Source organism: Allomuricauda sp. MMSF_3307 (genome assembly GCF_030733585.1).
Classification (GTDB): Bacteria; Bacteroidota; Bacteroidia; order Flavobacteriales; family Flavobacteriaceae; genus Flagellimonas.
Map to the genome: position 1 here is coordinate 230,686 of NZ_JASHIQ010000003.1, position 57,671 is coordinate 288,356.

At 44.1% G+C, this 57,671-nt stretch carries 53 protein-coding genes and 2 tRNA genes (2 of these 55 only partly in view); 26 read left to right on the forward strand and 29 right to left on the reverse strand.

The window, feature by feature from the left end; translation table 11 throughout:
- The 3 genes from RBB12_RS09355 to RBB12_RS09365 all read left to right on the forward strand — a co-directional run.
- Positions 1–43, forward strand: the 3' portion of a protein-coding gene (locus RBB12_RS09355) for a gluconate 2-dehydrogenase subunit 3 family protein (RefSeq protein WP_306013667.1). It extends 668 nt beyond the left edge of the window; the window shows 43 of its 711 coding nt (coding positions 669–711); its start codon lies off the left edge, out of view; it ends in the stop codon at positions 41–43.
- Between the two features lie 126 nt (positions 44–169).
- Positions 170–961, forward strand: a complete 792-nt coding sequence (locus RBB12_RS09360) for an AraC family transcriptional regulator (RefSeq protein ID WP_306013666.1) — start codon at positions 170–172, stop codon at positions 959–961.
- A 60-nt stretch (positions 962–1,021) separates the two neighbouring features.
- On the forward strand, positions 1,022–2,341 hold the full coding sequence (locus tag RBB12_RS09365; protein WP_306013665.1) for a serine hydrolase: 1,320 nt from the start codon (positions 1,022–1,024) through the stop codon (positions 2,339–2,341).
- Positions 2,342–2,348: 7 nt separating this feature from the next.
- Here the strand turns inward: RBB12_RS09365 and RBB12_RS09370 are convergent, their stop codons facing one another.
- Complete coding sequence (locus RBB12_RS09370) at positions 2,349–3,251, reverse strand: YihY/virulence factor BrkB family protein (RefSeq protein ID WP_293284310.1); 903 nt, start codon at positions 3,249–3,251, stop codon at positions 2,349–2,351.
- Between the two features lie 181 nt (positions 3,252–3,432).
- On the opposite strand from RBB12_RS09370, the gene RBB12_RS09375 reads away from it, so the two are divergent.
- A complete protein-coding gene (locus RBB12_RS09375; protein WP_306013664.1) occupies positions 3,433–3,945 on the forward strand; it encodes a collagen-like protein in 513 nt (170 codons plus the stop codon).
- 208 nt (positions 3,946–4,153) lie between these two features.
- Here RBB12_RS09375 and RBB12_RS09380 read toward each other — a convergent pair whose 3' ends face one another.
- The 4 genes from RBB12_RS09380 to mutS form a co-directional block, all read right to left on the reverse strand.
- Positions 4,154–5,725: a hypothetical protein gene (locus RBB12_RS09380; protein ID WP_306013663.1), complete on the reverse strand. Its 1,572-nt coding sequence runs from the start codon at positions 5,723–5,725 to the stop codon at positions 4,154–4,156.
- A 236-nt stretch (positions 5,726–5,961) separates the two neighbouring features.
- A tRNA-Leu gene (locus tag RBB12_RS09385) sits at positions 5,962–6,046 on the reverse strand.
- A gap of 56 nt (positions 6,047–6,102) precedes the next feature.
- Positions 6,103–6,175 (reverse strand) — tRNA-Gly (locus RBB12_RS09390).
- A 76-nt stretch (positions 6,176–6,251) separates the two neighbouring features.
- Positions 6,252–8,834: a DNA mismatch repair protein MutS gene (mutS, locus tag RBB12_RS09395; protein ID WP_306013813.1), complete on the reverse strand. Its 2,583-nt coding sequence runs from the start codon at positions 8,832–8,834 to the stop codon at positions 6,252–6,254.
- 255 nt (positions 8,835–9,089) lie between these two features.
- Here mutS and RBB12_RS09400 point away from each other — a divergent pair, with 255 nt between their 5' ends.
- Positions 9,090–9,629 carry an RNA methyltransferase gene (locus RBB12_RS09400; protein ID WP_306013662.1) on the forward strand — a complete coding sequence of 180 codons (540 nt, stop codon included), beginning with the start codon at positions 9,090–9,092 and terminating at the stop codon, positions 9,627–9,629.
- Positions 9,630–9,744: 115 nt separating this feature from the next.
- Here RBB12_RS09400 and folK read toward each other — a convergent pair whose 3' ends face one another.
- Positions 9,745–10,890 carry a 2-amino-4-hydroxy-6-hydroxymethyldihydropteridine diphosphokinase gene (gene folK / locus RBB12_RS09405; RefSeq protein WP_306013661.1) on the reverse strand — a complete coding sequence of 382 codons (1,146 nt, stop codon included), beginning with the start codon at positions 10,888–10,890 and terminating at the stop codon, positions 9,745–9,747.
- Between the two features lie 70 nt (positions 10,891–10,960).
- Between folK and sppA the strand changes: the two genes are divergently transcribed.
- From sppA to RBB12_RS09420, 3 genes are read left to right on the forward strand one after another with little or no spacing between them, the layout of a single operon-like run.
- Complete coding sequence (sppA, locus tag RBB12_RS09410) at positions 10,961–12,721, forward strand: signal peptide peptidase SppA (RefSeq protein WP_306013660.1); 1,761 nt, start codon at positions 10,961–10,963, stop codon at positions 12,719–12,721.
- Between the two features lie 37 nt (positions 12,722–12,758).
- The gene (locus tag RBB12_RS09415; RefSeq protein ID WP_306013659.1) at positions 12,759–13,466 is read left to right on the forward strand and encodes a queuosine precursor transporter; all 708 of its coding nucleotides are present in this window, start codon (positions 12,759–12,761) and stop codon (positions 13,464–13,466) included.
- Positions 13,467–13,501: 35 nt separating this feature from the next.
- The gene (locus tag RBB12_RS09420; RefSeq protein WP_306013658.1) at positions 13,502–16,210 is read left to right on the forward strand and encodes an AsmA-like C-terminal region-containing protein; all 2,709 of its coding nucleotides are present in this window, start codon (positions 13,502–13,504) and stop codon (positions 16,208–16,210) included.
- A gap of 156 nt (positions 16,211–16,366) precedes the next feature.
- Here RBB12_RS09420 and RBB12_RS09425 read toward each other — a convergent pair whose 3' ends face one another.
- The 4 genes from RBB12_RS09425 to RBB12_RS09440 form a co-directional block, all read right to left on the reverse strand.
- Positions 16,367–17,134 carry a DUF6090 family protein gene (locus RBB12_RS09425; protein WP_306013656.1) on the reverse strand — a complete coding sequence of 256 codons (768 nt, stop codon included), beginning with the start codon at positions 17,132–17,134 and terminating at the stop codon, positions 16,367–16,369.
- Between the two features lie 43 nt (positions 17,135–17,177).
- Entirely contained in the window at positions 17,178–18,512 is a 1,335-nt protein-coding gene (locus tag RBB12_RS09430) for a YfcC family protein (RefSeq protein WP_306013654.1), read from the reverse strand.
- Positions 18,513–18,606: 94 nt separating this feature from the next.
- Positions 18,607–19,878: an APC family permease gene (locus RBB12_RS09435; RefSeq protein WP_306013652.1), complete on the reverse strand. Its 1,272-nt coding sequence runs from the start codon at positions 19,876–19,878 to the stop codon at positions 18,607–18,609.
- Positions 19,879–19,900: 22 nt separating this feature from the next.
- On the reverse strand, positions 19,901–20,695 hold the full coding sequence (locus tag RBB12_RS09440; protein ID WP_306013650.1) for a DUF2797 domain-containing protein: 795 nt from the start codon (positions 20,693–20,695) through the stop codon (positions 19,901–19,903).
- Between the two features lie 97 nt (positions 20,696–20,792).
- On the opposite strand from RBB12_RS09440, the gene RBB12_RS09445 reads away from it, so the two are divergent.
- Positions 20,793–22,307 (forward strand): GH3 auxin-responsive promoter family protein, encoded by a 1,515-nt coding sequence (locus RBB12_RS09445; protein WP_293283267.1) that lies wholly within the window; start codon positions 20,793–20,795, stop codon positions 22,305–22,307.
- Between the two features lie 172 nt (positions 22,308–22,479).
- On the forward strand, positions 22,480–23,019 hold the full coding sequence (locus tag RBB12_RS09450) for a hypothetical protein (protein WP_293283269.1): 540 nt from the start codon (positions 22,480–22,482) through the stop codon (positions 23,017–23,019).
- Here the strand turns inward: RBB12_RS09450 and clpX are convergent.
- From clpX to RBB12_RS09485, 7 genes are all read right to left on the reverse strand, one after another.
- Positions 23,016–24,251, reverse strand: coding sequence for an ATP-dependent Clp protease ATP-binding subunit ClpX (gene clpX, locus RBB12_RS09455; RefSeq protein ID WP_179385296.1), 1,236 nt, complete (start codon positions 24,249–24,251; stop codon positions 23,016–23,018). The genes RBB12_RS09450 and clpX overlap by 4 nt on opposite strands.
- 85 nt (positions 24,252–24,336) lie before the next feature.
- Positions 24,337–25,017 carry an ATP-dependent Clp endopeptidase proteolytic subunit ClpP gene (clpP, locus tag RBB12_RS09460; protein ID WP_179385295.1) on the reverse strand — a complete coding sequence of 227 codons (681 nt, stop codon included), beginning with the start codon at positions 25,015–25,017 and terminating at the stop codon, positions 24,337–24,339.
- Between the two features lie 90 nt (positions 25,018–25,107).
- Positions 25,108–26,430 (reverse strand): trigger factor, encoded by a 1,323-nt coding sequence (gene tig, locus RBB12_RS09465; protein WP_293283272.1) that lies wholly within the window; start codon positions 26,428–26,430, stop codon positions 25,108–25,110.
- Positions 26,431–26,528: 98 nt separating this feature from the next.
- Positions 26,529–26,873 (reverse strand): phage holin family protein, encoded by a 345-nt coding sequence (locus tag RBB12_RS09470; protein WP_179385293.1) that lies wholly within the window; start codon positions 26,871–26,873, stop codon positions 26,529–26,531.
- Positions 26,874–26,950: 77 nt separating this feature from the next.
- Complete coding sequence (locus RBB12_RS09475) at positions 26,951–28,453, reverse strand: G-D-S-L family lipolytic protein (RefSeq protein WP_306013649.1); 1,503 nt, start codon at positions 28,451–28,453, stop codon at positions 26,951–26,953.
- 135 nt (positions 28,454–28,588) lie between these two features.
- Complete coding sequence (locus RBB12_RS09480) at positions 28,589–29,362, reverse strand: alpha/beta fold hydrolase (protein ID WP_306013648.1); 774 nt, start codon at positions 29,360–29,362, stop codon at positions 28,589–28,591.
- Positions 29,363–29,408: 46 nt separating this feature from the next.
- Positions 29,409–30,125: a pyridoxine 5'-phosphate synthase gene (locus tag RBB12_RS09485; RefSeq protein ID WP_306013647.1), complete on the reverse strand. Its 717-nt coding sequence runs from the start codon at positions 30,123–30,125 to the stop codon at positions 29,409–29,411.
- Positions 30,126–30,211: 86 nt separating this feature from the next.
- Here RBB12_RS09485 and RBB12_RS09490 point away from each other — a divergent pair, with 86 nt between their 5' ends.
- From RBB12_RS09490 to murI, 8 genes are all read left to right on the forward strand, one after another.
- A complete protein-coding gene (locus tag RBB12_RS09490; protein WP_306013646.1) occupies positions 30,212–30,868 on the forward strand; it encodes a CBS domain-containing protein in 657 nt (218 codons plus the stop codon).
- Between the two features lie 2 nt (positions 30,869–30,870).
- Positions 30,871–31,752, forward strand: coding sequence for an NAD kinase (locus RBB12_RS09495; RefSeq protein ID WP_179385288.1), 882 nt, complete (start codon positions 30,871–30,873; stop codon positions 31,750–31,752).
- Positions 31,753–31,864: 112 nt separating this feature from the next.
- Positions 31,865–32,548: a DUF6089 family protein gene (locus RBB12_RS09500; RefSeq protein ID WP_293283284.1), complete on the forward strand. Its 684-nt coding sequence runs from the start codon at positions 31,865–31,867 to the stop codon at positions 32,546–32,548.
- A 1-nt stretch (position 32,549) separates the two neighbouring features.
- Complete coding sequence (locus RBB12_RS09505; protein WP_179385286.1) at positions 32,550–33,290, forward strand: isoprenyl transferase; 741 nt, start codon at positions 32,550–32,552, stop codon at positions 33,288–33,290.
- Positions 33,262–35,925 carry an outer membrane protein assembly factor BamA gene (gene bamA, locus RBB12_RS09510; protein WP_306013644.1) on the forward strand — a complete coding sequence of 888 codons (2,664 nt, stop codon included), beginning with the start codon at positions 33,262–33,264 and terminating at the stop codon, positions 35,923–35,925. The genes RBB12_RS09505 and bamA overlap by 29 nt, the downstream gene beginning before the upstream one ends.
- A 98-nt stretch (positions 35,926–36,023) precedes the next feature.
- Positions 36,024–36,845 carry an OmpH family outer membrane protein gene (locus RBB12_RS09515; protein WP_306013641.1) on the forward strand — a complete coding sequence of 274 codons (822 nt, stop codon included), beginning with the start codon at positions 36,024–36,026 and terminating at the stop codon, positions 36,843–36,845.
- Positions 36,846–36,894: 49 nt separating this feature from the next.
- Positions 36,895–37,404 carry an OmpH family outer membrane protein gene (locus tag RBB12_RS09520; protein WP_127141210.1) on the forward strand — a complete coding sequence of 170 codons (510 nt, stop codon included), beginning with the start codon at positions 36,895–36,897 and terminating at the stop codon, positions 37,402–37,404.
- Positions 37,405–37,485: 81 nt separating this feature from the next.
- Positions 37,486–38,265, forward strand: a complete 780-nt coding sequence (murI, locus tag RBB12_RS09525; protein WP_306013640.1) for a glutamate racemase — start codon at positions 37,486–37,488, stop codon at positions 38,263–38,265.
- A 41-nt stretch (positions 38,266–38,306) separates the two neighbouring features.
- On the opposite strand, the gene RBB12_RS09530 is transcribed toward murI, so the two are convergent.
- Positions 38,307–38,798: a dihydrofolate reductase gene (locus RBB12_RS09530; protein WP_293283293.1), complete on the reverse strand. Its 492-nt coding sequence runs from the start codon at positions 38,796–38,798 to the stop codon at positions 38,307–38,309.
- On the reverse strand, positions 38,795–39,187 hold the full coding sequence (locus tag RBB12_RS09535) for a 2TM domain-containing protein (protein ID WP_179385281.1): 393 nt from the start codon (positions 39,185–39,187) through the stop codon (positions 38,795–38,797). Before RBB12_RS09535 ends, RBB12_RS09530 begins: the two co-directional genes overlap by 4 nt.
- Positions 39,188–39,241: 54 nt before the next feature.
- Between RBB12_RS09535 and RBB12_RS09540 the strand changes: the two genes are divergently transcribed.
- Positions 39,242–40,336 (forward strand): aminotransferase class V-fold PLP-dependent enzyme, encoded by a 1,095-nt coding sequence (locus RBB12_RS09540; RefSeq protein ID WP_306013639.1) that lies wholly within the window; start codon positions 39,242–39,244, stop codon positions 40,334–40,336.
- A 141-nt stretch (positions 40,337–40,477) separates the two neighbouring features.
- A complete protein-coding gene (locus RBB12_RS09545; RefSeq protein ID WP_127141205.1) occupies positions 40,478–40,774 on the forward strand; it encodes an isoamylase early set domain-containing protein in 297 nt (98 codons plus the stop codon).
- A 177-nt stretch (positions 40,775–40,951) separates the two neighbouring features.
- On the opposite strand, the gene RBB12_RS09550 is transcribed toward RBB12_RS09545, so the two are convergent.
- On the reverse strand, positions 40,952–41,377 hold the full coding sequence (locus RBB12_RS09550; protein WP_306013638.1) for a Dabb family protein: 426 nt from the start codon (positions 41,375–41,377) through the stop codon (positions 40,952–40,954).
- A gap of 444 nt (positions 41,378–41,821) precedes the next feature.
- Between RBB12_RS09550 and RBB12_RS09555 the strand changes: the two genes are divergently transcribed.
- Positions 41,822–42,040 carry a hypothetical protein gene (locus RBB12_RS09555; RefSeq protein WP_306013636.1) on the forward strand — a complete coding sequence of 73 codons (219 nt, stop codon included), beginning with the start codon at positions 41,822–41,824 and terminating at the stop codon, positions 42,038–42,040.
- 12 nt (positions 42,041–42,052) lie between these two features.
- Here the strand turns inward: RBB12_RS09555 and RBB12_RS09560 are convergent, their stop codons facing one another.
- The 7 genes from RBB12_RS09560 to RBB12_RS09590 form a co-directional block, all read right to left on the reverse strand.
- Positions 42,053–42,595 (reverse strand): hypothetical protein, encoded by a 543-nt coding sequence (locus RBB12_RS09560; protein WP_306013635.1) that lies wholly within the window; start codon positions 42,593–42,595, stop codon positions 42,053–42,055.
- Positions 42,596–42,666: 71 nt separating this feature from the next.
- Complete coding sequence (locus RBB12_RS09565) at positions 42,667–43,491, reverse strand: thymidylate synthase (RefSeq protein WP_306013634.1); 825 nt, start codon at positions 43,489–43,491, stop codon at positions 42,667–42,669.
- A 423-nt stretch (positions 43,492–43,914) separates the two neighbouring features.
- The gene (locus RBB12_RS09570; protein WP_306013633.1) at positions 43,915–44,094 is read right to left on the reverse strand and encodes a four helix bundle protein; all 180 of its coding nucleotides are present in this window, start codon (positions 44,092–44,094) and stop codon (positions 43,915–43,917) included.
- 91 nt (positions 44,095–44,185) lie between these two features.
- Positions 44,186–45,646: a NupC/NupG family nucleoside CNT transporter gene (locus RBB12_RS09575; protein ID WP_306013632.1), complete on the reverse strand. Its 1,461-nt coding sequence runs from the start codon at positions 45,644–45,646 to the stop codon at positions 44,186–44,188.
- Between the two features lie 13 nt (positions 45,647–45,659).
- Positions 45,660–46,289 carry a bifunctional nuclease family protein gene (locus RBB12_RS09580; RefSeq protein WP_306013631.1) on the reverse strand — a complete coding sequence of 210 codons (630 nt, stop codon included), beginning with the start codon at positions 46,287–46,289 and terminating at the stop codon, positions 45,660–45,662.
- Between the two features lie 89 nt (positions 46,290–46,378).
- Entirely contained in the window at positions 46,379–47,347 is a 969-nt protein-coding gene (locus tag RBB12_RS09585; RefSeq protein ID WP_306013630.1) for an electron transfer flavoprotein subunit alpha/FixB family protein, read from the reverse strand.
- A gap of 76 nt (positions 47,348–47,423) precedes the next feature.
- Positions 47,424–48,170, reverse strand: a complete 747-nt coding sequence (locus RBB12_RS09590; RefSeq protein WP_306013629.1) for an electron transfer flavoprotein subunit beta/FixA family protein — start codon at positions 48,168–48,170, stop codon at positions 47,424–47,426.
- Between the two features lie 167 nt (positions 48,171–48,337).
- Here RBB12_RS09590 and RBB12_RS09595 point away from each other — a divergent pair, with 167 nt between their 5' ends.
- The 4 genes from RBB12_RS09595 (at position 48,338) to RBB12_RS09610 (ending at position 55,095) form a co-directional block, all read left to right on the forward strand.
- The gene (locus tag RBB12_RS09595) at positions 48,338–49,318 is read left to right on the forward strand and encodes a pyruvate dehydrogenase complex E1 component subunit beta (protein WP_293286809.1); all 981 of its coding nucleotides are present in this window, start codon (positions 48,338–48,340) and stop codon (positions 49,316–49,318) included.
- Between the two features lie 158 nt (positions 49,319–49,476).
- Positions 49,477–51,972 carry a DUF5686 family protein gene (locus RBB12_RS09600; protein WP_306013628.1) on the forward strand — a complete coding sequence of 832 codons (2,496 nt, stop codon included), beginning with the start codon at positions 49,477–49,479 and terminating at the stop codon, positions 51,970–51,972.
- 76 nt (positions 51,973–52,048) lie between these two features.
- A complete protein-coding gene (locus RBB12_RS09605; protein WP_179385269.1) occupies positions 52,049–52,576 on the forward strand; it encodes an inorganic diphosphatase in 528 nt (175 codons plus the stop codon).
- 116 nt (positions 52,577–52,692) lie between these two features.
- On the forward strand, positions 52,693–55,095 hold the full coding sequence (locus tag RBB12_RS09610) for a sodium-translocating pyrophosphatase (protein ID WP_306013627.1): 2,403 nt from the start codon (positions 52,693–52,695) through the stop codon (positions 55,093–55,095).
- Between the two features lie 92 nt (positions 55,096–55,187).
- Here RBB12_RS09610 and RBB12_RS09615 read toward each other — a convergent pair whose 3' ends face one another.
- Positions 55,188–55,904 carry an energy transducer TonB gene (locus tag RBB12_RS09615; protein WP_306013626.1) on the reverse strand — a complete coding sequence of 239 codons (717 nt, stop codon included), beginning with the start codon at positions 55,902–55,904 and terminating at the stop codon, positions 55,188–55,190.
- Between the two features lie 206 nt (positions 55,905–56,110).
- Positions 56,111–56,728, reverse strand: a complete 618-nt coding sequence (locus RBB12_RS09620; protein ID WP_179385266.1) for a deoxynucleoside kinase — start codon at positions 56,726–56,728, stop codon at positions 56,111–56,113.
- A 320-nt stretch (positions 56,729–57,048) separates the two neighbouring features.
- Here RBB12_RS09620 and metK point away from each other — a divergent pair, with 320 nt between their 5' ends.
- A protein-coding gene (gene metK, locus RBB12_RS09625; protein ID WP_306013625.1) for a methionine adenosyltransferase crosses the window boundary here: on the forward strand, positions 57,049–57,671 show its beginning. It continues 631 nt past the right edge of the window; only the first 623 of its 1,254 coding nucleotides appear in the window; its start codon is at positions 57,049–57,051; the stop codon falls past the right edge of the window.

A 57,671-nucleotide genomic window follows, 5' to 3' on the forward strand; every position in this document is an offset into this window, starting at 1 on the left:
CATCATCGCGGAATGGGATGAGGACGGCAATTTGTTGACCTAGATTTTTAGGTGAAAAGCAAAGGCTCGAACATCATGTTCGAGCCTTTGTTGATTTAAGGTCTAGGTAAAATCACTCTTTGAAATTGATTCAATGATGTGAATTGAAGTGAATAATATTCAAAGCTAGATGGTTATCTCTAACTTTCATCCCCAACCCCCTTTGGATGCCCTTTTTAGGGAGTGCTACTACATCCATATGGCTGAAAGGTCGGGTCTGATTCCGATCATCGATGATTGCTGTTATGACTTTGTGTTCTTTAAAGAGGCCGACGGTTATTTTTATTATGGTCCGGACCAACAGGCCCAACCGATTGGAAGTAACATTTTTACCATCAATCAGCTCCATCCGCCTTACCGCATTGAAGCAGCCAACTCCCTAACCTTTTTTACCATCAAGGTGCAACCATGGGCGAATGCATATTTCTTTTCCAATGTGGAACAAGTTGGGATTGTCGACGTTTCGCAACTGCACAGTGGTTTGATACCGTTTCACTACGATATATTTAGCGCTAAGCAAGAAGAACGTTTTGTGATGGCCGAAGCTTTTATGCGAAATACGTTGGAGCAGCTTACCCCGTCCATGGCATTGGTGCGTGCCATCTGTGAAACCATTTATGAAAAAAGGGGAATGGTCACCGTGAACGAATTGAGCGATCAGTTTCAACGGTCTAGGCAATATTTGGGCAAAATCTTTAAAAAAGAGGTGATGTACAGCCTTAAAAAGTTCATTATCACGGTCCGTATCTTGGATTTGGTAAAGTATAGGGCCAAGCATGCTGAGGTTTCATTGACCGAACTGAGTTACGATTATGGTTATTTTGATCAGCCCCACTTTATCAACGACTTTAAGAAGGTGTGCGGAGTGCCTCCTCTAGAGTTTTTCAATAATTTGCCCGAGTTTTTGTTGCGCCATCAATAGGTTTCCATTTTTACAATTTTTGAAAGCTGGTTTTTTGGTTCTTTGCCTAAAAGAAAAGTGATGATGAGATATATTTTGATGCTTTTGGGAATGATGGTGATGGCTGCCTGTGGCAATCACGCTGAGAATGGCGAAGTGGTACTTTCTACCCAAATGGAGCAAGTCCGTGATTCGGTAGATACCTATTTCATGAAGCTGACGGAGCTGCAACAATTCAACGGTGTGCTGTTGGTGTACAAAAACGATACGCTTTTGCTGAATAAAGCCTACAATTTAAAGACGTCACCCAACAGTACTTCCTATGTTGCCTCGGATTACCAGTTCGATATCCATTCCATTTCCAAGCTCATGGCCCATTACCTGCTGGCGCAATTGGAATTGGAGGGCAAGCTCTCCAAAAACCAGACCTTGAATCAGTTTATACCGGACTTTCCAAAAGGAGATAGGATTACCCTGAACATGTTGTTGGAGCATACCTCTGGCCTCCCCAGGGAACTGGTAGGATTCGAGGGGCAAGAATACCAGTTGGAGCCCGAGGATATTGTTGAACTGGCAAAACAGCAAACCTTATTGTTTGAGCCGGGTACCGATGCGCAGTATTCCAATGTGGGGTACGAATTGATATGCCATATTATTTCCCAAACGTATGGCAAGCCCTTTGCGCAATGTTTGGTGGACGAAATCTTCAATCCGTTGGGGATGGATTCCAGTGGAGCACACTTTTTTGTCAAGGAACATAACATCCATCAAATGGCACAGAACCATGTGCTCAAGGACGGGGAATTGGTTACTGTGGACAATATCCAAAAGGATGAATTTCGGACGGCACGCATCTTTTCGACGGCCGAAGATTTAAAAATCTTTCTGGATCATATCAAACAGGAGCCTATAGCTTCTTTCTTAACCAATAACGAAGGTGTTATTGCCAAAGATGGCGGTTCCAAAGGCATTCGGGCACAGGTATACACCGATCTGAAGAACCATTTTGATTTTGTTTTGCTGGCCAATTATGACGAAATGCCTTTTTTTGATGCCATCGATGACATGTCTAAGATGCTCAAATCGCAGCCTGTTGCCTTTCCAAAGGAAATCAACCGAAAAGCCATAGCAGTGGAACCGGAAGTACTGGAACCTTATGCGGGTTTCTACACCTTTGCCGATTTTGATGGGTTGGTATTGGAGGTGAGGGTCGCTAATGGAAAGCTGGTATTATTTCAAGAAGGAGAAGAAGTAGGTAGATTACAGGCGGAAAGCCCGACCGTTTTCTTTGAGGACCCAAAGGCAGCCGAATCTTTTGAATTTGTCCCCAATGATTTGGGCAGCTATGATGCCCTGATGGGTTGGAAAGGAATCGTGGTGGAAGGAAAACGGAACCCATAGCGTCGGTTCAAGGGTCCAACTCGTTGTAGGGCTCAAAATAGATATGGTACTTTTTGGCGTAGGTATAGGTAAACTGTGCCCCAAAAAAGAGAATAAGGCAGGAATAGGAAACCCATAACAACACCAAAACTATGGTGCCAGCGGCTCCATAGGTAGAGCCGGGTTGGGCTTCGCCAAAGTAGAGCCCCAGTAAAAACTTCCCGATAACAAATAGCACGGCGGTGATAAAGGCGCCGAACCAAACGGCCCGCCATTTGATCTTGGCATCGGGCAGGAATTTGAACATCAGGGCAAACATGACCGTAATAATGGCGATGGACGAAAAAATATCGATAGTGTATGCCAAATAAATGGCCGCTTCGCTGATCAAGCTTTTTAGATAGTCGTTGAGGGCGGCAATGGCAGCGGTGACGATAAAACTGATCAACAATAAAAAACCGATGACGAGGATAAAGGCAAAGCTTTTGGCCCGTTCGGTGACCAGTTTCCAAAAGTCGAATCCTTTGGATGACCTGATGCGCCATATTTCGTTCAGCGAAATTTTCAATTGATAAAAGACCCCGGTGGCACCAAAAAGGAGGGTGGCGATACCGATAAGGGTAGAAATTAGATTCTTGTCCTTGTTTTGGGTGTCCTGTACAATTTCTTCAATGGTTTGGGCGGCGTTGGGGCCCAGCGCAACGGAAAACTCATCCGTCAATCGGCCCTGTACGATGTCCACGCCCCAAATGGCACCCACAATGTTGATGATGATGACCAATAGCGCAGGCAACGAAAGCACCGCATAATAGGCCACCACTGCGCTCAAACGCCAGGGGCGGGCCTTGCTCCACGCAGTATAGGTATCCCAAAGTAGGTAAGGGAAATCTTTGAGTCGAAATCGGTTGGCGTATGTGTGTGTTTTGGACAAAAGGAACCTCTTTGTACCTAAAGGTACGATTCGGTTTTTGAAACGTAATGATTTGGATTGTTGTTATTGTAACCATTTGATTTACAATAAGGTAATAAATTGTCCTTGAAACCGTTGTAATTCAGACAGGTAACGGTAGGTACAACCGGAACCTAAGAAGTAAACCATAAACCTCAACAATATGAAAATTTCAAGATTAGTATATGTGTGTATTGCCGCATTTGCCATTTATGCCTGTAGCGACGGGGAAGATGGGGCCATGGGGCCACAAGGAGAGCAAGGAATACAGGGCGAACCCGGTGAAGATGGGAATGCGAATGTGAGAAGTTACCTATTTGAAGATCAAGAGATCATACAAGGGTACCAAAGTTTTTCGGTTCCAGGGATTACTCAGGATATTTTGGATCATGGGGTGGTTTTCGGCTATTTTAAAAATGTAACGGTGCCGGTGGACACTTGGTTGACCATGCCTTATAACAACTCTACTAATATCTTGAATATTTCGAGGATTGCCTTGGGTGAAGCGGTTTTGTTCTCCACTTTTGATACCACAGTGAACCTCAGGTTTGTGGTGGTCGAGGGCGAAGAAGGGTTATCTTCAAAAGGTATGACTGTAAAAGAGGAACTAAAAAAGGCCGGGGTGGATATTTCGGATTTTTATGAAGTTGCCGATTATTATGGGTTGGAGTATTAGTAAGCAGAAAATGTAGAACAAAAAACCCTGAAAATCAAAAGATTTCAGGGTTTTACTTTTTTTAAAGCATCGGTTCTTGGTTATGGGAACAAAACTAGTTTCAGTGCCATATTTAAAAGATTGGTAATTACCTTATATGGAATTTGAATCAAAGGCTAAGAAAAAACTAATTTGTTGTGAACATTGAGACCAATTTCAACATAAGTTTTTAATTAATTGTACCGTCCTTAATTACATAAGAGATAGATTGTTCGTCGCCATAATAATTTGAATTCCCGAGCCCCACAAAGATACCATCTTCAAATCTATAGTCTTTCTCAAAGCCCTCTAAAACAAGGCTTAAGAGTTCTATTTGTTCGGGGTTGTTTGGGTCAATTCCAAAATCATCAAGTATGGTTTTGATTTCTTGTGGTACTTCAAGGTTTTCAAAAGGCATTATTACTTGAGCATTGTTTTTTTCACTGTAGGTCCAAGTTATCCTGTTAACTGTATTTTCCAAAAGAACACCTCTAAAAGTCGTTGAGATCAAAAGTTGATCATAATTACCACTCGTGAGTACTGTACTTCCTTCCACTTGTGCGCTCCAATCTGGAATCTCAATCTCTCCAAGACCTTTTACATTTGTTATAAACCTTTGGTTTTCGCTTATCTTGGCATCGTAGAATTGTTCATAGATCTCAAATTCTTCAACCAAGGGAACCTCAACAGTCGGGGATGTTGGATTTGTCTTCCACAAGATTTCCGAAAATTTTCCCAAGTCGTAATCTTCTTGATTTCTATACCCATGAAAAGTCAGGCTATAGTCAGTTATTTCCGGTGGAAATTCTAGGGTTGCAGAATTGGTTGGTGACTTAAAATCAAGAAAGGATATTGTACTATCTATAAAATCATTCAGAAACAAAAATCGATAATCTTGTATGTCATCGGCGTCTTTAGGATTTGAATACATAAACATCGACCCATTCAGGTTTGGATCGTAGCCTAAAGTTGCAGAAAAATTACCCGTTGATGTTGCCCCAACGGTTTCAAGCCTATATTCCCGTCCCCTCATTTTAAAGTTGGTTGTTTCAAGTGCGTCTGTCATGGTCAACTGAAAGGAACTGGTTATTGGATACTCCAGCCGCCGTAGGGCTACTTCGTTTTGAGTTATTGTTTTTGTTCCTGGTAATAGGTTTCCAAAAGAAATAAGACCGCCTGTTCGGTTTAGGGAATTGGGGTAAAGCAAATATAAGGTGGCAATAATGTTCTGTCTTTCCACCATGTCTGGAGCATAGAATCGTGTTTCTTCATCAAGATCGATTCTTTTATAATCAAGCAGTTGACCATCCATGGTATTGATTGAAATATAAGTTTCCAGTTCTGGGTTGTTGAATATTGGTGGTATTTGGAAGTCACTATTAATGAAAAGCAACTTTTTTAATTCGAAAGATCGAGTAACGGTGCTCATATTACCACTGCTATCTGTTGATTCAATAATCAATGTTTTGGTTCCATTTGAAAAATCAAAAGGGTCAAGGTCTAAGGTGATTTGTTTGTCTTCAGAATTGGCAATTTCTTGGTTGTCCAATAAAATAGTTGTTGTTATTTTATTGTCTTCATCACTGATGGATACATTTACGGAAGTGATAATTTCAACTGTATCGTCTTCATCAATTCCATTTATTGTAATTTCTGGATTCTTTGTGTCCTGTTCAGGAGGCGTTTCACCAGTACCTTCTTCATTAGAAGAACAGCTTAAAAAAAGGAAAAATAAGGTGGGGACAATTAGATACTTTTGCATTGTTGTTGGATTAATTTTCAATGTTCAATTACGGTTTTTTAAGTTTAATCAACAAAAAAAGAGCGTAAAAGTTTACAATATAGGATTGTCCCTCTTATGTTAATGATTTTTTCCATAAAGCGTTGTACAAATTCATTGTATGAATCTAAGCCTTAGAGAAGATATAAAACTTGATAATCAGCTTTGATTTAATTATAAAAAATCCCTAATAACCAACAAGTTAAAAGGGATTTCTGTACTCGAGGCGGGACTTGAACCCGCACGGGCAAAATGCCCACAGGATTTTAAGTCCGGCGTGTCTACCAATTCCACCACTCGAGCGGGACTTGTATGTAAAAAAAAACTCCACCCGTGGTGACTGAGCGGAGTCGAAGTCGAGCGAAAAACGGGATTCGAACCCGCGACCTCCACCTTGGCAAGGTGATGCTCTACCAACTGAGCTATTTTCGCATTTTTAAAGAACGCTTCACTTTTCCCAAGCGCGGATGCAAATTTATAATATTTCTATTAAAATAAAAGAATTTTTTTAGGAAGATGCCTTTTTCTTTTTCCCCAACAATCGCTTGATCTCGTTCAGCTTCATCAATGCCTCCACAGGTGTCAGTGTATCAATGTCCAAGTGCAAAATTTCTTCCTTGATCTCTTCCAGCAAGGGGTCGTCCAAATTGAAGAAACTCAACTGCATCTCGTTTTGGGGGGCCTGCAGTTTATCCGTCATCTCCTCGCTGGAGTGCGATTTCTCCAGTTTTTTAAGGATTTTGTTCGCCTTTTGAATCACCTGTTGCGGCATTCCCGCCATTTTCGCTACATGGATTCCAAAACTGTGTTCGCTGCCCCCGGGCACCAATTTTCGGAGAAAGAGCACATTGTCTTCCAACTCTTTTACGGAAACATTATAGTTTTTGATGCGGGTAAAAGTATTGGTCATTTCATTGAGCTCGTGGTAATGCGTAGCGAATAGCGTTTTTGCCTTCGCGGGGTGCTCGTGCAAATACTCCGAAATGGCCCAAGCGATGGAAATGCCATCATAGGTACTGGTGCCACGACCAATTTCGTCCAAAAGCACCAAACTGCGTTCCGAGAGGTTATTCAAGATGGAAGCGGTCTCGTTCATCTCTACCATAAAGGTCGATTCGCCCATTGAAATATTGTCACTGGCCCCAACCCGCGTAAAAATTTTGTCCACCACACCAAGGTGTGCCTCCGTAGCGGGCACAAAACTGCCCATCTGGGCCAAGAGCACGATTAATGCGGTTTGCCGTAACAAGGCAGATTTACCGCTCATGTTAGGCCCGGTAATCATGATGATTTGTTGCTCTTCGCGGTTGAGCAGTACATCGTTGGTTACATAGGCATCACCAATGGGCAATTGCTTTTCGATTACGGGGTGCCTTCCTTCCTTAATGTCAATGGTGGTCGAATCGTTCACCATCGGTTCTATATAGTGGTTCTCCTTGGCCAACTGGGCAAAGCCACAAAGACAATCCAATTGGGCGATCAGGTATGCGTTCTGCTGTACTGGCGAAATATATTCCTGCATCCAGACCAGCAACTGTTCAAAAAGCTGCTGTTCCAAATGGTAAATGCGTTCCTCGGCACCCAAGATTTTGGACTCGTATTCCTTGAGTTCCTCGGTGATGTAGCGTTCTGCATTCACCAAAGTTTGTTTGCGAATCCAACCTTCGGGAACCTTGTCCTTGTGGGTATTCCGAACTTCAATATAATAGCCAAAAACGTTATTGGAAGCGATTTTTAGGGAAGTGATACCGGTTTCCTTGGTTTCCCGTTCCAACATTTTATCCAGATAATCCTTGCTGGAAAAAGCCAGTCCCCTCAATTCGTCCAGTTCTTCCGAATAACCCTCGGCGATGGTGTTGCCTTTGGCAATGTTCACCGGGGCCTCCTCGTTGAGTACCTCTTTTATTTTGGACCGAAGGGCTTCGCAATCGTCCAAACGCTCCCCAATATGTTGTAGGGAGGCGTTGGAGCTGTTGAGGGCCAATTGTTTGATGGGCACCACCGCTTCCAATGAGTTTTTGAGTTGGACCACTTCCTTGGGGTTGATTTTTCCCGTGGCCAATTTGGAGATCAAACGCTCCAGATCGCCCATCTGTTTAACGTGGCCCTGAATCCTGTTCAATTGGGACTCCTCGCTTTTTAAATGGGCGACCACTTCATGGCGTTGCCGGATCTTTTCCACATTTTTCAACGGAAGGGCCAACCATCTTTTTAACAGGCGTCCGCCCATGGGGGACAGCGTCTTGTCTATAATGTCCAGCAAGGTCACCGCGTTCTGGTGCGCAGAATGGTAAAGTTCCAGGTTACGGATGGTAAAGCGGTCCATCCACACATATTCCTCCTCGGCAATGCGCTGTATGTTGTTGATGTGCTTGAGTTGGCTATGCTGGGTTTCGGAAAGATAGTGCAGCACAGCCCCCGAAGCAATTATGCCTTGGTTGAGGTGGTCGATGCCAAAACCCTTTAGGGTTTTGGTACCAAAATGTTGGTTCAAGCGCTCTTGGGCATAATCTTCCTGAAAAATCCAATCTTCCAAAAAGAAACTGTGGAAATGATTTCCAAAACATTCCACAAAATCCTTTTTATGGTTTTTGGAGACCAAAATTTCGTTCGGCGAAAAGTTTTGGAGCAGTTTGTCCACCTGTTCCGCCGATCCTTGGGAACACAGATATTCCCCAGTGGAAATGTCCAAAAAGGAAACACCCAGTTTATTCCGCCCAAAATGGACGGCACACAAGAAGTTGTTGTTCTTGGCGGTGAGGATGTCATCGTTCAAGGCAACTCCGGGAGTCACCAATTCGGTGACGCCACGCTTTACAATGCTTTTGGTCTGTTTAGGGTCTTCCAATTGATCGCAGATGGCCACGCGCTGTCCCGCTTTCACCAATTTGGGCAAATAGGTGTTCAGGGAGTGGTGCGGAAACCCGGCCAATTCGGTCTTGTCCCCGCCATTGTTCCTGTGGGTAAGGATAATGCCCAAAATTTTGGCGGCCTTTACCGCGTCCTCCCCAAAGGTTTCATAAAAGTCGCCCACACGGAACAGCAACAGCGCATCCGGGTGTTTTACCTTGATGGCATTGTACTGCTGCATTAACGGGGTAACCTTTGTATTCTTTTTCTTGGCTGCCAAAGCGATTTAATTCTGTTATTTTTGCCCTGCTTGGGAATTTATCGTTACGGAATTCATTGTCACATCGAGCGCAGTCGAGATGTTTTTTGTCAATCTTTCGACTTCACTGAAGATGAAATCAAATAGGACCAAGCCATGTGTCTGCTGCAAACGAATATATAGTTTTCATCAGCCATCAAAAATTTTTGTTGATATTTTGACCCCAATGTTTAAAAAATGAGTCGAAAACTGGAAAATAGTGAGTTAGATCGGTTGGATGTGGATGGTTTCAAGGAAGCAAAAAAATCACCCATCATCATCATTTTGGACAATATCCGAAGTTTGAACAATATTGGCTCCGTATTCCGAACGGCCGATGCCTTTTTGGTCCAAAAGATCTATCTCTGCGGGATTACGGCCACCCCACCGCACAAAGATATTCGCAAAACGGCCTTGGGCGCCACCGAAAGCGTGGATTGGGAATACCGAAAGGACACTGTGGAGGTGGTGCAGGAACTTAAACAACAAGGAGTACAAACTGTTGCAGTGGAGCAGGCGGAGAATGCTGTTATGTTGAACGATTTTGAGGTTGGCGCAATGAAAACCATTGCTTTGATTTTTGGAAATGAGGTGAAGGGGGTTTCACAGGAAGTGGTCAACGCTAGCGATACCGTTTTGGAAATTCCCCAGTTCGGGACCAAACATTCCCTGAATATTTCCGTGAGCGCGGGGGTAGTGGTATGGGATTTATGGTCCAAACAAAATGCCAAAAAATAAAAAAGGCCCTGCAAAACAGGGCCCTATGTAAAGTCTGAGTTAGTTAGTTTCTCAATTTGAGGGTGCTAATAAAATAAAACCATTCGTTATATCCAAACATTTTCTAAAAATTCTCTTAAAAGTTTGAGGAAAGGATGTGATCTTCCAGTTTTTGTATGATGAATTCGTAATCCTCGGGATGGCTAACAAAGTCGAGTTCGCCCACATCCAGAATAATACTGTTCTGTGTGGGGTTACTTTTGATAAAATCCAAATACCCACGATTGATCTTTTCCAAATATTCAGGGGCAATGTTTTGTTCATAATCGCGCCCCCTTTTCTTGATATTGGCCAACAACCGTTCGGTATTTTGGTAGAGATAGAGATAAATTTCAGGCTTTTTCACCTCCTTGTACATAAAACTAAAAACCTTTCGGTATAGGTTAAACTCCTCTTTTTGTAGGGTGACCTTGGCGAAAATCAGCGATTTGAAAATATCGTAGTCGCTTACCATAAAATTCTTGAAAAGGTCGAACTGGGAGGTGTCATCCATAAACTGTTGATACCTATCCGCCAAAAAGGACATTTCCAAAGGAAAGGCATAGCGCGCTTGGTCCTCGTAGAATTTGGGCAAAAAAGGGTTGTCCGCAAAGCGTTCCAACACCAATTTGGCGTTGAAGTCATCCGAGATCATCTTGGACAAGGTGGTTTTTCCGGCACCAATATTGCCTTCTATGGCGATGAGCTGTAGTTGTGAAAACAGCCCCGACCTATCCTTGAACAGTTTGTGCTTTGTTTTGGTGAATTGGCTTCGATCACTACATTCTTGCAATAGGTTCCGCGTATCCTTGGACAGCACGGGGTGGTAAAACTGCGGAGCAATATCGGCCAAAGGTTTTAGAACAAAGTTCCGGTGCTGCATGTGGGGGTGGGGAACCACCAGATCATCATGGTTGATGACCTTCGACCCGTAATAAATAATGTCAATATCCAGTGTGCGGGAGCGGTACCCACCGCCTTCATTTCGGATTCGACCGAAATCCCGTTCAATCTGTAAAATGGTATCCAGTAATTCCTTGGGGGGCAAGGGAGTCAAAACGGAAATGACAATGTTCAGGAAAGGGTCCCCATCGAATCCGACCGCCGGGTTTTCATAAACGGAGGAAATATCCAAGATCGATCCTGCCTTTTGCCGAATGCGAAAAATGGCCTTTTGGAGGTTCGCATGCCGATTTCCCAAATTGCTTCCCAATGAAAGATATACCTTTTGCTTTCTGCCCATAATCGAAGAAACAAAGTAAACAAAACATTCCTACATTGGTTATCTTTGATACGTATTAAATTTTTATTGCATGAAGTTTTTAAGAAACCTACTTGCCTCAATTTTGGGGAGCTTAATGGCCTTTATGATCATTGTGGGCATGTTCTTTATTTTTATGGCCTTGGTGGGCAGTGCGGATGATGGTGTTGTGGTCAAACGCAACTCGGTGTTGGAGATCAGTTTTATAACACCGATTTTGGATTACACGGGAAAGGATGCGAACGATCCCTTTGCCGAACTTTGGACAGCGGAGCTGGGATTGGATGAAATCCTACATGCCATAGAAGTGGCCAAAAGCGATGACCATATTGAGGGCATAAGCATCACCACTGGATTTCTACAGGCAGGAATGGCCCAAGCCCGTGAAATACGCAACGCCCTAATCGATTTTAAATCTTCCGGAAAGTTCGTGGTGGCACATGCCGATGTGTATGCGCAGCGCGACTATTACTTGGCCAGCGCGGCAGATGAGGTGTACATTAATCCGGTGGGTGCGATGGATTTTAAGGGATTGGCCACCGAAGTGCTTTTTTATAAGGAATTACAGGAAAAATCGGGAATCAAAATGGAGGTCATACGCCATGGAAAGTACAAAAGTGCGGTAGAGCCCTTTTTGTCCGACACCATGAGTGAGGAAAACCGTGCCCAGATAAAAGAGCTCATTTCTTCCATTTGGAACGTGATGGTCGACGATATTTCAGAATCCAGAAACCTCTCGCCCCAAGACCTCAACCAAATAGCCGATACTCTTGGAGGGCGTACCCCTGAATATGCCGTCGCTTCCGGTCTCGTGGACGGCGCACTGTACTTTGATGAATACGAAGACCTGATGAGGGAGAAAATCGGACTTTCCAAAGATGAGGACGTGGAATATGTTGGGTTGAGGGATTACATACAAAAGGCCAACAAACAGAAAATCCGTACAGGTTCCGATAAAATTGCCATTATTTATGCCCAGGGAGAGATTTTGGGAGGCGAAGGCGGAAAGGATTATGTTGGGCAAGGACTTATCGTGGATGCCCTCCACAAAGCAGTGGACAATGAGAGTGTAAAGGCGATTGTGCTCCGTGTGGACTCTCCCGGTGGAAGTGCTCTCGTTTCCGATATCATTTGGAGAGAAATGCAATTGGCCAAACGAAAGAAGCCTGTGGTGGTCTCATTTGGAACCATTGCGGCCTCTGGAGGATATTATATTGGCGTAGGAGGGGACAAAATTTTTGCAGAGCCTACGACCATTACCGGATCTATAGGGGTTTTTGGAACTATTCCGAACGTCAACCAATTGGCGGAAAACATTGGTATCAATGCCGAGCAGGTAGGTACCAACAAAAATTCAGTGGATTATTCCTTTTTTGAGCCCATGACGGATACCTTTAGGCAGGTCCTTGAAGAGAGTATCGAAGAGACCTATCAAACCTTTTTGGACCGTGTGTCCAAAGGCCGCAATATGACGGTGGAGCAGGTGGACCAAGTGGCACAGGGCAGGGTTTGGAGCGGAACGGATGCCAAGGCGCTTGGCTTGGTGGATGAATTGGGAAGTTTGGACGATGCGGTCAAAGCCGCGGCAGAAATGGCTGGTCTGGAATCCTACGGGCTGCGCAAGTATCCTAAATACAAATCCGATTTTGAGCTGTTCATGGAAGATTTTGGTTCGGCAAAGACCAAAATCGGGGAATCCATCATACAGGAAGAAATTGGAACCGAGGCCTACCAAGTTTTAAAGGAGTTCAAACAATTTACCAAACAAGAAGGCATTCAGGCCAAGATGCCCTTCAGTTTAAACATAAAGTAGATTTTCCAACCAAGGCTTAAGGGCTTTTCAACCACATATGACGCAAAAGGACAAGAAGTTAGCATTTTCCATATATCTGTATCTCGGGGCGCTGTTCATTACCTCACTGGTGGTGTCCAACCTTATTTTTCAAAAGTTTTTCTCGTGGAGCCCTTTTGGGGATGTGGAGGTATTTGGAGCTCCGCTTTTTGAACTTTCGGTGGGTATTTTGCCGTATCCCATTACCTTTTTGATCACCGATTTAATCTCCGAGATATACGGCCAAAAAAAGGCCAATCAAGTGGTGACCGCAGGTATTTTTGCCTCGTTCTTCTCTATGGCCATTATTTTGGTGGCCAACTATTCCTTGGCCATTCCATCATCCCCGGTCGATGATATCACCTTTACCACGGTCTTTGGGCTATCGCCATTGGGCGTTTTGGCTTCCATGCTGGCTTATCTGGGCGCACAGTATATCGATATTACCATTTATCACTTCTGGAAGAGGCTTACCAATGGTCGCATGCTTTGGCTGCGGAACAACTTCTCTACATTTTCCTCCCAATTTATAGACACGTTCACGGTGGTTGGGCTGTTATGCCTTTTTGGCGTGTTGCCGTGGGACAAGTTTTATGGACTGCTGATCAGTGGTTTTATTTTCAAGGTAATGATTGCCATTCTCGACACCCCTTTGCTCTATTTTTTCGTATATCTGATGCGAAAAAGATTTAACTTAAATATAGGGGAAGAAATTTCTTTGGATTGATACTTCTCCTTTAATTTGTTGTAAAACACCGAAGTATGAAGAAAAAAGTCCTAAAGATTACCTCCATAACCCTACTTGTGCTACTAGCGATTATTATCGCCGTTCCCCTGTTTCTTCAAGGCAAAATTGAGGAAATCATCAAAACAAAAGTCAACAATAGCATCAACGCCACTTTTGACTTTGAGGATGCTGATCTGAGTTTGCTCCGAAGCTTTCCGGACGCGAATGTAAAGCTCACCAATTTATCATTGGTCAACAAGGCTCCGTTTGAGGGCGATACCTTGTTTGCCTCATCGGAAATAGCACTTTCCATGTCCATCAAGGAGCTGTTCAAATCTGCGGAAGAGCCTATTGAGATCAAAACACTGAACATCGATGGCGCAAAATTGCTCATCAAAGCAGATAAGGAAGGCAATGCCAATTATGATATTGCCAAGGAAAGCGGAGGGTCCACCACGGCTACCACAGAAGCATCCGGTGACAATTTTACGTTGAACCTGAACTCCTACGCCATTTCCAATGCAGAAATCGTCTACTGGGACATGGCCAGCGGGATCCGATTGGAAATCTTGGAGATGAACCACTCGGGAACGGGGGACCTCTCTTTGGAGCAATCGGAGCTCAAAACTCTTACTGATGCTTTAGTGTCCTTTGAAATGGACAGTACCCAATACTTGAACAGGAACAAAATCAATTTGGATGCCTTGATCGGTATCGATCTCACCGAAAACAAGTATACTTTTTTGGAGAACAAGGCCTTGGTAAACCAGTTGCCCTTGGTATTCGAGGGCTTTGTAAAGGTCAACGAAGACAATCAGGAGGTGGACATTACTTTTGAAACACCTTCTTCCGACTTTAAGAACTTTTTGGCGGTGATTCCTGAGGCGTATGCGGCGAACATCGAAACCGTGCAGACGACAGGTAATTTTGAGGTGAACGGCCAATTTAAAGGGGTAGTGGACGATGCGCATATCCCGACCTTCAAAATTGCCATCAATTCGGAGAATGCATCCTTCAAATATCCCGATTTGCCCAAATCGGTTCGCAATGTGTACATCGATACGGAGATCAATAACGAAACAGGAATCACGGAAGATACCTATGTGGATATTAACCGTCTGTCTTTCCTGATAGACGAGGACAAATTCAATTTGAACGCCAATATCCGCGAGTTGTTGGGCAATACCAAAGTGAACGCCCACATGGACGGAAGAATCAATTTGGCCAATATTTCGCAGGCCTATCCCGTACCCGAAGATTTCAATTTAAAGGGCATTCTGAATGCGGACATTACCACGGCCTTCGATATGGCCTCTTTGGAGAACAAGCAATACCAGAATACCAGAACAACGGGAAAGGCGTCCCTTTCCGGATTTGAATATGCGTCAGAGGAACTTAAAAATCCTGTGACCATTAACACTGCGGCCGTGTCCTTTAATCCGGACAAGGTCTCCTTGGATTCCTTTACAGGTAAAACGGGCAGCACTGATTTTGAGGCCAAGGGAACATTGACCAATTTGTTGGGCTTTATGTTCAACGATGAGAATGTGGAAGGAAACTTTACCTTGAACTCCAATAGGTTTGCCTTGAACGATTTTATGATGGAGGAAACCGCGGATAATACGGAACCTGAAAACGGGGAAAAGGAGACGGGTTCAACCACAACAGGGGAGGAGCGCATCAAAATACCGTCGTTTTTGGATTGTACCATCGATGCCGCTGCGAACACCGTAGTTTATGATAACCTGAATCTGAAGAACGTCAAAGGAACCTTGATCATCAAGGATGAGACGGCAACGGTAAAAAACTTGACTTCCGATTTGTTCGGGGGTACCTTGGGGCTTTCAGGATCCGTTTCCACCAAACAAGAAACCGCTACCTTTGATATGAACCTGGGCATGAACAACTTTAACATTGGGGAGTCCTTTGCAGGGTTGGAATTATTGAAAACCTTGACTCCTTTGGCCACGGCAATTCAGGGTAAATTGAACTCGGATATTAAGATTTCGGGGAACTTGAAGGATGACTTTACGCCAAACTTGGCCACCATATCAGGTAATTTGCTGGCAGAACTGCTTTCCCCAAAATTGGATGCCGAAAAGGCACCCTTGGTTTCGGCATTGGACAGTAAACTCAACTTTTTGGACACCAAGGAAATCAATTTAGATGGACTAAAAACGGCATTGACCTTTGATAATGGAATGGTTAAAGTGAAGCCTTTCACCCTTACGTATAAAGACATCGCCATTGATGTGAACGGTAGCCACTCCTTTGACAAGCAAATGGATTACGCCGCAACCCTGAACGTGCCCGCCAAATATTTGGGCTCGGAGGTAAATAAGCTCATCGCACAATTGAACGACCAGAGTTTGGGAGAGGTCACCGTTCCCGTAACGGCTAACATTGGAGGGAACTTCACCAATCCATCCGTGAGCACCGACCTGTCATCCAGTGTAAAAACCTTGACTACCAAATTGGTGGAGATGCAAAAGCAGAAATTGATAGGTCAGGGTAAGGAAAAAGCCAAAGACCTATTGTCCGATGTCTTTAAAAAGGACGAATCCGATACCACCAACACTAAAAACGATGGGGTAAAGGATGTCATCGGCAATATTTTAGGCGGAAAAAAGGACACCACCACAACGGATTCTACAAAAGCCAAACAGGGTGATGAGGTAAAGGATGCTGCCAAATCCATTTTGGGCGGACTCCTCAAGAAAAAGAAAAAGGATACGGTTAATTAAAGCAAGTAGGCCATCTAAAAGCGGATTAAATGTCAGTTCGAGCGCAGTCGAGAACTTAGCATATACGGGTAATCAATGGGTTTCGCCTGCCTCTCTGCCACAGGCTGACGCTCAACCTGACAAAATTCAGACATTGCCGATTTTTAGCCAGCTTTTTTATGGGTTGATTTCGCTATCAATGGTTTTCAAAATCTCATCTATACTTTGCATCAAAGGATTGTAATGCACAGTTTCCGTTTTGATACTGGTGAGGATGAACATGAGCATATTGTTCTCAAATTCTTTTGACATTAGCAGGTTCCGGTTGCTTGTCCGGTCCGAACTTGGGGGAATCCCCAATTCATCGGAGACCCCAGTGAGGTCATACAGCGTTTTGATGCTGTTTTCTTCGCTTCGGAACATATCGAGTATCTTGTCCCGTTCATTGGCCAGCATCATTTCTTGTTTGGATATGTCCTCGATGTTGGAAATCCAATTGGTCAAGAGGATGCGCAGGCGCGGATTGGCAATATCCTTTAAACTTCCCGAATTGATCATTTCCATCAAAAGGGAATTGTTGGGGTTGAACGAAATATCGAAGGCCAAGGCATTGTAGAGCAAATTGGCGAGCTCCTGCTCATTGGGGAGGTTCTCCGGGTCGACCATATAGACCAAGATTTTCTTAGAATCCTCATAGCTTTGCCTGTTGAAGGATATGAGTTCTCTTAATTTGGTCTGACTGGTCTCGAACTCATCTCGGAGTCCCATGAGGTAAATTTGCTCCTTTTCCCGTTTGATGCTTTGTTCATTGGCATTGTCGATGGCGAGTGCGATCAAAATTCCGATGACGACCAACACGATTTCACCAATGGCATACAGCAAGTAGTTGCTGACCTTTTTATCCGCAATGGATTTCTTTCGTATTCTTCTAAAGACTTTGAGCATGATCTGGTAAAAAACAGTGTCTAATCTACAAAAATGATGGTTATTAGTGATATCCTAAAAAAACGGCAGCAACAATGGCAATGGCACCGATGAGGAGTACTAACAGCGTGGGTTTTATGGCAAATTTGAACCATGTATTATAGGGTATTTTTGCTATTGCGATTACGGCCATCAGTGCTCCATTGGTAGGAACGATCATATCGCCCATTATAGCGCCATATTGAAAGGCCAAAACACATATCTGTCTGGAAAGCCCGACCAAGTCGGATAGCGGGACCAATATGGGCAAGGTCAAAATGGCCTGCCCAGAATAGCTGGGCACTGGAAAATGCAAAAGGACATGTGAAATCATCATTAGTACTCCCGAGACAGCGGGAGAGAAACCCTGCAAGGGACCAAATAGGACTTTAACAATAGTATCCATGATCATTCCTTGCGTCAATAAAATTGAAATACTGTTGGCCAAACCAAGTATGATGCAGGCAAATACCATTTCTTTCATTCCTTCAATATAGGTTTCACCCGTTTTGTTCCATCCCATTTTTGCAATGAGGCCGGAGAGGATGCCAAGGGCAAAAAAACAGGCGGACACCTCACTAAACCCCCAATCAAACTGAACTATGCCAATAATTACAATCGAAAACGTAAGACCCAATAACAGCAGTATTGCTTTATTACGACCACCCATGGTTTTGTTCTGGGTTGGCATTTGTATTTTTTTGATCCTATGTTTTTTGGCATAATAAAGAAGATATAGAATCCAAACCAAGGATGCACCTAAAAGTACGACCAGTCTAAAGGAACTGCCCGAAAGTAGGGGCAAAGCAGCTTCTTTTTGTGCCAAAAGAACCCCAAAAGGATTGGATGGGCTAAATGAACTGCCCACCACGGATGAGCCGTAACTGGCAAATATCATGGTGAATGAATTGTACCCCAAACTTTTGCCGAACAATAAAAGTATAGGGGTCATAGCAACGACTTCCTCCTGTAGCCCAATAGTGACACCACCAGTGATGAATAGGATGGCTACGGTCAAAAGTGCCAAATCCTCCCTTCCTTTTAAGGAAGAAACCAGTTTTACCAAACTATGGTTAAAGGTTTCCGTTTTTTCAATGAGGTAAAAACAGCCACCTATCAACAGGATAAGAACGATGAGTTCAGCTCTTTCGGCAATACCTTTGGGAATGGAGACCAGAAAATCAAGAAAGGAAGGGCTACTGGAGTCGATTTGCGTGTAGGAGTCGCTTACTACCCGAATCATCCCAGTTTCAGCGTCGACAATTCTCTCATAACTTCCTTGGGGAATCAAATAGGTAAATACCCAACTTAAAAGTATTACACCCAATAGAATGACAAATGCATTTGGGAATTTTTTCATTTAAGCTGGTTTTTGGTTTGGTGGTAATGGATAAAGTACTGAAAATAAGCTTTTTTGTCGAGTTTTGGCAGAAATATACGTTTTGGAACAAATTTTATTCCTCGTTCATTTTATAGAAATACTCAATCAAAAAGCAGCCACCAATGATAGAGAGAGCGACGATGACCCCCATTTTGTTGCTTTCAAATTGCTGTTGAAGCAGGACAACCATCGCAATAAGACATAAGATGAACCCGGTCAATGGGATGCCCTTCCGGCTTGCGGTATGTTTTGATAGCTTAAAGCCCACATAGTTTACCATAGCAAATACCAAAAGAAAACCAACGCTCCCCGCAGTAGAAATGCTTTCCAATTCTAAGGTGTTTGTGAGCAACAAGGTAAGACCTGCGGTAATCAATAATCCAATGGGTTGGTTCCAAAGTTGGTAGGTGAATTGATGTGGGAGCTCATCTTCCTCGGCAATTTCATAACTCACCCGACTTCCTCCATAGATTGAGGCGTTGATTGCAGAGAAGGTGGAAATCATGGCGGCAATGGTAATGATAGTGAATCCGGTCTGCCCCAGCATAGGCTTGGCAGCTTCTGCCAAAACATAGTCCTCGGCCGTTTTGATTTGATCAAAAGGCAGCGAACCTACTGTGACCACTGCAATAATGATATAGAGTAATACCACAAAAATAATTGCGATATAATAAGCTCGTGGAATATTTTTATCCGGGTTTTCAATGTCGGGGGCAGAGTTGGCAATCAATTCAAAACCTTCATAGGCCACAAATATAACCATACCTCCGGTAAGCAATTGCAGCGGTGCCTCCCAATTCTCCGGTGACAATTGGTCCAGATTGGGGTTTCCCATCAGACCGTACAGTCCAATGCCGATGAAGGCTATAAGAATCACCAGTTTAATGATAACTGCGTAAGATTCTATCATGCCAACAACCTTAATGCTGTAATAATTGATAATGGCCGCCAATAGGATGATACCACTGGCGTAAAGGTGGAAATCCAGTTCGCCTCCCGTGATGGGGAGCAGATTTGGCGCATAAGATCCAAATGCCGATGCATAAAGCGAGAGCATAATGATATAGCTTACCCATAAAAGGTTGTTAATGCCCCCACTGAATATCGTCTTCCCAAAACCTTGGGTGATAAACTTTACCGTTCCGCCCCTGTCCGCATATTTTTTGGAAAGCTGCACATAACTATAAGATGTGATTAGGGCCAAAATCCCAGCGAAGAGAAAGGCCAAGGGGGTGCCGCCTTTGGACAAATCCACAGCCAAACCCAAAACCGCAAAAATTCCACCACCCACCATACCACCTATTCCAATGGAAATCGCTTCGGTTAGTTTGATTTTTTGGCTCATTTTCTCTGGTTATGATCCAGTTTTATTTAAAATCTATCCCCACGTAGTATCCTTCACTTCCGCGCACATTAAAGACGGTGTTGTCCTCAAAAATAAGGTACTGTCCTTTAATGCCTTTGAGCACGCCTTTGTAACTTGGGGTTTTGTCCAAATTGAGGCTATTCACCTTTTCGGGATATTTTAGTACAGGAAATTCCATATGGGTTTCTTCCCTGTCATTTAAGAAATAATCCATGGCTTCGTCCGGTATACTGGACTTGAGTTTGTTCCGCCATTCCACGAGGTCTACATCCTCAATATCGTTTTGCAACATCTTTCTCCAGCTCGTCTTGTCGCTCACATGGTCTTTGAGCGCCACCTCGGTAATCCCGGCCAAATATCGATTGGGAACCTCCACAATCTCTATGGCTTCGTGGGCCCCTTGGTCGATCCATCGGGTGGGTACCTGTGATTTACGGGTCACCCCCACCTTAATGCTACTCGAGTTGGCCAAATACACGATGTGCGGTTGAAGCTGCATTTTTTTCTCGTACTCCAAATCACGGTCTTCTTCGCCCAAGTGGGCCTTGCTCAGTTCGGGCTTCATGATCCAATCCCCGGCTCGGGGCGTTTCAAAAAAGCAAGACTTACAGAAACCTTGCCGGTAGATGGGCCTGTCCTCCCCACAGTTCAAACATTGGAATTTGATGAAATCGATCTGCAGCTCCCTATCGAGCGCTTGGTTCATGTTGATAAAGTCGTTCTCAAAGATCAAAAAATATTGGATCGGGCTTCCCATTTCCGTTCGCATCTTTCGCAAGACTCCCTCGTATAGCATAGTAAAGTGAATGTGTTTATCTTATTTGAAAATCTATGTTAGAAAAGCTATTTTAGCAGTTGCACCAACCTTGTTTCTTTGGTTAAAGATACCTAAAATGCCAATACCATTATTCAATTCCATTGCTTCTTGGCTATTACGGAAGCGCTACCACCAAATAGAGCTTTTTTTAAAGTATCCGTTGGATGTTCAGGATGAGGTACTGCGTCAATTGTTGGACTTTTCCAAAGACACCATGATCGGTAAGCAATATGGTTACCAAGACCTGCCCAAGTACGAAGAGTTTAGGAACAGGGTGCCTATCGTAACCTATGAGGACATCGCTCCGCTCATCGAACGCACGCGTAGGGGAGAGCAGAACCTATTTTGGCCCACCTCTATTAAATGGTTTGCGAAGAGTAGTGGTACCACCAATGCCAAGAGCAAGTTTATCCCGGTAAGTACAGAAGCGTTGGAGGACTGTCATTATAAATCCAGCAAAGATTTACTTTGCCTGTATCTGAACAATAATGAAAACTCTCAATTGTTTACCGGCAAAAGTCTACGTCTGGGCGGGAGCAAGGAACTGTACGAGGATAATGGGACTTTCTTTGGAGACCTTTCAGCGATCTTAATCGATAATATGCCCCTTTGGGCCGAATACAGCAGTACTCCCAGCAACAAGGTCTCGTTGATGACCGAATGGGAAACCAAATTGGAGGCGATCATAGAGGAAAGCATACGGGAGAACGTTACCAGTTTGGCAGGAGTGCCTTCTTGGATGCTGGTGCTTTTGAATCAAGTACTTGAAAAAACAGGGAAAAACCATCTTTTTGAAGTTTGGGAAAACTTGGAAGTATACTTTCATGGAGGGGTGAGTTTTACGCCCTACAAAAACCAGTACAAAAAGTTGTTGCCCCGCAAAAGGTTCAACTTTTATGAGACTTACAATGCCTCAGAAGGGTTTTTCGGGATTCAGGACCAGAACAATTCCGATGAATTATTGTTGATGTTGGACTATGGTATTTTTTATGAATTCATCCCCATGGGCCCCACAGGCGAAGGAGACCAGGCCATTCCATTGTGGGAGGTAGAGCTGGGGGTCAATTATGCCATGGTGATTACCACCAACGCCGGATTGTGGCGTTATAAAATTGGCGACACCATTCGATTCACTTCCAAAAATCCGTATCGTATCAAAATAACGGGCCGGACCAAGCACCATATCAACGTATTTGGTGAAGAACTGATCATTGAAAATGCAGAGGAAGCCTTAAAGCAGGTGTGTCTTAAAACCGAAGCGGAAATTATGGATTACACCGCAGCACCCATTTTTATGACAGATAAGGAAAAAGGCGCCCATGAATGGATCATCGAGTTCAGAAAACCACCTGCCGACATGGGGTATTTTACCGAAATGCTGGACAATGCACTCAAGGCCCTAAACTCCGACTACGAGGCCAAACGTTACAACAACATCACCCTAAAGATGCCCACGGTGCATGTGGCACGTGAAAACCTTTTCCATCACTGGCTTAAATCGCACAACAAACTGGGTGGGCAACACAAAATACCCAGACTTTCCAATGAGCGTGGTTGTATCGAAGAGTTGCTTCGAATGAACGTGCAATAGGTCATTCATCCAAGAAAAATGACAATCGTCCATAGTTTACGAAAACGTTTTCGTAAATTTGGCCCGTTCATCGTGGAAAGGTTTCTTTTGAACAAATAAAAGCGGATTTACTGCGTTATTTGATGAAATTCCCACCAACAAATCAATTTGTAAACACAAAACCATTAGAATCATGGCAGAAAAACTTGTTATTATTTCGGACATGTGGGGCGCTAAGAAGGGCCTCTGGATTACTTCTTATTTTGGCTACCTACAACAGTATTACAACATTGAATTTTACGATTGCCAACAGTTGGGCAACATCGATGTGGTCATTTCTTCCGAAGAAAATGTGCACAGGGCATTTGTTGATGGGGGTATAGATACTGCCGTTAGAAATTTATTGCGCAAGGAAAAGACGCCTGCGCATTACTTGGCATTTAGTATGGGAGGAAACATTGCTTACAAAGCCGCATTGAAAGGCTTGCCAGTGAAATCCTTAACAGCTATTTCAGCTACTAGAATCAGGTTTGAGGGTCAGAAGCCCAATACCGATTTGAATTTAATATTTGGAGAACGCGATGAATTTAGACCAGATGAAGATTGGATGGATGCTGTTGGGGCGGACATCAATGTAATCCCTAATTTTGGGCATCATCTGTATTCTGATGAAAAAATAATCTCCGACGTTTGTTTGGAGTTGTTGGAAAAAGTAACAAAAAAAGCAGTCTAGGAGACTGCTTTTAGTTTTTTCACGGTTTCGTAAGAGAGTTTTTTCTCGGCATATCCCTTGGTCACTTTGAACTCTGTTTCATCGCTGCTGGGCAGGGTGAACATGGCGTCGGTAAAGATGGCTTCGCATAGCGAGCGCAATCCTCGGGCTCCCAATTTGTATTCCACAGCCTTTTCTACGATGTAGTCCAGTGCTTGGTCCGTTATCGAAAACTCGATATCGTCCATGGCAAACAACTTTTCGTACTGTTTGATGATGGCGTTCTTGGGCTCCGTTAAAATGGCGCGCAATGTTTTGGCATCCAAAGGATTCATATGGGTCAGTACGGGCAACCTCCCTATGATTTCAGGGATGAGGCCAAACTCTTTCAAGTCCTTCGGGATAATGTATTGCAGGATATTTTCCTGGTCGAGATTTTCCTCGGCTTTGGAAGCGCTGTAGCCCACTGCTTGCATGTTCAAGCGTTTGGTGATGATGCGCTCGATGCCATCAAAGGCACCCCCAGCCACGAAAAGGATATTCTCGGTATTGACTTCAATGAATTTTTGGTCCGGGTGCTTGCGCCCTCCTTTTGGCGGTACGTTCACCGTGGTGCCTTCCAAAAGCTTCAACAGACCTTGCTGTACCCCTTCACCGGATACATCCCGGGTAATGGAAGGGTTGTCGCTCTTTCGTGCAATCTTATCGATCTCGTCAATGAAAACGATACCACGCTCCGCCTTCTCTAAATTGTAATCCGCAGCCTGCAACAGTCGGGTAAGAATACTTTCCACATCTTCGCCCACATAACCGGCCTCGGTCAAAACGGTCGCATCCACAATGGCCAAGGGAACGTTCAGCATCTTGGCGATGGTTTTGGCGATAAGGGTCTTCCCTGTACCAGTCTGCCCAACCATAATGATGTTGCTCTTTTGGATTTCGATATCCTCTTCCTTGCCCTTGGGCTGCAACAATCTCTTGTAGTGGTTGTACACCGCTACGGACATTACTTTTTTGGTTCGTTCCTGTCCAATCACAAAGGTGTCCAAGAAATCGTGTATCTCGATAGGTTTTTTTAAGACCAGTTCGGAGGAGAGATCTTGGTTTTTGGATTGTTTGGACTCTTCGGCTACAATGCTATGGGCCTGTTCTATGCATCTATCGCAAATATGCGCATCAAGGCCGGCAATCAATAAATTGGTTTCCGGCTTTTTTCTACCACAAAAAGAACATTCCAAGTTTTCTTTTGCCATATATTCTAATCTTCAACCAACAATAACGCAAAAAAAATGGATTTGTTCTGCCTTAAGTGGTTGTTTTTTAATCAATTGGTTTTACTTATGACTTTTCCCTGACCAATATTTCGTCGATCATGCCATATTCCTTGGCCTCTGGTGCCTTCATCCAGTAATCACGGTCACTGTCTTCGTACACTTTGTCAAACGACTGTCCTGAGTGCTTGGAAATGATCTCGTAAAGCTCATTTTTGATTTTAAGCACCTCTTGTGCCGCAATTTCAATATCGCTTGCTTGGCCTTGTGCCCCGGAAAGTGGCTGATGGATCATGACCCTGGAATGTGGCAATCCACTTCGCTTTCCTTCCTGTCCTGCACATAAAAGCACTGCGGCCATCGAGGCGGCAATACCTGTACAAATGGTGGCGACGTCGGGTTTGATGAACTGCATGGTATCGTAAATGCCCAAACCGGCATACACGCTTCCACCTGGGGAGTTGATGTAGATTTGAATGTCCTTGGAGGCATCAGCGCTTTCCAAGAAAAGCAACTGCGCCTGGACAATATTTGCTACCTGATCGTTGATTCCTGTGCCCATAAAAATGATGCGGTCCATCATCAATCTGGAGAAAACGTCCATTGCCACGGCGTTCAACTGTCGCTCTTCGATGATGTTGGGCGTCATGTTCATGGGATACATGGTGCTCAAGAGCTTATCATAGTACATACTGTTGATACCATGATGTTGGGTAGCGTATTTTTTGAATTCTTTTCCGTAATCCATAGGATTTGATTCGATTTATCTTAAAAAAAAGGTGCCGAAAAACTGGCTTTCCGGCACCGTAAAGATACTTAATTTTCTTTTAGCGAAGCCTTAGCTGTATGCTTCCTTGATGAAGTCGTCATAAGAGACTTCCTTCACCTTTAGGTTGGCCTTTTCCTTATAAAGGTCCAAAAGCTTTTGGCTCATCAACTGCTCCGAAAGACGTTTTACCTCGTCTTGGTTGCTCATGACCCTTGCTGCCACGCTCTCCAATTCCTCTTCTTTCGGGTCCATGTGGCCATATTGTGCCATTTGGGATTTGATGAATCCTTTGGCAAATTCCTTCAATTCGTCAAACTGTACCTGAAGCTCGTTTTCTTGAATGATCTTCCCTTCGATCAATTGGTAACGAAGTCCTTGTTCGGATTTTTCAAACTCCTCTTTGGCCTCGTCCTCTGTCAATGGGTTTTCGCCACTGATCTGAATCCATTTCTTCAAAAATTCCGCAGGAAGGTCAAATTTGGTTTCCTCGATGAGTTTTTCCGTAATGTCGTTCAACAATTTTTGATCGGACTGTTGCTCAAATTGTTTTTCGGAATCCTCTTTGATCTTGTCCTTCAATTCTTTTTCTGAGGTTACTTTGCCTTCACCGAACAATTTATCAAAAAGTTCTTGGTTCAAGGCTGCTGGCTCCCTCTCGTTGATTTCCTCGATGGTGAAGCTAACATCCACTTTTAGGCCATCTGCCTTGTCACGGGCAATGCCCAATGCGCTGGATAATAGGTAGTCTTCCTTGAAAAGTCCTTTGGTGGAAAGCGTTACGGTATCTCCTACTTTTTTACCGGTGAGGGCATCAATGGCCTTTTTGCTTTTGATTTTGCCCATTTCGATAGTGGTCTTGTGGTCAATTTCCGCTTCCTCGTTGGCAAAGAAGCCTGTGATTTCATCGTTTTTGCCCACCTCTGTTTTGGAGATCAACTTACCGTATTGCTTTTGGATGCGCTCTACTTGCTCCTCGATCATTTTCTTGTCGGCTACGATTTTGTATTGGACCACTGGTTTTTTGGTCTTAAGATTGACCTCGAAACTAGGAGCCAATCCCAATTCAAATTCAAAATCCAAATTGTCCTTGTCCCAATCAAAATTATCCTGTTGCTTGGGCAGGGGATTGCCCAAAACATCCAATTTTTCCTCTGTGAGATATTTGTTCAGATTATCTTGTAGCAATTTGTTCACTTCGTCCACCAAAACAGCTTTGCCGTATTGCTTTTTGATGAGACCCATGGGAACCTGTCCTTTTCTGAAGCCAGGTATGTTGGCCTGTTTTCTATAATCCTTTAGGATTTTTTCTACTTTGTCCTGATAGTCTTCTTTGCTTATGGCAACCTTTACTACTGCATTAAGATCGTCAATCTGCTCTTTGGTTATATTCATTTCCTACCTATTTGCTTTCTAAAAATGGGATGCAAAAGTAACTCTTTTTTGTGTTGCTGCCAAGTTTTTAAACCACTGACTTTCAAACTGTACGAATTCTATTGGTCTTCTTTTAAAATCGAGTGCAAAATTGCCTGCAAAACGGCTAGCAAAAGGCTGAAGATGACCGCCCACCAGAAGCTCACTACCTGAAAGCCATCGATAAGATTGGCCGTTAATAAAATGATAATGGCGTTGATGACCAAAAGAAAGAGCCCTAGGGTAAGTATGGTGATGGGCAAGGTGAGGATGACCAATATGGGCTTTACCAAAAAATTGAGGAGGCTGAGCACCACGGCCACAATGATGGCGGTGAACATGGAATCCACTCCAACCCCGGGCAGTACATAACTGAGTATGACTACAGCCAAGGCATTTAATAAAAGGCGTAAGATGAGTTTCATAGGTTTGTTTTAGGTTGTTGCAATAAAAAAGGCACCGTGCTTTACGGTGCCTTTAAGATAAAGAAAATTATGTTTGTTTAGTCAATATATAGTCCAGTGTAGTCCAATGGATTAACACCGGGCAAGTTCGAATTGTACTTGGTGTTGATTGCTTCAATAAACGCATTGGCGATAATGGCATACCCGCGTGGTGCAGGGTGCACACCGTCCAATGAGAATCCTCCTCCCGTTGCAAAAGTGGCATCCACTACGCTTCCGTCCGCTTGTTGGAAGCCGTCTGTTCTAAGTTGGTTTAAAAGTGCATTGGCATCCACAAAGGCCAAATCGTATGCAGCGGCCAAACCGGCTATGGTCTGGTTGTACGAGTTCAAGGCGGTCTTTACGGTAGCTTGTTCTTCTGGCGTCAATACCCATTGGTCTGCCAAGGGGACTGCTACTCCATTGATGGACGTTGGGTTGTTGGGGTCGGCCAAGGTTCCGATAAAACTTCTTGATGTGAGCACCATTAAATCTTCTTCGGTCGCTTGTCTCATATTGATCAATGCTGGATTGAATGCTGTCAAGTCTGTCAAATCCTCGTCGATAATCACTACAGCATTTCCTTCACCAGCGGCAAAGGTGATCGTTCTTTTTTCCAGTTCCTCTTGTGTGATCAGGTTCAATTGTTGCAATTGAGCCAAACCTGCATTGTATGCGCCATAAGCTTCCGCGCTGTTCAAAAAGGCTGCGGTTGCCTCATCCAAAGGAATTGGATTGTGTGGCACTGTGGTAAAGTAAGGAATGTCGGTTACATCCGGTAAATTGGCGATGGCACCGCCCGCACCATTAGCGGTCATGGCCTGAAGCATGGCGTCCAGTGCTCCTGCAAACACGTTGGGGTCGGTAATATCGTTTCGGGAATAGGTGCTTGGATCAAGGTTTCCAGCTTGGTCCACACCTGTTCCTCCGCCAGTGGCATAAATCAAAATGTCATTAGCTCCTGCCCAAAGGGTGAAAAAGGTAGCTCCTTGAGCTGCCGCATCACCGATTACAGAGGCGGTTTCAGAGGAAGAAAATCGAGCGAAGTAGGGATTTGCAGTTCCCATGGCTACGCCTGATACACTACCGTATCCTGGTGCGAGCAGTTCGTAGCTTTTTGCACCTGGCACTCCCATATTATTGTATGAGCCGGATAGTTTGTTTGAAATTTCAGTGGAGCCTTGGCCTTCAACGGGCACAGGGCTTGGGCTTGCTCCCAAAAAGGATAAAATCAATCTGTTTCCTGCCACTTGATTACCGCCTAGCGTCATTCCTCCTAGGTTGTCGGCCATAAATGGAATATCAAAACTTCCTCCGCCTGCCAAGGCAAAATTGGAGGCCAGCATATTGGGAAAGGATGCTGTTTGACCATCAATAAAAAGGGCGTTGTCCGAGAATCCAGCTGTGAGGGAGTTTCCTATGGCTACGTAGTTGGAGAAATCCGCAGTTCCTGATGTATATTCCACTGGATCGGGACCAGCCGGTTCTGGCACTACGGTGTCCTCTTCACATGCTATCAAGAATAAGCCTAGAAATGGGAGAAAGGCATAAAACTTTTTCATATCAAAAAATCTGTTACAGTTAGTTTATGTTAATTTTTGGTAAGAACCAGAATTAACCAAATCTATATCAAATTTGTCATTCAGACAATTAAATGAATGAAAAAATTATGCATGCATAATAAAAACGGGTGGATTTTAGGAATTCAGAAAAGTAAAACTCTTTTCGTAAAACTGCTTGGGGTTTTCTGCATGCAGCCAATGCCCCGCTTTATCAATGGTTTCAATGGTTGCTTTTGGAAAGTGCCTTTTGATTTCGGCAAAGTCGTTTGGCTGGATATATTCGGAGCGATCACCTCGCAAAAATAGGGCAGGGCCATCGTATACTGCGCTACCTGATATGTTCTCGCCGATTTCCTCCATTCGGTCTTTGAGGACTTCAAAATTGAAACGGAAACCAAGCCTATCTTTTTTCACCCAATACAGGTTTTTGAGGAGGAATTGCCGTATGCCCTTTTCCTTGATATGTTTCGATAGTTCATCATCGGCCTCCCTGCGATCGGAAATTTTGTCAAAATTCAAATGGGAGAGTCCGCTAAAGATGAAGTCGTGATGTGGTGGGTAGAATTTTGGGGCAATATCGGCTACAATCAGTTTTTTTACCCTATCCGGATGCGAAGTGGCAAGCTGCATGGCGGTTTTTCCTCCCATGGAATGGCCAAGGACGTAGGCCGATGTGATGCTGTGTTGGTCCATGTAATGTACAACATCATCACTTAATACATCATAATTGAACTCGTCCGAGTGAAAGCTTTTTCCATGGTTTCGTTGGTCAATCAAATGTACCTCAAAGCCATTTTCGGAATATTGGGTGCCCAAGGTTTTCCAATTGTCGGACATGCCCAAAAAACCATGTAGAATAAGCAATGGCTGTCCCTCTCCTAGTATGTTTGAATGTAATAGTTCGCTCATGTAGTGTTTTTTTGTGTTTGAACCGATGCGTGTTTGGGTAGTTCCCTTATTTTAGTCGGTGCAAATACATATTGATGACATTTTCCAAGCCCAGATAAATGGATTCGCAGATCAAGGCATGCCCAATGGAAACCTCTAACAAATTTGGTATATGCTGTTTGAAGAACTGAATGTTGTCCAAGTTGAGGTCGTGCCCCGCATTGAGTCCCAGTCCTACCTTATGTGCCATTTCGGCTGCCTTTACAAAAGGTGCTATGCCGTTTTCCTTGTTGCCTTTGGCAAATTCGTGGGCAAAGCTTTCCGTGTAAAGTTCCACCCTGTCCGTCCCGGTGGCTGCGGCAGCTTCCACCATTTTTTCGTCGGGGTCCACAAAAATGGAGGTCCGAATGCCATTTGATTTGAAGGTTTGGATAACATCAACCAAAAAATCTTTGTGCTTTATCGTGTCCCAACCCGCATTGGAAGTGATGGCGTCTTCGGCATCGGGCACTAAGGTGACTTGTGTGGGTTTCACTTCGAGCACCAAATCGATAAATTTGGGAATGGGATTTCCTTCAATATTGAATTCCGTAGTGACCACCTCCTTCAAATCTCGTGCATCTTGGTAGCGGATATGGCGTTCGTCCGGTCGTGGATGAACAGTGATGCCCTGAGCTCCAAACGATTCTATATCCTTGGTGGAAGTAATCAGATTGGGAACATTGCCGCCCCTTGAGTTCCTTAAAGTAGCCAGTTTATTTATGTTGACGCTCAACTTTGTCATGTAGTTCTCTTTTAGATGGTCAAAAATAAGAATTCGGCATGCCTTTTGCCATTTTAAATTAGTATTTTGCACCTAATACAACGGTTATGCAGATTCAAGACAGAATAATCAACACAGTCCCGATTTTTGAGGTCGGGGAAACCTTAAAGGATGTCATTGCCTTTTTTGAGGAGACCACCTATTCCCATGTTGGAGTTGCGGAAAACGGTATCTTTTTGGGTTTGCTGTCGGAAAACGACTTGGCCTGTTTTGAGCCCGACAAGAAGATAGACGATTTCAGGTTTGAACTAGAGCACTTTTTTGTGACGAAGGAAACCGCTTGGTTGGACGTGTTGGAAATGTTTTCGCGCAATGAGGCCAATATTCTGCCTGTTTTGGATGAGGATCAATTGATTTCCGGATATTACGATTTGGAGGATGTGGTCGATGTATTTATCGATACCCCGTTTTTTAAGGAACCGGGTGCCATTTTGGTCGTTTCCATAGGAATCAAGGACTATTCTTTCAGTGAGATAGCGCAAATTGTAGAAGGCAACAACGCCCGTTTGTTGGGCGCGTTTATCACAGACTCTCAAAACGATATCGTCGAAATCACCTTAAAAGTGGGCACCCAGAGCTTGAACGAGGTGGCCCAAACCTTTAGGCGGTACAACTACACCATAGTATTTGGAAACAGCGATGATCAATTTATGGAAGATTTGAAGCAGCGTTCCGACTATCTAGAGAAATATCTTAACGTTTAGTAATGAAGGTAGCCATTTATGGACAGTCCTTTCAGCCTGAGGACCAGCAGTGCGTAGAAGAGCTTTTGGATGAGCTGAAAAAGTCCAGTGCCTCCATTTATGTTGAAGAGAATTTCAACAAACTTGTGGGCAATATCCTCAAAGAGGAAGTGAAGGGGACCTTTACGCAATCCGAAGGATTGGACCCTTCGTTCGATATGTTCGTGAGTTTTGGCGGTGATGGTACCATGCTGCGGGCGGTAACCTATATAAAGGACTACGGTATTCCCATTGTAGGGGTCAATACCGGCCGCTTGGGATTTTTGTCCACCTTTAAAAAAGCCAATGTCCGCAAATTGGTGACCGAGTTTGAAGCGGGGCATTACACCATTGAGGAGCGTACTTTGGTAGAGGTGGAACTCAACACGGACCTTAATGAATTCAACGGGCTTAATTTCGCCTTGAACGAAATCACGGTAAGCCGAAAGGATACGACCTCCATGATTACGGTGGAAACTTGGTTGGACGATGAATATTTGACCTCCTATTGGTCCGATGGACTTATCGTCTCCACGCCAACAGGCTCCACAGGGTATTCATTGAGCTGCGGTGGTCCCGTAATCGCTCCCACGGCACAGTCGTTGGTACTGACGCCCATCGCGCCCCACAATCTCAATGCCCGTCCTTTGGTCATTTCGGACAATACCCAGATTCGGTTGAAGGTCTCGGGAAGGGAAAAGACCCATTTGGTGTCCTTGGATTCCCGAATTGCCGATATCCCTAACGGGAAGGAAATCCGAATCAAAAAAGCGGATTTCACCATAAAAATGATAGAGTATAAATCGGAAAGTTTCCTTAAAACCTTGCGGAACAAATTACTTTGGGGCGAAGATCGCCGCAATTGATGGTCCGGCAAACAATAAAAGGGGCGAAATGCTGTTTTACAAAGGAGAACAATTTTAATTACGAATCTATTGACCTTCCTTTACTCTAAACTCTAGTAACTTTTTGGATAGTATGCGGATAGTTTTGGCTGTTTTTCTATGCTGTGTGATCAAGGTGAGTGCACAAACCTACGAAATAGGGGTGTTTGCCGGAGGCGCCAACATGATAGGCGATGTGGGAAGGACCAATTATATTTTGCCCTCGGGGCCAGCTTTTGGCGGTATCTTTAAATGGAACAAAGGAAAACGCTATGCATGGCGCGCAAGTGTGCTCTACGGAGAGGTCACTGCCGACGATTCCAAATCGCACATGCCATCTCGCCAACAAAGAGGGTATATGGTGGATAATTCCATTTTGGAGTTCTCCGCAGGATTGGAAATCAACTTTGTGGAATACAACCTCCATAAGCTCGGACCTGCCTTCACGCCTTACTTGTACACCGGTATTACCTACTTCAGATACGATTTTAATTATATTGATGCCCTTCAAATGCAGGATATTAACCAAAAAGAAGGTAGTTTTGCAATTCCAATGACGGTTGGGGCTAAGTATCGTTTAAATCAATTCTTGATTCTTGGTGCCGAAATTGGGGCCAGGTATACGTTCACGGACAATTTGGACGCAAGCAACCCGGAAGGTTCCAATTTTGAGCAATTCCGATTCGGGAATATATTGAGCGACGACTGGTACGTTTTTACAGGTATAACATTGACCTATACCTTTGGACGTAAGCCCTGCCAGGATTGTTTTCAATAAGATGCACACACTAGAGGACGTAGACAAAGAAAGACTGCCGCAGCACGTGGCCATCATTATGGATGGTAATGGAAGATGGGCCAAACAGCGGGGCAAGATCCGTATGTTCGGCCATGAGAACGGCGTGGAGTCCGTTAACCAGACCGTGGAAAGTTGTGCCAAGCTCCAGATTCCTTTTTTGACCCTTTATGCTTTTTCCACCGAAAACTGGAACCGTCCCAAAACCGAAATCGATACCTTGATGAAACTCTTGGTCAACGCCCTTAAAAGGGAGCTCAAGACCTTGAACAAGCATAATATTCGATTACGTGCCATTGGGAAAATTGAAACATTGCCCTCCAAGGTGCACAAAGAACTCACCGAGGTAATGCAGAAAACCGAAAACAATTCGGGGATGACGCTCACCCTCGCACTGAGCTATGGCTCACGGGAAGAGATAAAAACAGCGGTTCAAGAGATTGCGACCAAAGTTAAAAATAACATAATTTCCCCCGAAAATATTGATGAAACAGTAATAAATACACATCTTTACGCGCACTTTTTGCCTGATGTAGACCTACTTATACGCACCAGTGGCGAATGTAGGATAAGTAATTTTTTACTTTGGCAGATTGCATACGCCGAATTATATTTTATTGATGTATTTTGGCCCGATTTTAGAGAAAACCATTTGGTAGAGGCCATACTAAGTTACCAAAATAGAGAACGACGATTTGGAAAAACGAGCGAACAACTTAACTAAGGGTATCACAAACTACATACTTTCGGCCCTTTTTATCCCCTTATTCTTATTCACATTTCAGGGTATTGCCCAAGAAACCGACTTCGAGAACGGCAAGCAATACATTCTGGGGGGGCTAACGGTTACCGGACTGCAGAGCTACAACGAGCAAACGGTAAAGAGCTATACCGGTCTTCGTGTAGGGCAGCCCATCAAGGTGCCCGGCGATGAGATCAGTGCAGTGATCAAAAAGTTGTGGAACTTGGACCTCTTCAGCAATGTGGAAATGTACTATACCAAGATCGAGGATGATCGCATCTTTCTGGAACTGAACATTACTGAGCGACCCACTTTGAACAGCGTGACCGTGTACGGCGTCAAAAAGCGTAAAGTAGAGGATATTATCGAAGACACTGACCTGAAAAAAGGGAAAAAAATCACCGAGAGCTTAATTGCCAACACCAAGAACTACCTTCAGAATAAATATAAAAAGCAGGGATACCTTAATGCCAAAGTGAACATCGCCACTTCTGTGGATACCTCGGGAACCAATGTGGAGAACATGGTCATCAATGTGAGCAAGGGCGATAAGGTCAAAATAAGGAAAATCAACTTTGTGGGCAACGAAAAACTGTCCAACAAACGCTTGAGAAAATCACTGAAGAACACCAAGAAGAAGAAGTTTTACCGTTTCTGGAAGAAATCCAAATACATTGCGGCGGACTTTGAGGAAGATTTGGATAACTTGGTCGATACCTACGCCGAACGTGGCTACCGGGATGCACGGGTGCTTTCGGATACCTTTGTGAAGCTGGATGAAAAAAACATTGAGCTTACCATTGAAGTAGAGGAAGGTGATAAGTACTATTTCGGGGATATCGACTTTGTGGGGAACTCCGTTTATACTGATAGACAGTTGAGTCAAGTGCTCGGTATCAAAAAAGGGGATACCTATAATGGTGTTTTGCTCAAGGAACGCATTGCCGACGATTCCGACCCAGATGCAGTGGACCTCACCAACCTTTATCAAAACAATGGATACCTATTCTCGACCATTAACCCGGTTGAGGTTTCTGCGGTGAACGACACCATCGATTTTGAAATACGTATCATTGAAGGTAAAGAAACATTTTTGGATCATGTGACCGTTTCGGGGAACGATAAGACCAACGACCATGTGATTTACAGGGAAATCAGGACGCGTCCCGGTCAAAAATATAGCAAATCCAATATTGTAAGGACCATTCGCGAATTGGGCCAATTGGGATTCTTTGATGCCGAGCAAATTGTACCCGATATCCAAAATCCAGACCCAAATGCAGGTACCGTGGATATCAATTATAGCTTGGTGGAAGCAGGATCTAGTCAAATCGAGCTCCAAGGAGGTTTTGGGGGCGGTGGTTTCATTGGAACCTTGGGACTTTCCTTCAATAACTTTTCTATCAAAAATATCTTTAATAAGGAAGCCTATAAGCCGGTTCCCATGGGTGATGGTCAAACTTTTGCTTTGCGACTGCAGGCCAGTAGGACATTCCGTGTGTACAGTTTGAATTTCTCTGAACCCTGGTTGGGAGGAAAAAAACCCGTTAGGTTCAATTTCTCACTGTCACGTACACAACAATTTGCCACCCAGTTCAATCCTAATGGTAGATTTGATATTGACAAGTCCAGGGGATTCGCCATTACAGGAATCACCGCCGGTTTGGCAAAACGGGTACAATGGCCTGACGATTTCTTTACGCTATCGCACTCTGTGAGCTACCAATTGTACGATTTCAACGATTTTGCCAGTGGACTTTTCAATTTTGGTAACGGAAGTTCCAATGCCTTGACCTATACCTTCGGTTTGTCAAGAAGTTCGCAAGGGCCCAGTAGAATTTTCCCGACCTCAGGTTCCAACTTTGAATTGACGGCGAAGTTTACACCGCCCTACTCATTGTTCGGCGGAAAAGATTTTGCAGCCTTAAGAGATGATGTGGACGAGGTCAATCGAAGAATCCGAGAAATTGGTGAACCTGCCAATACCGAAGAGCAATTGGAATTGAATAGGCTTCGGGACAACTTGGAGTTGTTGGAAGAAGAAAGATTTAAACTACTGGAGTACTACAAAATCAAATTTAGAGGAGATTGGTATACTTCTATTGTAGGTAAACTGGTGTTGCGAACCAATGCCGAGTTCGGTTTCTTAGGTGCCTATAACCAAGATATTGGAGATGTACCCTTCGAGCGTTTTTACGTAGGGGGAGATGGTCTCGGAAACTTTACCTTGGACGGCAGGGATGTAGTACAGTTAAGGGGTTACGATAACCAATCCCTTACCCCATATATCACCAACCCGATTACCAATCGATTGGAACAGGAAGGGGGTACCATCTACAATAAGTACTCTTTGGAACTTCGCTATCCGCTAACCTTGAAGCCATCGGCATCCATTTACGCACTGTCATTTTTGGAAGCAGGTAACGCCTTCAACAATTTTAGCAACTATAATCCGTTTGAATTAAAAAGATCTGCCGGAGTGGGGCTACGTATTTTTATGCCGGCATTCGGACTCTTGGGGATTGATTTTGGTTACGGCTTCGATACCGATGCCCGACCAGGATCGGTAGGACCAAGCGGCTGGCAAACGCACTTCATCATCGGGCAGCAGTTTTAATACATGGAAATACGTGTCGTACTAATTGTTAAATAGCTTATTTTTAATTAATTAGTAATTTTGGCACGATATTTTCTATAACAAACGCGGAATCAAAGATGAATACCAAAGTTCTTTTATCAGCAGTAGTTCTAATGACTTCCCTTTACGGGTTTGCCCAGCGTGGTGTCCGTATCGGATATGTGGATATGGAATATATCCTCGAAAATGTGGAAGAGTACAGGGACGCTACCGAACAATTGAATGCCAAGGCACAAAAGTGGAAGCAGGAAATAGAGCTCAAGCAAAGTGTTGTTGAGCAGATGAAGAAAGATTTGATGGCCGAAAAGGTGCTGTTGACGGACGAGCTAATTTTGGAGCGAGAAGAGGAAATCCAGTTATTGGAAAAGGAAATGCTCGATTATCAACAAGACCGATTTGGGCCGCAAGGCGATTTGGTGCTGCAAAAGCAGCTTTTGATACAGCCCATACAGGACCAAGTGTTCAATGAAGTACAAAAAATCGGAGCCAATAAAAGATACGATTTTATTTTTGATAAATCCGCAGATGTTGTAATGTTGTACTCCGAAAAAAGGCACGATATCAGTGACTTGGTTTTAAGGGAGATAGGACGCACCAGAAAAATAAGTGCCTCCAATAAAAAACAAGAGCAGCAAAATCGATTGGAGCAGTTCCAAGAAGAGGAAGACGAGATAAGCGACGCCCTTAGGGAACGCCAAGAACAAGCTGCCGAAGCCCTCGAAGAACGGGAGAAAGCTGCGGAGGCAACAAGGGCCCAAAAGCTGAAAGAGCGCGAAGAGCGTAAAAAAGCATACGAAGAACGAAGAAGAAAACTTTTGGAAGAGCGTGAGGCCAAGAGGAAGGAAAAATTGGAAGAACGAAAAAAAGCGCAGGAACAACAAAAGGATTCAATAGGATAGTTTATATTGAAACACTAAATTTAAAGTCAAAAAAGTAACGTTGAGAATCATGAAAAATGTAAAAAGAATTGCGGTAGCCCTCGTATTGTTTGTAGCGGCTACGGGTTTTGTAAATGCACAGAGCAAGGTTGCACACATTAATGTACAGCAACTATTGTCTGAAATGCCGGAGATGAAGGCTGCACAAGCCGAATTGAAGAAATTACAGGAAACCTACAGAGCAGACATCCAAAGCTCCATGACCGAGCTTCAAAACAAGTATACCCAATACCAAAACGAAGCTACTTCCAAAACAAGGGAAGAAAACGAGCAAAGAGCCGTAGAGCTTCAAGGTTTTGAGCAAAACATTCAGGAAGCAGAGCAAGCTGCCATGCAGGAAATGCAAAAAAAGCAGCAGGAACTCTTCGCTCCCATCTCTGAAAAGGCAAAAGCGGCCATTGAAAAAGTAGCTGCCGCGCAAGGTTACGACTACGTAATCGATGCCAGCCCAGGATTGGGACTTCTAGTTTCCAAAGGAAAAGACCTTTTGCCAGCAGTAAAGCAGGAACTTGGTTTCTAATTGAGAAAGAACAGAAAATAAAAACCGCTTTTTAAAAGCGGTTTTTTTATGCCGTAAAAAGTGAAGCACCTATTTTTAGGCATGGAAAATCCAATAGGCATTTTTGATTCTGGGGTGGGAGGTACCTCCATTTGGAAGGAGGTCGCCAAAATGTTGCCCCACGAGAGCACCATTTATTTGGCCGATAGTGCCAATGCCCCTTATGGCGAAAAGTCGAAGGAAGAGATTGTAAGGCTCAGTATCAAAAATACCGAGTACTTGCTCAAAAGAAACTGTAAGATCATTGTGGTGGCCTGCAATACCGCCACCACCAACGCTATTGATTACTTACGCTCCCATTACAACGTCCCTTTTATCGGAATTGAACCAGCCATTAAACCGGCTGCATTACAAACCAAAACCAAAAAAGTAGGAGTGTTGGCCACCAAGGGCACCCTTTCCAGTAGTCTGTTCCATAACACTTCCAAACTTTTTGCCGAAGGAATTACCGTATTGGAGCAGGAAGGAAAAGGGTTGGTGGAACTCATTGAGGCCGGTAAAATCGAATCACAGGAAATGAGAACCCTCCTCCTCGAGTTTCTACGGCCCATGCTCGATCAAGATATCGATTGTTTGGTGTTGGGGTGCACCCACTATCCCTATTTGATACCGGTGTTGAAGGAGATACTGCCAGAACACATCAATATCATCGATTCCGGAGAAGCGGTGGCGCGGCAGACCAGAGCCGTTTTGGAGCAACACCAACTGCTTTCCAATGCAAACCAGGACCCAGAGCATATCTTTTACAGCAATGCCGATATTGAAGTCCTTAAAACATTGGTAAATACGCCATCAGCAAAGGTCTCCTATCTCGATTTCTAATCCAATCAAACAGTCTTCCCCAAAAAAAGGAATCTTGACGTTTATTTCCTTTTGTAGGTGAGGTACGTAAAACTGTATTGGTGCCTATCATCCTTTGGATGATGTTCCTCTTTCACCAGTTCCCATTGGTCCGTATCGATTTCGGGGAAAAATGCATCCGCTTCAAACGATCCGTGCACCCTTGTCAGTTCAATATCTGTAGCGCGGTCCATGGATTGTTTATAGATTTCCCCTCCACCAATAATAAAAGCAGTTTCATTATCGTTCACCAAAGCAATGGCATCCGCCAAGGAATGTACTATGGTGCATGGAAATTTGGGTTGATAGTCCTCATCACGGGTAATGGCAATGTGCGTACGGTTGGGCAGTGGCTTTGGGAAACTCTCCAGGGTTTTTCTGCCCATAATAATTTTATGCCCCGAGGTAATCGTTTTAAATCGTTTGAAATCGTCCGGTAAATGCCAGACCAGCTCGTTGTCCTTGCCCAAGGCATTGTTTTCGGCCGCGGCCGCAATAATGACCAATCTCCTCACTGATCTTTTTTTTTATTGATTTTGGAAAGCGGAAAGTCCGTTTCTATTTCCTTTTGGATCTCACCGATGCGTTTTTTCTGAAGGTCGACCAAGCGCTCGCGTTGCTCGCGCTCCCATTGTTGTCCCATAAACTTGCTGGTCACAAACACATTAAAGGCGTGCAGGGCAAACAGGAACGCCCAGAAAAGCACGATCCAAATGGACCAATCATAGGACTCTCCGTACTTGAAGACCTTGTTGGCCAGAATCAGGAAAATGCTACCAATCAAAAAGATGACAAAATGGGAAAACAGCCTTTTCTTTTGTTTGATGCGTTGGTGCGCATGCTCCAAAAGCTCGTGCTGCTCCAAATCTATTTCCGATTTCTTCTTTTTACCAAATGACAACATGGAATGGCTATCTTTATGAACAAAGATAACCGAATTACAGACAAAATTCCCGACATGCAGAACCTTAGAAAAAAATTCCCCGTGCTCAACCAATGCGTTTATGCCAATACCGCCTCGGCAGGTCTTTTGAGCGAAGACCTGATGGAATGGCGACAGGGGCACGACCTCGATTTTCTGATCGGCGGCAGCGAAATGAAGGTCAAGGGGTTTGCACACATGCCAGAAATTAAAAAGACTGTAGGTAGATTTTTTAATTCCAAACCCGAGAACGTGGCCTTGGTTCCCAACTTTAGTTTAGGGTTCAATCTACTGCTCGAAGGCTTGCCGAAGGATAAAAAGGTCCTTTTGGTCAATAAAGATTACCCAAGTGTGAACTGGCCCTTTGAGACGCGGAATTTTGAGCGGGATTATGTGGATGCCGATGAACATATGGAAGAAAATATCCACACCAAGGTGAAGAGCGGTAATTTCGACGTTTTGGCGCTCAGTTTGGTGCAATGGGTTAATGGGGTACGAATAGACCTTGAATTTTTAAAAAACCTGAAAAAGGAGTTTCCCAATTTGATCATCATTGCCGATGGCACCCAATTCTGTGGCATGGAACCCTTCGATTTTGAGGATTCCGGAATCGATATTCTGGGTGCGAGTGCCTACAAATGGATGTTGGCCGGCTATGGCAATGGATTCTATTTGGTGAAGGAGGCGGTGATGGATCAGTTTGAATTGCGCGGTATTGGGAACGGTTCTGTGGACAACGATGCCTCCAAGAGAAACAGTATCACCTTCTGCAAATACATGGAGCCCGGCCATTTGGATTCCCTGAATTTCGGAAGTTTGGAATTCGCCGTTACCTTTTTGAACGAGATTGGGCAGGAAAATGTGCAGGCTCAATTACAAAAGTTGTCCCAAAGGGCCATGGAGGCCTTTTCGGAGCTTGACCTTTTAGAGCCCGCTGTGGTCAAACGCAAGCAACATAGCACCATTTTTAGTGTCAAGGGCGATGAGCGGCTGTTTCAAAAATTGACCAATGAAAATGTGGTTGCCTCACTTCGGGGCGATGGCATCCGGCTAAGCTTTCATTTTTACAATACCGTGGAGGAAATAGATGTTGTGGCAACACTTTTAAAACGTTGGACATCAACCTCGTAATCGGCAAAAAACCAATAGACAATTTGATAAAAGTAATCATCGGGTTAGCTGGATTTTATCAAATTGATAAATCGATTGTAACTAATTGTAAATAAATGGTTTTATGCATTGCTTTGTACCGGAATTAAAATTTTTGGTACCATGGCAATTAAGAAACAATACCTAAAAAGTAAGCCTGTTTGCAAAGTAACATTTACCGTTCCTGCAGATGAGGCAAAAACAGTTGCAGTAGTCGGGGATTTCAACAAATGGAACCCTAAAAAGAGCACTTTGAAGAAATTAAAGAACGGCACCTTTAAAGGAACGTTCGAACTGCCCGTTGAGAACAGCTACGAGTTCAGATATTTGATCGACGGTGCTTATGAGAACGATGGTGAGGCCGATCGTTTCCAGTGGAACGATTATGCCGGAGCCGAGAACGCCGTTCTAGAAGTCTAAAAACACAGTTTCCGCCATTGGTTCGCCCCAAAACCAGTGGCGGTTCTTTTTTTCAAAAACTCTCTTCATCACCCAGAACTTGTTTCAGGGTCCCATGAATCTTCGTTTAATCTGGCAATATGCTGAAACCTGCCTTTGGCCGCAGTCAAGTGATTTTGGCATAATGCCTTAGGAAAATCACTTCGCCCAGTAATCCACGACCAGCACATCGGCAATGTGTGGGCCGGCAATTTCGGTAAAAGCCACATGGTCTGGATGGGTAAGGTAGGTATCGCGGTCCTTTTCACTTTCAAAGGTCAGCAAAAAGCAATGGGTAAGTTCCTTGTTCAGGTTTTCTGGGCTGTTATTGAGCCCTTTTTCGTAAGCCTTGATTTCTGGTATCTTGGACGGCAATGCATCGAAGGCAGCTTCTACCTTTGCTATCTCTTCAGCCGACGAAGTCTCATTGAATTTAAACAATACCACATGCCTTAATTGGGGTGCTGCAGTTTCTTCTTTAGTTTCCACGGTAATTTCCTGTGTTTCGGTTTTTTCTTTTTTCGGCTGCTCGCCGCAACTGGCGAATAATAGGGCGGCGAATAGGGTGATGATGGTGGGTTTCATGAGGTTGGCGTTTTATGGTTTTGAAAATTAGGATAAATACTTTTGTCTAGAAATTTTCTTTACGAACGATTCGTATGAAATCCTTTTACCTTGGTCGAGTTCCGCTAAACCATTTTTTATCTCCTGTTGCAGATCTGCTGGTAATAGGTTCCAAAAATCTTCTGGTTTCTCCTGTTTCAATTCCGATTGGGAAGATTTTCTATCCATTAGCAACGTTTCGATTAAAGATACGACTTTCACCGAATTACTATGGTTTTCGTATCCACTGTAATCGTTGTGGCGTCACCCTGAACTTGTTTCAGGGTCTCATAAACCTTTTTTCACTATTTGATGAGATGCAGAAACCTGCTTTGCCGACAGGCATGCAAGTTCAACATGAACGTATCATAAGGGGTCATAATTGGTTATGACACTTTATCTGTTTGGGTTGATTACATTTGAACCATGACTGAAAGCGAGAGAAAATTTTTGGACTTGTTTAAAGATTCTTACACATCTCCTTCAGACCTGGCCAAAGAATTGGAGTTGGGAATTGATATGCTTTTTTATTTGGAAGAAGGGGTCTTTTTGAGAAGGGAAATCCAAAATGTGGCAGCCGCTTTGCGGGGGATAATTATGGTGTTAAAGAGTTGTGATTGGTACGAGCCAGGAGATTCATGCTAGCTTAGGCATATTTTAATCAATCCTTTTTATAAATAAAGATGCTATCGCAATCAAAATTGAAAATATGCTAACTACTATTGCAATATTAGAGTTTCTACGATTTAAGTATTGGTCTTCAAATGACTTCCCATCAAGATAATGTCTTAATCCTTTTTCAGTTAGTTTGATTTTTGATTTGATAGGCCCCTCTACAAAATAGCTCTTCATAATAAGCTCCTTTCGAGCTTTTTGAACTTGTTTATCTAGCTTGTTGCCAATCTTAAATCCTGAATTTTGGAGTCGTTTAGATAGTCCAAATGCCAACTCCTGTTTATTAGATATTATTTGACAGAACTCAGTGCCTCTTGTGGTATAATAGGCTCTGAATTGTTTTGAATTTGTTAATTGCTCGACAAAGCGCGCTGTTCTCGGCTCTTTAAGAACGGATGGGTCATCATATGTGATTGAGCTGCCATCACCCTCCATCCGTTGTACTATTTCATTGTAGCAATGGTCATATACAAAGTCAATTAAAATATCCTTAATACGTTCATTTTTAGTTTTGAATAGATTCATGACCATTTTAATGAATAACATTTATGAGGCGCTGCTTTCATAATAATCTTAAACGGAAAACAATTTTCTGACTACACCGCAACCACCCCCTTAATATGCGGATGCGGGTCATAGTCCAAGAGCTCAAAATCATCAAAGGTAAAATCAAAAATATCCTTCACCTCAGGGTTCAATTTCATAGTGGGCAAGGGTCGTGGGTCACGGCTCAATTGCAGTTCCACCTGCTCCATGTGGTTGTTGTAGATATGGGCATCACCAAAGGTGTGGATAAACTCTCCAGGTTGGTAGCCGCATACTTGGGCCATCATTAAGGTAAATAGGGCATAGGAGGCAATATTGAACGGAACACCCAAAAAGATGTCCGCACTGCGCTGGTACAACTGGCAGGAAAGCTTGCCATCGGCCACATAAAATTGGAAAAAAGCATGGCAGGGCGGGAGCGCGGCCTTTCCGTTGGCCACATTTTCTGCAAAAGACACCGAAGTGTCGGGCAACACACTGGGGTTCCAGGCCGAAACCAACATTCTTCTGCTGTTCGGATTGTTTTTTAAGGTGTCGATTACTTCTTTGATCTGATCGATTTCCTCACTGTTCCAATTGCGCCATTGGTGTCCGTACACGGGCCCTAAATCACCGTTATCATCGGCCCACTCATTCCAGATGCGCACCCCATTTTCCTGTAAATAGGCAATGTTGGTATCGCCTTTTAAAAACCACAACAATTCATGGATAATGGATTTTAGGTGCAGTTTTTTGGTGGTTACCATGGGGAAGCCCTCGGCAAGGTCGAACCGCATTTGATAGCCAAAAACACTTAAGGTCCCTGTTCCGGTGCGGTCCCCTTTTTGGTTGCCGTGCTCCAATACGTGTTTCAGAAGGTCGTGGTACTGTTTCATGCTGTTTGTTCCGTTACAATGTCATTTCGAGTGGTTTTCCGCGAGCGGAAAATGGTATCGAGAAATCTTTTCCGATTAAACTTAAATCATCTCGACATCCCTTCGATTTCGCTCAGGGCAATAGCTCTGATGTGACAAAAAATCAATCCCTCGAAATTAATCCAATAGGCAGATTCTTGAAACAGAAATGGGCAAGACTTATAAAGAGTTTATTAACTGGGCAGAAGGAATAAGGGTGAAGGGTCAATGGTTTGATTTGATATGTTTGATGAGCGCTACGATTTTCCTTTGTAATATTTGAATTTCTCCAATAATTCTTTGCACTATTTCGGGAGAAAGAAATTCCAAGTCTTCACATAGAATAAAGTGTGTTTTCAATTAGTAGGCGGACCCAAGGCTAATTTGAAGGAACCGGATAAAATCCTACTCTGAATCTTTTCCACAACCTTCGGCAATATTCGCTGGAATGGATATGGCACCTCTTTGAACCTGAGGAATCAATCCAAATCTTTCGGAATCAGGTAATAAATGGGTGAGTTTGTAAACTTCTTTCACTAAAATTCGGCCATCTTTCCAGACGGTCAACTCTCGAAAATTTCTCATAATTTGATAGTTTTAAAATTCCGAGGTTGAATTTTATGTTCTGATTTTTAAAAAAGACCATTTACCCTTTACCCTTTGCCCTTGTACCAAACTACCCCAAAATCATCCCAGCAATGGTGGCCGATAATAGGGATGCCAAGGAGCCGCCCAAAACAGCTTTCATCCCAAAGGAGGACAGTACTTTTCGCTGGCCGGGCGCTAAGGAACCAATACCGCCAATTTGAATACCGATGGAGGCAAAGTTGGCAAAACCACAGAGCATGTAAGTGGCCATGATGACGGATTTGTTGTAAGTAAAGTGTACCCCGCTGGAAACATTTTTAAGGTCTGCCAACTGAATGTATCCCACAAACTCACTTGCTGCCAATTTTATCCCGAGCAGCTGTCCCATCAGCATTATATCCTCGTTGGCTACGCCAATGAGCCACATGAGTGGAGCGAAAACCGTTCCTAGAATGGACTCCAAGGAAAACTCTGTGTAAGGCGAATTGGCCGCAATCCAGCTGTTGAAAGTGGTAAAATCACCGATCCACCCCAAAATACCATTGATCATGGCAATGAACGCTACGAACACCAAAAGCATGGCCCCAACATTCAGGGCGAGTTTTAACCCTTCGGTAGTTCCGTTGGCAATGGCATCCAAGATGTTGTCCCCAATTTTTTCTGAAGAAACCTCTACATCGGTATTGACTTCTTCGGTCTGGGGATATAATATTTTTGAAATTACAATGGCCCCGGGAGCAGCCATTACGGATGCGGCCAACAGGTGCTTGGCAAAGACAAGGCGCAACTCTGGGTCGTCCCCGCCCAAAAATCCAATATAAGCGGCCAAAACGGCTCCTGCGACAGTGGCCATACCACCTATCATCACCAACAGGATTTCGGACTTGTTCATTTTTTCCAGATAGGCCTTGATGAGCAGTGGGGCCTCCGTCTGGCCCAAAAAGATATTCCCGGCTACCGAAAGACTTTCAGCTCCCGATATGCCCAAACTTTTGGAAAGCAGCCAGGCCATCCATTTTACCACCACTTGGATGACGCCCAAATAGTAAAGAACGGAGGTCAAGGCAGAGAAAAATATGATGGTAGGTAGTACCTGAAAGGCAAATATGTATCCAAAAGTATCCATATCGACCACCAATCCTTCAAAGAGGAATTGACTACCCGCCCGGGTAAACTCCAAAATATTTACAAAGAGGTTTCCGACTTGATCAAAGATGTATTGTACAAAAGGGACCTTGAGTACCCCGATGGCAATCAAGACTTGTAATGAGAGACCTATTCCAACAGTCTTCCATTTGATCGCTTTTCGATTGGAGCTGAACAAAAAGGATATCAAAATAAGCACCGTCATCCCCAAGGCGCCACGCAAAAGTGTGTTTAGGGTAAAACCTTGGTTGGGAACAATCTGGGAGGTTTCCTCAACGGGAATATCCTGGGTGATAGTAGTACCGATGGCAAGGTTAAGTGAATCTGCGGGCAGTGTATTTTGGCCAAAAGCGACCGAACATAGGAATAACAGTAACAGTAAACTTTGGGTCTTCTTCGCCATGTAGGGTGATTGTTTATTTACGCTTGGAAATTTCATCCCTTAACTTGGCGGCTTTTTCGTAGTCTTCGCTTGCAACGGCCTTGTCCAATTCGGCATGTAGTTCTTGTAGGGACATTTCGCGGTATCCATGGGTATCTGCGCCTGATTCTAACTCAACGGCCTCACCTTCTTGAAGGATCTCGTCCACCATGATGCTGTCGTCCTCGTCCTCTTCTTTTTCTTTGGAAGAGAATTTAAGGAAGATGCCTGCTTTGTCCAAAATGGTTTTGTAGGTAAAAATCGGAGCATTGAAGCGTAGGGCTAGGGCAATGGCATCGCTGGTGCGCGCATCGATGATTTCCTCATCATTGTCACGCTCACAGATAATGCTGGAATAGAACACCCCGTCCACCAGTTTGTGGATAATGACTTGTTTGACCACAATCTTGAACCGGTCCGCAAAGTTTTTGAAAAGATCGTGCGTTAAGGGTCTGGGCGGTTTGATTTCCTTTTCCAATGCTATGGCAATGGATTGGGCCTCAAAAGCACCTATGACAATGGGAAGTTTACGGTCGCCCTCCTCTTCATTTAAAATAAGGGCATACGCGCCATTTTGCGTTTGGCTGTAGGATATTCCCTTTATTTTTAATCGTACTAAACTCATATATCTCCTCCTAAAGCAAGAGGGCTGTTCAAATAAGCGGCTTAGCCAGTTATCCGAACAGCCCCTTGCAATGGGCAAATTAACAAAATTTAAGCGTTTTGGGCTTTAAATTCTTTTAATTTTTCGATGAGTTCCGGTACTACCTCAAAGGCATCCCCAACAATTCCGTAGTCGGCCGCCTTAAAGAAAGGTGCTTCTGGGTCGTTATTGATGACCACTTTAACCTTGGAAGCGTTGATTCCTGCCAAATGCTGTATGGCCCCGGAGATTCCTATGGCAATGTATAAGTTACTGGCAACCGGCTTTCCGGTTTGTCCTACGTGCTCGCTGTGCGGGCGCCATCCCATATCGGAAACAGGTTTGGAGCAGGCAGTTGCCGCTCCCAAAACGTCGGCCAATTCTTCCACCATGTTCCAGTTTTCAGGGCCTTTGAGTCCACGTCCACCAGAAACCACAATGTCGGCATCGGCAATGGTCGCTTTTCCGACTACGCGGTCCACTTCCACCGATTTGACCGTAAAGGCATTGTCGTCCAAAGAGGGAGCAAAATCCTCTACGGAAGCGGATGTGCTGTTTTCCATTACACCAAAGGCATTGCTGGAAACCCCGATAATCTTTACATCGGATGATATTTCTGTCATGGCAAATCCTTTGTTACTGAAGGCGGTCCGCTTCACTACAAAAGGAGAAGTGCTCTCGGGCGCAGCAACCACATTGGGCACATAGCCACCGGACAATTTAGCCGTTAGGATAGGTGCCAAAAACTTGCTGTCCGCACTGGAACTCAGCACAATTACCTTTGCATCGGCGGCTTTGGCGGCCTCTGCCAACACCTCGGCATAAGCTTTGGCATTAAAGGTGGTCAAAGAGTCATCCGAAACCTTTAACACCTTGGAAACCCCATAGGTTCCCAAAGAGGCATCATCATCCGCATTGAAGGTCACCGCAGTAACGGTGGTGCCCATATCTTGGGCCACTTTGTACGCATAGGAGGCCACTTCAAAGGCATTTTTCTTGAATTTTCCCTTTAGGGATTCTGTATATACTAGTACTGACATATTTTCTGAAATTTCAATTTTTCAAATCCCAAATTCCAAATGTTGGTATTTGGTGGTTTGAATTTGAGTTTTGATTTTAAATCACTTTCGCTTCGTTGTGCAATAGTTCTACCAATTCGCCAACGTTTCCTGCATCGACCAGCTTAACGGGCCCCTTTGCTGCGGGTTTTTCAAATTTTTGGTCTTGCGTGGGTTGTGCAGCATCAACGGGTTCAACTACGTTCAACGCTTTTTTGCGCGCCATCATAATACCTCTCATGTTGGGAATGCGGAGGTCACTTTCTTCAACCAATCCTTTTTGGCCCCCAATGACCAATGGAAGTGTAGTGCTAATCTTTTCTTTTCCACCATCAATCTCGCGAACTGCGGTAGCTGTATTGCCATCAATCTCTAGGCTGATGCACGTATTTACAAAGTTCATGTCCAATAAAGTGGCCAAAATGCCGGGAACCATGCCACCGTTATAGTCGATGGATTCCCTTCCGGCGATGATCAGATCGTACTCCCCTTTTTTGGCGACTTCGGCCAGTTGTTGTGCCACAAAAAAGCCGTCGGTAGGTTCGGCATTCACACGAATGGCCTCATCGGCCCCAATGGCCAGCGCCTTTCTTATGGTTGGTTCGGTCTGGGGACCGCCCACAGTGACCACATGAACGGCCGCACCTTGTTTTTCCTTGAACCACATAGCGCGGGTAAGGCCAAATTCATCATTGGGATTAATCACAAATTGAACCCCGTTTGTGTCAAACTTGGTATCGCCTTCCGTAAAGTTGATTTTGGAAGTGGTATCCGGTACGTTGCTTATGCAAACTAAGATCTTCATATATACTTTAGGTTTTGGTCCCCAAATATAATTATAAAATCCGAAATTTATTATGCATGCATAATAAATTTTGTTCTTTTTTTGGATTTTGTCCCGGTAAGTTTCGGCTAGTTTTTCCTATTTTTGCTTGCGTTTTTAAGCAGACTATAACTATTTAGTACGATTCAATGAAAACATTACAGTTTAGGGAGGCGATAGCGGAGGCTATGTCCGAAGAAATGCGAAGGGATGATACCATTTATTTGATGGGCGAGGAGGTAGCCGAGTACAACGGTGCTTACAAGGCTTCCAAAGGGATGCTGGATGAGTTCGGACCAGAGCGCGTTATCGATACCCCAATTTCGGAGCTTGGTTTTGCCGGTATCGGCGTAGGCTCTGCCATGAACGGAAACAGACCGATCATCGAATTTATGACCTTCAATTTCTCCTTGGTGGGGATTGATCAAATTATAAACAATGCTGCCAAGATCCGTCAGATGTCGGGCGGGCAGTTCAATTGTCCAATCGTTTTTAGGGGCCCTACGGCTTCTGCGGGACAGTTGGCCGCAACCCACTCCCAGGCATTTGAGAGTTGGTTTGCCAACACCCCTGGCCTAAAGGTGGTGGTTCCTTCGAACCCAGCCGATGCCAAGGGATTGTTGAAATCCGCTATCCGCGATGACGATCCCGTGATTTTCATGGAATCGGAACAGATGTATGGTGACAAAGGTGAAGTGCCCGAAGGCGAGTACACCATTCCATTGGGAGTTGCGGACATCAAAAGGGAAGGAACCGATGTGACTATCGTATCCTTTGGAAAAATAATCAAAGAGGCCTACAAAGCTGCCGAAGAATTGGAGAAGGAGGGCATCAGTTGCGAGATCATCGATTTGCGCACGGTCCGTCCGATGGATCATGAAACCATACTTGCTTCCGTTAAGAAAACCAATAGAATGGTCATTTTGGAAGAGGCTTGGCCTTTTGGCAACGTGGCCACCGAAATCATCTACCATGTTCAGGACAAGGCTTTCGATTATTTGGATGCTCCAATCGTTAAATTGAACACCGCAGATACACCTGCGCCTTATTCCCCGGTACTTTTGGCCGAGTGGTTGCCCAACCATGAAGACGTTATCAAGGCTGTTAAGAAAGTGTTATATAAGCTTTAGAATCATATTTGTACGGTATATTAGCCCTGTCAACTTTGTTGACGGGGCTTTTTTTTAGGGAATATTGTTTTGATTACAAATTAGTTTGAACCAAATTTGACCTAAAGTTGGATGAGACAAACCTATGTCGCTTACCATCATGTCCCTTATTCTTGTCTATGAAAAGAATCCTTTCCGCTTTTTTTCTACTATTTATTACCTGCCTTAGCGCACAGACCAAAATCGAGGGTGTGGTTACGGATGAGACCGGTGAACCCATTGCGTTTGCCAACATTATTTTTGTGAACTCTTCCGAAGGTACCATCACCAACGACAATGGACGCTTTTATTTGGAGTCTGATGAGACCTACGATACCATCAAAGTATCTTTTATAGGGTATGAAACCAAAGAAGTGGTTTTGGAGCAGAAGATAAACTACGGAATGGAAATCATACTGGTGGAATCTGCAGAACAGCTTCAGGAAGTAGTGATCTATACCGGTAAACAGTCCAAAAAGAACAACCCTGCCATCGATATTTTGCGGAAAATTTGGGCGAAAAAACGAGAGAATGGGGTGCGTAAGTTCAACCAATACCAATATGATAAGTACGAAAAAATAGAGTTCGACCTCAATACTATCGATAGTGCACTGATTAAGAGCAAATTGTTCAAGGGACTGGAGTTTATGTTCGAGGATTTGGATACCTCTCGAATCACGGGAAAGACCTATTTGCCCATCTTTTTGAATGAAACCTTTTCCAAAGTATACGGTGACAATCTCATGGAACGAGAGAAGGAAGATGTACTGGGGAACAAAAATTCGGGTTTTAGCGGCAATCAGGCCATTACCGCTTTTGTGGAAGACCTCTATTCCGATTATAACATCTATGACAACTACCTTAAATTTTTCGACAAGAGTTTTACGAGTCCCTTGTCCAAAACGGGAATTGATGTCTACAATTATGTCCTTTCGGATAGTACCTTCATCGATAATAAATGGTGCTACAACATCATCTATTACCCCAGGAGAAAGAACGAGCTCACCTTTAAAGGGGACTTTTGGGTGAACGATACCACCTTTGCCATCAAAAAAATCAATATGCAGGTCACCAAAAGTGCCAACATTAACTGGGTGAAGGAGATTTATATTGAACAGGATTTTGAGGTGGTGAGCGACTCCGTCTTTTTGCTGAAGCGGGATTATATGCTGAGCGATTTTAGCTTTTCCAAAAAGGAAGAGTCCCGAGGGGTGTACGGAAAGCGTACCACTGTTTTTGACAATTATACTTTTAATAATCCCCGTCCCGAAGCCTTTTATAAGGCAGTTGCCGACCCCTATGACCCGAGGGTATTCTCGCAGGACAGTATTTTTTGGCAAAATGCGCGCTTGGAAAGTCTCAACGACGATGAATCGGGGATATTTAAGCTGTTGGACACCCTTAAGACCGTACCCAAGTTCCGCACCTATTACGACATTGTGAGCATTTTGGGGTCGGGCTATGTCGAAATCGATAAATGGAACCTCGATATTGGTGACATTTACAGCACCTTTGGTTACAACGATGCCGAAGGTATCCGTTTGCGTGCAGGAGCCCGTACCTATTTTGGTCAGAATGATCTCTGGCGTTTGGAAGGTTATATGGCCTACGGCTTCAATGATAGAAAGTTCAAACACGGATTTTCGGGCAAGTTTCTGTTGGACCGTAAAAATCGTTTGATTGTTTCAGGGGGCAATCGCAGGGATATTGAACAATTGGGCCTTAGCTTGACCAGTACCAATGATGTATTGGGTCGCAGCATTGCCTCGTCCTCATTGGTTACAGTGGGTGCCAACGACCGTTTGACCAACATCAACCTTTCCACCCTCAATGTAGAGATGGAACCCGTAAAAAATTTTAGGATCAATGTCGGGGGATCGTTCCGAACCCTTAGTTCTGCACTGCCGGAAGCATTCAGTCTGGATTACATTGACCCGGATTCTCCAACCGGAATTTCTTCGGAGGTAAGACAGTTCGACCTGAATACGACCTTGATCTATACTCCGGGAAAGCGTACCATTGGCTATGGCGTGGAGCGATCGGACATCAACGACAATTATAGTACCCTTGTGCTCAAATACACCAAAGGTGTGGATGGTTTTCTGGAAAGCGATTTTGACTACGAAAAAGTACAGTTTTCGTATCAGCAACCTTGGCAACTCGGAGGACTGGGTAGGCTGACGAGCAGCGTGGAGCTGGGCAAAACCTTTGGTGAGGTGCCTTTATCCCTTTTGAGTGTGGTACCCGGTAACCAAACCCTGTTTTCCTTGTATAATACATTCCCCAACCTCGATTTTTATGAATTTGTGACGGATACCTATGCCACTGTGCACTTGGAGCACAATTTTAATGGAAGGCTGTTCTCAAGGATTCCTTTGCTGCGCAAACTCAATCTAAGGGAAATTGTGGGGCTAAGAGGGGCTTGGGGCCAATTGTCGGAAGCGAATATTGCTTTGAGCGCACCCACCAATATTCCATTGATCGCACCGGACGACCAGATTTACTGGGAGTACTCCTTCGGGGTAGGGAACATCTTCAAAATACTTCGTATCGACTTCAATTTTAGGGGGAATTATCTCGATAATCCAGATGCAAGGGCTTTCGGGATCACGGGATCTTTCGGATTTAGCTTTTAATCAACAGGAAACCCATGATTTATGGGGTCTATTCCAGTTGTAGTGGTTATTTTTGCACCACAAATTAATTATTGACATGGCAAAGAAACCACGTGTTACCTTCGATGTACTGGTAGAAATACCCAAAGGAAGCAGAAACAAGTACGAATACGATTTTACCCTCAACAAAATTAGGTTTGACAGGACCCTATTCTCCTCAATGATGTACCCCGGGGACTACGGGTTTATTCCGGAAACCTTGGCCTTGGATGGCGACCCCCTTGACGTTTTGGTACTTTGTACCGAACCTACCTATCCCATGGTTGTAGTGGAAGTAAAACCCGTTGGCGTTTTCCACATGACCGATGAGAAAGGTCCCGACGAAAAAATTATTTGCGTTCCCGTTTCCGATCCTATCTGGAGCAAAAGGGACGATATCAGCGAACTTAACCCACACCGATTGAAAGAGATCGAACACTTTTTCCAAGTGTACAAGGATTTGGAAGAGAAGAAAGTAGATACCGGTGGATGGGGAGACGTTAACGAAGCCGTTCAAATCTACCATGAATGTGTAAAGCGCTACGAAGAAAGCGACCACAAAAAAAGACGGGCCTACACCATATAGATTGCCTAAATATAACTTTAAAAAAATGCGCTTTTAATAATCAAAGGCGCATTTTTTTTATTACTTCGTATTTTACTACATTAGCGAGCATTAAAAAATTCTAAATGATCTAACCTATGGATTTAATCGTAAAATTTTTGCCCGTATTTGGTGTCTTGGCCCTTCTGTATGTATTCATCAAGAACGTATGGATTTCCAAACAAGAGGTCGGGGACGAAAAAATGGCAAGGATTGCCAAGAACATTGCTGACGGAGCAATGTCATTCTTAAAGGCCGAATATAAAATACTCAGCATCTTCGTGGTCTGTGTGGCCGTTCTATTATTCTTTAAGGGAAGTAATGAAACTGGTTCCAATGGAATGGTGGCCATTTCCTTTATCGTAGGAGCCATTTGCTCCGCCTTGGCCGGATTCATCGGGATGAAGGTAGCTACCAAGGCCAACGTAAGGACTACCAATGCTGCTAGGACTTCATTGGGCAAAGCCCTCGAAGTGGCCTTTGCGGGAGGTGCCGTAATGGGACTTGGCGTTGTGGGACTTGGCGTGTTGGGCTTGAGCGGGCTTTTTATGATCTATAGCGGACAAGGCTGGGAGATTGGCGAAGTGCTGAATGTACTTTCTGGTTTCTCCCTTGGAGCTTCATCCATAGCCCTTTTTGCGCGTGTAGGTGGAGGTATTTACACCAAAGCTGCCGATGTGGGGGCTGATTTGGTTGGAAAAGTGGAAGCAGGAATCCCGGAAGATCACCCGTTGAACCCTGCCACCATTGCAGATAACGTGGGCGACAACGTAGGTGATGTGGCCGGTATGGGTGCCGACCTTTTTGAATCCTATGTAGGTTCTATTATCGGAACCATGGTTTTGGGAGCTGTGTTTGCAGGATTGCCCGAATTTCAGGCTGCTTTTGACGGTCTTGGTGCCGTGTATTTGCCTTTGGCTTTGGCGGCAGTGGGAATCATCATGTCCATTATCGGAACTTTCTTTGTTCGGGTGAAGGATGGCGGAAATCCGCAGACTGCACTGAATATCGGTGAATTTGGTTCCGCAGGCCTTATGTTGGTCGCTTCCTATTTTATAATCAATGCTATGCTACCAGAAACATGGGTTGAAGGTGGAAAAGAGTTCACTTCCATGGGCGTTTTCTGGGCGACTATCGCAGGTCTTGTGGCCGGATTGTTGGTAGGAAAAGTAACCGAATATTACACAGGAACTGGAACCAAACCAGTTAACTCTATTGTACGTCAATCCGAAACTGGCTCAGCTACAAATATTATTGCTGGACTTGGTGTGGGAATGATGTCCACCGCCATACCTATTATATTGATTGCAGCCGCTATCTTGGTATCACACTACTTCGCTGGATTGTATGGTATTGCCATCGCAGCGGTCGGAATGTTGGCGAATACTGGAATCCAGTTGGCTGTTGATGCTTACGGACCCATTTCAGATAACGCAGGAGGTATTGCCGAAATGGCCGAACTTCCTGGAGAGGTTCGTGATAGAACCGATAAATTGGATGCCGTTGGAAATACTACCGCAGCAATCGGTAAAGGTTTTGCGATTGCATCTGCCGCATTGACCGCATTGGCACTTTTTGCAGCTTTCATGAAAACGGCAGGGGTACAGTCAATCGACGTGTCCAGACCAGATATTATGGCTGGATTGTTGATTGGTGGAATGCTACCGTTTGTATTCTCGGCACTTTCCATGAACGCGGTGGGTAGGGCAGCAATGTCCATGATCGAGGAAGTACGCCGACAATTTAAGGACATTCCTGAGTTGAAAGCAGCTTTGGAAATCATGCGTAAGTACGATACCGACCTTTCCAAGGCGAGCAAGGAAGACAGAGCGATTTTTGAAGCAGCGGATGGAAAAGCAGAATATGAAAAATGTGTTGAGATTTCTACACAAGCTTCCATTAGGGAAATGGTATTACCTGGTTTATTGGCCATAGCTGTTCCCGTTGCGGTAGGATTTATTGGAGGCGCTGAGATGCTTGGTGGATTGCTGGCTGGTGTAACTACAGCAGGGGTTTTGATGGCTATCTTCCAGTCCAATGCTGGTGGTGCGTGGGACAACGCTAAAAAAACCATTGAAAGTGAAGGACGTAAAGGTAGTGATGCCCATAAGGCCGCTGTAGTAGGGGATACTGTTGGTGACCCTTTCAAAGATACTTCTGGTCCTTCCTTGAACATTTTGCTTAAATTGATGTCGGTAGTTGCTTTGGTAATCGCACCTAGTTTGGTGAGCATGTCACCTGCTGATGAGGTTAGCATGTTGAAAGAGGATGGAACTACCATCACTATCACCGAGGAAGGAATGAAAGAATCCAAGATGGTAGAAAAGCAAATCCGTGTCGAGGTAAGCAATACCGCTGACGGAGGTTATAAAGCAGTGGTTACCTCAAGTTCCAATGTAGATGGAGAGATGGTGGAAGAAACCAAGGAGTTTACTGCCGATACCAAAGAAGCATTGGATAAAAAAATTGAAGCGTATAAGAGTGCCGAGGCAAAGGATTAGCTCGCGCTTTACCGCAAAGCTGGAAAAACCACGCCATTGGCGTGGTTTTTTTAGTTTACGTAGTTTCTCCTGATGGCTGAACGCCAAATGTTTTAGTTTAATTTGAAGGTGATGGGAATGGAGTAGTGCACCTTTACTGGTGTGCCTCTTTGTTTTCCGGGCTGTAGCTTCGGAAGTTTGGAGATGATGCGTGCCGCTTCCTTTTCCAAGCTCTCATGTGGACCTCGAAGTCTAATGTCACCAATACTTCCATCCTTCTGTACCGTAAAGATGACATTTACACGCCCCTCCAGTCCCATTTCTTGTGCGACTTCAGGATATCGGAAGTTCTTGCGAATGTGCTTGAGCATTTGTTCCTGAAAGCATTCCCTTTTCTCCTTTTCGGTGCTTTCGTTTTCGCAGCCCGGAAAAATAGGGGCATTTTCAATTAGGATAAAGGGAATCTCATCTGGAATATCATCCTCCGCTACTTCAATGGATTCCACATCAGAAATTTCCGTGTCTTGGTCTACGTCGGTCGCCTCAATAACCGTCTCTTCCACTTTTTCATCATCCTCTGCAATTTCAATTTTTGGGGGACTTTGGATTTTGGGCTGTGGAGGGTCGGGAAGTTTCAACTTCAAGAAAGGGGTTTCCTCGATCAAGTCTTCATTCACTTTTACGGCCCCCACGTCCCAGGTGTCATCCGAGTAATAGGTTTTCCAGTTCAATGCCAAATAGGCCATTAAAAGTACAAATGTCATCCCCATAAAAAAGTAGAGCATGCTGTTTCGCTTAACATCAAGGTGCGGATTTTTTTTCGGTTCCATAATTTTCAAAGTTTTTGGCAATAGGCCTAGTTAATAGCAGTGGGTGTATCCCAAGCCTAAACTAGTTTGAAAAATGACGGAAGTAAATCAGGAATGAGTCAACGGTACATTTGAATGAGGGAAACAGGGCACACCAGTCTGAAAACGGAGCTCAAACTCAAAGTTGTTGCCATTTGTAAAGGTGTTACGCTGGTATCTAAGGTAGCTTACTCGAACAAACCGTGGATTTCTCCATCGATACGATTGATGACTTCACCCAAATCTTCAGGATTATCTACAAAATTGATGTTATCCACATCAAAAATGAGCAACTTTCCTTTTTGATAGGTGTTTACCCATGCTTCGTAACGTTCGTTCAATCGACTGAGGTAATCAATGGAAATAGAATTTTCGTACTCACGTCCGCGTTTATGAATCTGGTTCACCAAATTGGGAATGGTACTACGAAGGTATATCAAAAGATCGGGCGGCTGGACCAAACTTTCCATCAACTCAAAAAGTCCTTTGTAATTTTCATAATCCCTGTTGGTCATGAGCCCCATGGCATGCAGGTTGGGAGCAAAAATATGGGCATCCTCGTAAATGGTCCTGTCTTGGATTACACTTTTTCCACTCTCCCTGATCTTTAGGATTTGGCGGTACCTGCTGTTCAAAAAGTAAATCTGAAGGTTAAAGCTCCAGCGCTCCATTTGGGTGTAAAAGTCATCCAGGTAAGGGTTGTCCACCACATCCTCAAAATGGGCCTCCCACTTGTAATGTTTTGCAAGTAAATTGGTCAACGTTGTTTTTCCGGCCCCAATGTTGCCTGCCACAGCAATATGCATACGATGTGAATGTTTTTTTAGTTGTTGGTGTCAGGGAAATCTAATCGTCGCAATATACAAAGTTAATCCGCTTATCGAAAATAAACTGGTTCAAATGGACTATCTCGGATTAGGTGCCAACAAAGTTTTAAAATAAGCGGCAAATATGTACTTTTGACCCTCAAAACGAGGAAAGATTTGACTGATTGCAACCTCGAATACCCTAAAGGGTAGGTAAAAATGCTAAAGCAGTTCGCGTTGGCTTCGGTTGGCGCCCCTTCTTCAAGGTTAAGAACTTCTTCGCACTTTGGTCAAATCTTCACATTTTTAAAAATCTAGAAATGGCGTATTTATTTACATCAGAATCCGTTAGCGAAGGACATCCCGACAAGATTGCAGATCAGATCAGTGATGCCTTATTGGATAATTTTTTGGCCTTTGACCCTGAAAGTAAAGTGGCCTGCGAAACCATGGTGACCACCGGACAAGTTGTTTTGGCCGGGGAAGTGAAAAGCCATACCTATGTGGATTTGCAGAGCATTGCCAGAGAGGTGATCAACAAAATTGGATACACCAAAGGTGAATACAAATTCAGTGGGGATTCCTGTGGTGTAATTTCCCTGATTCACGAACAATCGCAGGATATTAACCAAGGCGTAGATCGAGGCAGCAAAGAAGAGCAAGGGGCAGGTGACCAAGGGATGATGTTCGGCTACGCTACCACTGAAACGTCCAATTATATGCCTTTGGCATTGGATATCTCGCACAAAATTTTGGAGGTTTTGGCCGATTTGAGACGTGAAGGCACCCGAATTTCATATTTGAGACCGGATGCCAAGGCCCAGGTAACCATTGAATATTCTGATGACAATGTTCCCCAACGTATCGATACGATAGTGGTTTCCACTCAGCATGACGAGTTTGATACCGACGAGGCCATGTTGGATAAAATTAAGAGCGACAT

What these genes read in the sequence shown, in the direction of transcription:
- RBB12_RS09360 (WP_306013666.1), top strand. Translation starts at nt 170, where the DNA reads ATGGTTATCTCTAACTTTCATCCCCAACCCCCTTTGGATGCCCTTTTT.
- RBB12_RS09365 (WP_306013665.1), top strand. Translation starts at nt 1,022, where the DNA reads ATGATGAGATATATTTTGATGCTTTTGGGAATGATGGTGATGGCTGCC.
- RBB12_RS09375 (WP_306013664.1), top strand. Translation starts at nt 3,433, where the DNA reads ATGAAAATTTCAAGATTAGTATATGTGTGTATTGCCGCATTTGCCATT.
- RBB12_RS09380 (WP_306013663.1), bottom strand. Translation starts at nt 5,725, where the DNA reads ATGCAAAAGTATCTAATTGTCCCCACCTTATTTTTCCTTTTTTTAAGC.
- mutS (WP_306013813.1), bottom strand. Translation starts at nt 8,834, where the DNA reads ATGCAGCAGTACAATGCCATCAAGGTAAAACACCCGGATGCGCTGTTG.
- RBB12_RS09400 (WP_306013662.1), top strand. Translation starts at nt 9,090, where the DNA reads ATGAGTCGAAAACTGGAAAATAGTGAGTTAGATCGGTTGGATGTGGAT.
- folK (WP_306013661.1), bottom strand. Translation starts at nt 10,890, where the DNA reads ATGGGCAGAAAGCAAAAGGTATATCTTTCATTGGGAAGCAATTTGGGA.
- sppA (WP_306013660.1), top strand. Translation starts at nt 10,961, where the DNA reads ATGAAGTTTTTAAGAAACCTACTTGCCTCAATTTTGGGGAGCTTAATG.
- RBB12_RS09415 (WP_306013659.1), top strand. Translation starts at nt 12,759, where the DNA reads ATGACGCAAAAGGACAAGAAGTTAGCATTTTCCATATATCTGTATCTC.
- RBB12_RS09420 (WP_306013658.1), top strand. Translation starts at nt 13,502, where the DNA reads ATGAAGAAAAAAGTCCTAAAGATTACCTCCATAACCCTACTTGTGCTA.
- RBB12_RS09425 (WP_306013656.1), bottom strand. Translation starts at nt 17,134, where the DNA reads ATGCTCAAAGTCTTTAGAAGAATACGAAAGAAATCCATTGCGGATAAA.
- RBB12_RS09430 (WP_306013654.1), bottom strand. Translation starts at nt 18,512, where the DNA reads ATGAAAAAATTCCCAAATGCATTTGTCATTCTATTGGGTGTAATACTT.
- RBB12_RS09435 (WP_306013652.1), bottom strand. Translation starts at nt 19,878, where the DNA reads ATGAGCCAAAAAATCAAACTAACCGAAGCGATTTCCATTGGAATAGGT.
- RBB12_RS09440 (WP_306013650.1), bottom strand. Translation starts at nt 20,695, where the DNA reads ATGCTATACGAGGGAGTCTTGCGAAAGATGCGAACGGAAATGGGAAGC.
- RBB12_RS09445 (WP_293283267.1), top strand. Translation starts at nt 20,793, where the DNA reads ATGCCAATACCATTATTCAATTCCATTGCTTCTTGGCTATTACGGAAG.
- RBB12_RS09450 (WP_293283269.1), top strand. Translation starts at nt 22,480, where the DNA reads ATGGCAGAAAAACTTGTTATTATTTCGGACATGTGGGGCGCTAAGAAG.
- clpX (WP_179385296.1), bottom strand. Translation starts at nt 24,251, where the DNA reads ATGGCAAAAGAAAACTTGGAATGTTCTTTTTGTGGTAGAAAAAAGCCG.
- clpP (WP_179385295.1), bottom strand. Translation starts at nt 25,017, where the DNA reads ATGGATTACGGAAAAGAATTCAAAAAATACGCTACCCAACATCATGGT.
- tig (WP_293283272.1), bottom strand. Translation starts at nt 26,430, where the DNA reads ATGAATATAACCAAAGAGCAGATTGACGATCTTAATGCAGTAGTAAAG.
- RBB12_RS09470 (WP_179385293.1), bottom strand. Translation starts at nt 26,873, where the DNA reads ATGAAACTCATCTTACGCCTTTTATTAAATGCCTTGGCTGTAGTCATA.
- RBB12_RS09475 (WP_306013649.1), bottom strand. Translation starts at nt 28,453, where the DNA reads ATGAAAAAGTTTTATGCCTTTCTCCCATTTCTAGGCTTATTCTTGATA.
- RBB12_RS09480 (WP_306013648.1), bottom strand. Translation starts at nt 29,362, where the DNA reads ATGAGCGAACTATTACATTCAAACATACTAGGAGAGGGACAGCCATTG.
- RBB12_RS09485 (WP_306013647.1), bottom strand. Translation starts at nt 30,125, where the DNA reads ATGACAAAGTTGAGCGTCAACATAAATAAACTGGCTACTTTAAGGAAC.
- RBB12_RS09490 (WP_306013646.1), top strand. Translation starts at nt 30,212, where the DNA reads ATGCAGATTCAAGACAGAATAATCAACACAGTCCCGATTTTTGAGGTC.
- RBB12_RS09495 (WP_179385288.1), top strand. Translation starts at nt 30,871, where the DNA reads ATGAAGGTAGCCATTTATGGACAGTCCTTTCAGCCTGAGGACCAGCAG.
- RBB12_RS09500 (WP_293283284.1), top strand. Translation starts at nt 31,865, where the DNA reads ATGCGGATAGTTTTGGCTGTTTTTCTATGCTGTGTGATCAAGGTGAGT.
- RBB12_RS09505 (WP_179385286.1), top strand. Translation starts at nt 32,550, where the DNA reads ATGCACACACTAGAGGACGTAGACAAAGAAAGACTGCCGCAGCACGTG.
- RBB12_RS09515 (WP_306013641.1), top strand. Translation starts at nt 36,024, where the DNA reads ATGAATACCAAAGTTCTTTTATCAGCAGTAGTTCTAATGACTTCCCTT.
- RBB12_RS09520 (WP_127141210.1), top strand. Translation starts at nt 36,895, where the DNA reads ATGAAAAATGTAAAAAGAATTGCGGTAGCCCTCGTATTGTTTGTAGCG.
- murI (WP_306013640.1), top strand. Translation starts at nt 37,486, where the DNA reads ATGGAAAATCCAATAGGCATTTTTGATTCTGGGGTGGGAGGTACCTCC.
- RBB12_RS09535 (WP_179385281.1), bottom strand. Translation starts at nt 39,187, where the DNA reads ATGTTGTCATTTGGTAAAAAGAAGAAATCGGAAATAGATTTGGAGCAG.
- RBB12_RS09540 (WP_306013639.1), top strand. Translation starts at nt 39,242, where the DNA reads ATGCAGAACCTTAGAAAAAAATTCCCCGTGCTCAACCAATGCGTTTAT.
- RBB12_RS09545 (WP_127141205.1), top strand. Translation starts at nt 40,478, where the DNA reads ATGGCAATTAAGAAACAATACCTAAAAAGTAAGCCTGTTTGCAAAGTA.
- RBB12_RS09550 (WP_306013638.1), bottom strand. Translation starts at nt 41,377, where the DNA reads ATGAAACCCACCATCATCACCCTATTCGCCGCCCTATTATTCGCCAGT.
- RBB12_RS09555 (WP_306013636.1), top strand. Translation starts at nt 41,822, where the DNA reads ATGACTGAAAGCGAGAGAAAATTTTTGGACTTGTTTAAAGATTCTTAC.
- RBB12_RS09560 (WP_306013635.1), bottom strand. Translation starts at nt 42,595, where the DNA reads ATGAATCTATTCAAAACTAAAAATGAACGTATTAAGGATATTTTAATT.
- RBB12_RS09565 (WP_306013634.1), bottom strand. Translation starts at nt 43,491, where the DNA reads ATGAAACAGTACCACGACCTTCTGAAACACGTATTGGAGCACGGCAAC.
- RBB12_RS09570 (WP_306013633.1), bottom strand. Translation starts at nt 44,094, where the DNA reads ATGAGAAATTTTCGAGAGTTGACCGTCTGGAAAGATGGCCGAATTTTA.
- RBB12_RS09575 (WP_306013632.1), bottom strand. Translation starts at nt 45,646, where the DNA reads ATGGCGAAGAAGACCCAAAGTTTACTGTTACTGTTATTCCTATGTTCG.
- RBB12_RS09580 (WP_306013631.1), bottom strand. Translation starts at nt 46,289, where the DNA reads ATGAGTTTAGTACGATTAAAAATAAAGGGAATATCCTACAGCCAAACG.
- RBB12_RS09585 (WP_306013630.1), bottom strand. Translation starts at nt 47,347, where the DNA reads ATGTCAGTACTAGTATATACAGAATCCCTAAAGGGAAAATTCAAGAAA.
- RBB12_RS09590 (WP_306013629.1), bottom strand. Translation starts at nt 48,170, where the DNA reads ATGAAGATCTTAGTTTGCATAAGCAACGTACCGGATACCACTTCCAAA.
- RBB12_RS09595 (WP_293286809.1), top strand. Translation starts at nt 48,338, where the DNA reads ATGAAAACATTACAGTTTAGGGAGGCGATAGCGGAGGCTATGTCCGAA.
- RBB12_RS09600 (WP_306013628.1), top strand. Translation starts at nt 49,477, where the DNA reads ATGAAAAGAATCCTTTCCGCTTTTTTTCTACTATTTATTACCTGCCTT.
- RBB12_RS09605 (WP_179385269.1), top strand. Translation starts at nt 52,049, where the DNA reads ATGGCAAAGAAACCACGTGTTACCTTCGATGTACTGGTAGAAATACCC.
- RBB12_RS09610 (WP_306013627.1), top strand. Translation starts at nt 52,693, where the DNA reads ATGGATTTAATCGTAAAATTTTTGCCCGTATTTGGTGTCTTGGCCCTT.
- RBB12_RS09615 (WP_306013626.1), bottom strand. Translation starts at nt 55,904, where the DNA reads ATGGAACCGAAAAAAAATCCGCACCTTGATGTTAAGCGAAACAGCATG.
- RBB12_RS09620 (WP_179385266.1), bottom strand. Translation starts at nt 56,728, where the DNA reads ATGCATATTGCTGTGGCAGGCAACATTGGGGCCGGAAAAACAACGTTG.